Annotated in this window: 53 protein-coding genes and 3 pseudogenes (1 of these 56 running past the window's edge); 32 read left to right on the top strand and 24 right to left on the bottom strand. The window is 71.5% G+C overall.

The annotated features are described in order from the left end of the window. The 5 genes from LHJ74_RS16035 to LHJ74_RS16015 form a co-directional block, all read right to left on the bottom strand. A protein-coding gene (locus LHJ74_RS16035) for a TetR/AcrR family transcriptional regulator (protein WP_260218721.1) crosses the window boundary here: on the bottom strand, positions 1-36 show its 5' end (the start). Its footprint begins 612 nt before the window's first position; 36 of the gene's 648 nt are visible here — the first part of the coding sequence; its start codon is at positions 34-36; its stop codon lies beyond the left edge, outside the window. A 164-nt stretch (positions 37-200) separates the two neighbouring features. Continuing rightward, positions 201-905, bottom strand: a complete 705-nt coding sequence (locus tag LHJ74_RS16030) for an HAD family hydrolase (RefSeq protein WP_260218720.1) — start codon at positions 903-905, stop codon at positions 201-203. Beyond that, a complete protein-coding gene (locus LHJ74_RS16025; protein WP_260218719.1) occupies positions 902-1,540 on the bottom strand; it encodes a phosphatase PAP2 family protein in 639 nt (212 codons plus the stop codon). The genes LHJ74_RS16030 and LHJ74_RS16025 overlap by 4 nt, the downstream gene beginning before the upstream one ends. A gap of 135 nt (positions 1,541-1,675) precedes the next feature. After that, positions 1,676-2,617 carry a M56 family metallopeptidase gene (locus LHJ74_RS16020; protein WP_260218718.1) on the bottom strand — a complete coding sequence of 314 codons (942 nt, stop codon included), beginning with the start codon at positions 2,615-2,617 and terminating at the stop codon, positions 1,676-1,678. Positions 2,618-2,747: 130 nt separating this feature from the next. Continuing rightward, positions 2,748-3,314 carry a DUF5134 domain-containing protein gene (locus LHJ74_RS16015; RefSeq protein ID WP_260218717.1) on the bottom strand — a complete coding sequence of 189 codons (567 nt, stop codon included), beginning with the start codon at positions 3,312-3,314 and terminating at the stop codon, positions 2,748-2,750. On the opposite strand from LHJ74_RS16015, the gene LHJ74_RS16010 reads away from it, so the two are divergent. Further along, entirely contained in the window at positions 3,199-4,590 is a 1,392-nt protein-coding gene (locus tag LHJ74_RS16010; protein WP_260218716.1) for an IS701 family transposase, read from the top strand. The genes LHJ74_RS16015 and LHJ74_RS16010 overlap by 116 nt on opposite strands. On the opposite strand, the pseudogene LHJ74_RS16005 reads toward LHJ74_RS16010, so the two are convergent. After that, positions 4,514-5,009 (bottom strand): annotated as a pseudogene (locus tag LHJ74_RS16005) (IS5 family transposase); the annotation flags it as partial. The gene LHJ74_RS16010 and the pseudogene LHJ74_RS16005 overlap by 77 nt on opposite strands. 1 nt (position 5,010) lies before the next feature. Then, positions 5,011-6,045 carry an AraC family transcriptional regulator gene (locus LHJ74_RS16000; protein WP_260218715.1) on the bottom strand — a complete coding sequence of 345 codons (1,035 nt, stop codon included), beginning with the start codon at positions 6,043-6,045 and terminating at the stop codon, positions 5,011-5,013. Positions 6,046-6,112: 67 nt separating this feature from the next. Between LHJ74_RS16000 and LHJ74_RS15995 the strand changes: the two genes are divergently transcribed. The 3 genes and pseudogenes from LHJ74_RS15995 to LHJ74_RS15985 all read left to right on the top strand — a co-directional run. Further along, positions 6,113-7,372: an MFS transporter gene (locus LHJ74_RS15995; RefSeq protein WP_260218714.1), complete on the top strand. Its 1,260-nt coding sequence runs from the start codon at positions 6,113-6,115 to the stop codon at positions 7,370-7,372. Positions 7,373-7,520: 148 nt separating this feature from the next. Beyond that, on the top strand, positions 7,521-8,408 hold the full coding sequence (locus tag LHJ74_RS15990; RefSeq protein ID WP_260218713.1) for an alpha/beta fold hydrolase: 888 nt from the start codon (positions 7,521-7,523) through the stop codon (positions 8,406-8,408). A 69-nt stretch (positions 8,409-8,477) separates the two neighbouring features. After that, positions 8,478-8,612: pseudogene (locus LHJ74_RS15985) on the top strand (IS701 family transposase); the annotation flags it as partial. Between the two features lie 51 nt (positions 8,613-8,663). Here the strand turns inward: LHJ74_RS15985 and LHJ74_RS15980 are convergent. Continuing rightward, complete coding sequence (locus LHJ74_RS15980; protein ID WP_260218712.1) at positions 8,664-9,056, bottom strand: VOC family protein; 393 nt, start codon at positions 9,054-9,056, stop codon at positions 8,664-8,666. A gap of 92 nt (positions 9,057-9,148) precedes the next feature. Here LHJ74_RS15980 and LHJ74_RS15975 point away from each other — a divergent pair, with 92 nt between their 5' ends. Beyond that, positions 9,149-9,682, top strand: coding sequence for a GNAT family N-acetyltransferase (locus tag LHJ74_RS15975; protein WP_260218711.1), 534 nt, complete (start codon positions 9,149-9,151; stop codon positions 9,680-9,682). Here LHJ74_RS15975 and LHJ74_RS15970 read toward each other — a convergent pair. Continuing rightward, positions 9,666-10,349, bottom strand: coding sequence for a glycerophosphodiester phosphodiesterase (locus tag LHJ74_RS15970; protein WP_260218710.1), 684 nt, complete (start codon positions 10,347-10,349; stop codon positions 9,666-9,668). The two genes, LHJ74_RS15975 and LHJ74_RS15970, sit on opposite strands and share 17 nt — an antisense overlap. 203 nt (positions 10,350-10,552) lie before the next feature. Between LHJ74_RS15970 and LHJ74_RS15965 the strand changes: the two genes are divergently transcribed. From LHJ74_RS15965 to LHJ74_RS15950, 4 genes are all read left to right on the top strand, one after another. Next, entirely contained in the window at positions 10,553-11,947 is a 1,395-nt protein-coding gene (locus LHJ74_RS15965; RefSeq protein ID WP_260218709.1) for a DUF6421 family protein, read from the top strand. A gap of 44 nt (positions 11,948-11,991) precedes the next feature. Beyond that, positions 11,992-12,759, top strand: a complete 768-nt coding sequence (locus LHJ74_RS15960) for an SDR family NAD(P)-dependent oxidoreductase (protein WP_260218708.1) — start codon at positions 11,992-11,994, stop codon at positions 12,757-12,759. Continuing rightward, the gene (locus LHJ74_RS15955) at positions 12,756-13,847 is read left to right on the top strand and encodes a threonine aldolase family protein (protein WP_260218707.1); all 1,092 of its coding nucleotides are present in this window, start codon (positions 12,756-12,758) and stop codon (positions 13,845-13,847) included. Before LHJ74_RS15960 ends, LHJ74_RS15955 begins: the two co-directional genes overlap by 4 nt. Before the next feature lie 103 nt (positions 13,848-13,950). Then, positions 13,951-14,526, top strand: a complete 576-nt coding sequence (locus tag LHJ74_RS15950) for a transglutaminase domain-containing protein (RefSeq protein ID WP_260218706.1) — start codon at positions 13,951-13,953, stop codon at positions 14,524-14,526. Positions 14,527-14,548: 22 nt separating this feature from the next. Here LHJ74_RS15950 and LHJ74_RS15945 read toward each other — a convergent pair whose 3' ends face one another. Next, positions 14,549-15,277: a lysophospholipid acyltransferase family protein gene (locus LHJ74_RS15945; RefSeq protein ID WP_260218705.1), complete on the bottom strand. Its 729-nt coding sequence runs from the start codon at positions 15,275-15,277 to the stop codon at positions 14,549-14,551. A gap of 213 nt (positions 15,278-15,490) precedes the next feature. On the opposite strand from LHJ74_RS15945, the gene LHJ74_RS15940 reads away from it, so the two are divergent. The 5 genes from LHJ74_RS15940 to LHJ74_RS15920 all read left to right on the top strand — a co-directional run bounded on the left by LHJ74_RS15940 (position 15,491) and on the right by LHJ74_RS15920 (position 19,925). Further along, positions 15,491-15,808, top strand: coding sequence for a thioredoxin family protein (locus tag LHJ74_RS15940; RefSeq protein WP_311203304.1), 318 nt, complete (start codon positions 15,491-15,493; stop codon positions 15,806-15,808). Positions 15,809-15,905: 97 nt separating this feature from the next. Further along, positions 15,906-16,427: a flavin reductase family protein gene (locus LHJ74_RS15935; protein WP_260218703.1), complete on the top strand. Its 522-nt coding sequence runs from the start codon at positions 15,906-15,908 to the stop codon at positions 16,425-16,427. A gap of 252 nt (positions 16,428-16,679) precedes the next feature. Then, the gene (locus LHJ74_RS15930) at positions 16,680-17,465 is read left to right on the top strand and encodes an electron transfer flavoprotein subunit beta/FixA family protein (RefSeq protein ID WP_260218702.1); all 786 of its coding nucleotides are present in this window, start codon (positions 16,680-16,682) and stop codon (positions 17,463-17,465) included. A gap of 43 nt (positions 17,466-17,508) precedes the next feature. Next, the gene (locus LHJ74_RS15925; protein ID WP_260218701.1) at positions 17,509-18,471 is read left to right on the top strand and encodes an electron transfer flavoprotein subunit alpha/FixB family protein; all 963 of its coding nucleotides are present in this window, start codon (positions 17,509-17,511) and stop codon (positions 18,469-18,471) included. A 176-nt stretch (positions 18,472-18,647) separates the two neighbouring features. Beyond that, positions 18,648-19,925 carry a DUF6986 family protein gene (locus tag LHJ74_RS15920; protein WP_260218700.1) on the top strand — a complete coding sequence of 426 codons (1,278 nt, stop codon included), beginning with the start codon at positions 18,648-18,650 and terminating at the stop codon, positions 19,923-19,925. 208 nt (positions 19,926-20,133) lie between these two features. On the opposite strand, the gene LHJ74_RS15915 is transcribed toward LHJ74_RS15920, so the two are convergent. Beyond that, positions 20,134-20,685: a glycoside hydrolase family 25 protein gene (locus LHJ74_RS15915; protein ID WP_260218699.1), complete on the bottom strand. Its 552-nt coding sequence runs from the start codon at positions 20,683-20,685 to the stop codon at positions 20,134-20,136. Between the two features lie 133 nt (positions 20,686-20,818). Further along, positions 20,819-21,805 carry a LacI family DNA-binding transcriptional regulator gene (locus LHJ74_RS15910; protein ID WP_375546769.1) on the bottom strand — a complete coding sequence of 329 codons (987 nt, stop codon included), beginning with the start codon at positions 21,803-21,805 and terminating at the stop codon, positions 20,819-20,821. A gap of 311 nt (positions 21,806-22,116) precedes the next feature. On the opposite strand from LHJ74_RS15910, the gene LHJ74_RS15905 reads away from it, so the two are divergent. Together LHJ74_RS15905 and LHJ74_RS15900 are read left to right on the top strand one after the other, a co-directional pair. Continuing rightward, positions 22,117-23,058, top strand: a complete 942-nt coding sequence (locus tag LHJ74_RS15905; RefSeq protein ID WP_260218697.1) for an ROK family protein — start codon at positions 22,117-22,119, stop codon at positions 23,056-23,058. A gap of 291 nt (positions 23,059-23,349) precedes the next feature. Beyond that, entirely contained in the window at positions 23,350-24,372 is a 1,023-nt protein-coding gene (locus LHJ74_RS15900) for an NUDIX hydrolase (protein WP_260218696.1), read from the top strand. Between the two features lie 23 nt (positions 24,373-24,395). On the opposite strand, the gene LHJ74_RS15895 is transcribed toward LHJ74_RS15900, so the two are convergent. After that, positions 24,396-24,875, bottom strand: coding sequence for a winged helix-turn-helix transcriptional regulator (locus tag LHJ74_RS15895; RefSeq protein WP_260218695.1), 480 nt, complete (start codon positions 24,873-24,875; stop codon positions 24,396-24,398). Positions 24,876-24,992: 117 nt separating this feature from the next. Between LHJ74_RS15895 and LHJ74_RS15890 the strand changes: the two genes are divergently transcribed. Further along, positions 24,993-26,279, top strand: coding sequence for an MFS transporter (locus LHJ74_RS15890; RefSeq protein ID WP_260218694.1), 1,287 nt, complete (start codon positions 24,993-24,995; stop codon positions 26,277-26,279). Positions 26,280-26,355: 76 nt separating this feature from the next. On the opposite strand, the gene LHJ74_RS15885 is transcribed toward LHJ74_RS15890, so the two are convergent. Next, a complete protein-coding gene (locus LHJ74_RS15885) occupies positions 26,356-27,735 on the bottom strand; it encodes a dipeptidase (RefSeq protein WP_375546761.1) in 1,380 nt (459 codons plus the stop codon). 161 nt (positions 27,736-27,896) lie between these two features. Between LHJ74_RS15885 and LHJ74_RS15880 the strand changes: the two genes are divergently transcribed. Beyond that, complete coding sequence (locus LHJ74_RS15880) at positions 27,897-29,198, top strand: geranylgeranyl reductase family protein (RefSeq protein WP_260218693.1); 1,302 nt, start codon at positions 27,897-27,899, stop codon at positions 29,196-29,198. Here LHJ74_RS15880 and LHJ74_RS15875 read toward each other — a convergent pair. Beyond that, the gene (locus LHJ74_RS15875; RefSeq protein ID WP_260218692.1) at positions 29,170-29,679 is read right to left on the bottom strand and encodes a nitroreductase family deazaflavin-dependent oxidoreductase; all 510 of its coding nucleotides are present in this window, start codon (positions 29,677-29,679) and stop codon (positions 29,170-29,172) included. The two genes, LHJ74_RS15880 and LHJ74_RS15875, sit on opposite strands and share 29 nt — an antisense overlap. Before the next feature lie 145 nt (positions 29,680-29,824). Here LHJ74_RS15875 and LHJ74_RS15870 point away from each other — a divergent pair, with 145 nt between their 5' ends. Further along, on the top strand, positions 29,825-30,586 hold the full coding sequence (locus tag LHJ74_RS15870) for a TetR/AcrR family transcriptional regulator (RefSeq protein ID WP_260218691.1): 762 nt from the start codon (positions 29,825-29,827) through the stop codon (positions 30,584-30,586). Here LHJ74_RS15870 and LHJ74_RS15865 read toward each other — a convergent pair. Next, positions 30,544-31,350: an AfsR/SARP family transcriptional regulator gene (locus LHJ74_RS15865; protein ID WP_260218690.1), complete on the bottom strand. Its 807-nt coding sequence runs from the start codon at positions 31,348-31,350 to the stop codon at positions 30,544-30,546. The two genes, LHJ74_RS15870 and LHJ74_RS15865, sit on opposite strands and share 43 nt — an antisense overlap. 257 nt (positions 31,351-31,607) lie before the next feature. Between LHJ74_RS15865 and LHJ74_RS15860 the strand changes: the two genes are divergently transcribed. Genes LHJ74_RS15860 through LHJ74_RS15850 form a run of 3 tightly spaced genes read left to right on the top strand, consistent with a single transcriptional unit; the run spans position 31,608 to position 35,774 of the window. Next, positions 31,608-33,845, top strand: a complete 2,238-nt coding sequence (locus LHJ74_RS15860) for an MMPL family transporter (protein WP_260218689.1) — start codon at positions 31,608-31,610, stop codon at positions 33,843-33,845. 10 nt (positions 33,846-33,855) lie between these two features. Then, a complete protein-coding gene (locus tag LHJ74_RS15855; protein WP_260218688.1) occupies positions 33,856-35,112 on the top strand; it encodes a sensor histidine kinase in 1,257 nt (418 codons plus the stop codon). Beyond that, on the top strand, positions 35,109-35,774 hold the full coding sequence (locus LHJ74_RS15850; RefSeq protein ID WP_260218687.1) for a response regulator transcription factor: 666 nt from the start codon (positions 35,109-35,111) through the stop codon (positions 35,772-35,774). The genes LHJ74_RS15855 and LHJ74_RS15850 overlap by 4 nt, the downstream gene beginning before the upstream one ends. On the opposite strand, the gene LHJ74_RS15845 is transcribed toward LHJ74_RS15850, so the two are convergent. Continuing rightward, the gene (locus tag LHJ74_RS15845; protein WP_260218686.1) at positions 35,735-36,049 is read right to left on the bottom strand and encodes a DUF6332 family protein; all 315 of its coding nucleotides are present in this window, start codon (positions 36,047-36,049) and stop codon (positions 35,735-35,737) included. The genes LHJ74_RS15850 and LHJ74_RS15845 overlap by 40 nt on opposite strands. Positions 36,050-36,125: 76 nt before the next feature. Further along, positions 36,126-37,427 carry an MFS transporter gene (locus LHJ74_RS15840; RefSeq protein WP_260218685.1) on the bottom strand — a complete coding sequence of 434 codons (1,302 nt, stop codon included), beginning with the start codon at positions 37,425-37,427 and terminating at the stop codon, positions 36,126-36,128. A gap of 17 nt (positions 37,428-37,444) precedes the next feature. Between LHJ74_RS15840 and LHJ74_RS15835 the strand changes: the two genes are divergently transcribed. The 6 genes and pseudogenes from LHJ74_RS15835 (at position 37,445) to LHJ74_RS15810 (ending at position 43,440) form a co-directional block, all read left to right on the top strand. After that, on the top strand, positions 37,445-38,677 hold the full coding sequence (locus LHJ74_RS15835; protein WP_260218684.1) for an ROK family protein: 1,233 nt from the start codon (positions 37,445-37,447) through the stop codon (positions 38,675-38,677). Positions 38,678-38,680: 3 nt separating this feature from the next. Further along, positions 38,681-39,184, top strand: a pseudogene (locus LHJ74_RS15830) (GNAT family N-acetyltransferase); the annotation flags it as partial. Beyond that, entirely contained in the window at positions 39,170-39,703 is a 534-nt protein-coding gene (locus LHJ74_RS15825) for a PPOX class F420-dependent oxidoreductase (protein ID WP_311203315.1), read from the top strand. The pseudogene LHJ74_RS15830 and the gene LHJ74_RS15825, both read left to right, overlap by 15 nt. A gap of 142 nt (positions 39,704-39,845) precedes the next feature. Next, positions 39,846-40,103 carry an SHOCT domain-containing protein gene (locus tag LHJ74_RS15820; protein WP_260218683.1) on the top strand — a complete coding sequence of 86 codons (258 nt, stop codon included), beginning with the start codon at positions 39,846-39,848 and terminating at the stop codon, positions 40,101-40,103. After that, positions 40,100-40,873, top strand: a complete 774-nt coding sequence (locus LHJ74_RS15815; protein ID WP_260218682.1) for an ABC transporter ATP-binding protein — start codon at positions 40,100-40,102, stop codon at positions 40,871-40,873. The genes LHJ74_RS15820 and LHJ74_RS15815 overlap by 4 nt, the downstream gene beginning before the upstream one ends. Beyond that, complete coding sequence (locus tag LHJ74_RS15810; RefSeq protein ID WP_260218681.1) at positions 40,870-43,440, top strand: ABC transporter permease; 2,571 nt, start codon at positions 40,870-40,872, stop codon at positions 43,438-43,440. The genes LHJ74_RS15815 and LHJ74_RS15810 overlap by 4 nt, the downstream gene beginning before the upstream one ends. Positions 43,441-43,482: 42 nt before the next feature. Here LHJ74_RS15810 and LHJ74_RS15805 read toward each other — a convergent pair whose 3' ends face one another. Together LHJ74_RS15805 and LHJ74_RS15800 are read right to left on the bottom strand one after the other, a co-directional pair. Further along, positions 43,483-43,989 carry an ATP-binding protein gene (locus LHJ74_RS15805; protein ID WP_260219020.1) on the bottom strand — a complete coding sequence of 169 codons (507 nt, stop codon included), beginning with the start codon at positions 43,987-43,989 and terminating at the stop codon, positions 43,483-43,485. 242 nt (positions 43,990-44,231) lie between these two features. Beyond that, the gene (locus LHJ74_RS15800; RefSeq protein ID WP_260218680.1) at positions 44,232-44,546 is read right to left on the bottom strand and encodes a hypothetical protein; all 315 of its coding nucleotides are present in this window, start codon (positions 44,544-44,546) and stop codon (positions 44,232-44,234) included. Between the two features lie 243 nt (positions 44,547-44,789). Between LHJ74_RS15800 and LHJ74_RS15795 the strand changes: the two genes are divergently transcribed. After that, positions 44,790-45,890 (top strand): PLP-dependent cysteine synthase family protein, encoded by a 1,101-nt coding sequence (locus LHJ74_RS15795; protein ID WP_260219019.1) that lies wholly within the window; start codon positions 44,790-44,792, stop codon positions 45,888-45,890. Between the two features lie 15 nt (positions 45,891-45,905). Here the strand turns inward: LHJ74_RS15795 and LHJ74_RS15790 are convergent, their stop codons facing one another. After that, the gene (locus LHJ74_RS15790; RefSeq protein WP_260218679.1) at positions 45,906-46,403 is read right to left on the bottom strand and encodes an SRPBCC family protein; all 498 of its coding nucleotides are present in this window, start codon (positions 46,401-46,403) and stop codon (positions 45,906-45,908) included. 208 nt (positions 46,404-46,611) lie between these two features. Then, positions 46,612-47,472, bottom strand: a complete 861-nt coding sequence (locus LHJ74_RS15785; protein WP_260218678.1) for a DeoR/GlpR family DNA-binding transcription regulator — start codon at positions 47,470-47,472, stop codon at positions 46,612-46,614. Between the two features lie 178 nt (positions 47,473-47,650). On the opposite strand from LHJ74_RS15785, the gene LHJ74_RS15780 reads away from it, so the two are divergent. Next, positions 47,651-50,071, top strand: a complete 2,421-nt coding sequence (locus tag LHJ74_RS15780; protein ID WP_260218677.1) for a hypothetical protein — start codon at positions 47,651-47,653, stop codon at positions 50,069-50,071. 76 nt (positions 50,072-50,147) lie between these two features. On the opposite strand, the gene LHJ74_RS15775 is transcribed toward LHJ74_RS15780, so the two are convergent. Next, positions 50,148-52,592, bottom strand: a complete 2,445-nt coding sequence (locus tag LHJ74_RS15775) for a right-handed parallel beta-helix repeat-containing protein (protein WP_260218676.1) — start codon at positions 52,590-52,592, stop codon at positions 50,148-50,150. A 104-nt stretch (positions 52,593-52,696) separates the two neighbouring features. Next, positions 52,697-53,302, bottom strand: coding sequence for an Rv1733c family protein (locus tag LHJ74_RS15770; protein WP_260218675.1), 606 nt, complete (start codon positions 53,300-53,302; stop codon positions 52,697-52,699). Between the two features lie 295 nt (positions 53,303-53,597). Between LHJ74_RS15770 and LHJ74_RS15765 the strand changes: the two genes are divergently transcribed. Next, positions 53,598-55,016, top strand: coding sequence for a family 2B encapsulin nanocompartment shell protein (locus tag LHJ74_RS15765; protein ID WP_260218674.1), 1,419 nt, complete (start codon positions 53,598-53,600; stop codon positions 55,014-55,016). Position 55,017: 1 nt separating this feature from the next. Next, the coding region (locus tag LHJ74_RS15760) for a family 2B encapsulin nanocompartment shell protein (protein ID WP_260218673.1) at positions 55,018-55,991 on the top strand (974 nt) is incomplete at its 3' end.

Here is a 55,991-nt window from a genome sequence, read left to right as displayed (position 1 = left end):
CAACTCTTCATTGACCGATGGGCGCCGAGGGGACATCCTGTAACTCCTGCGTTGACTGGCTCTGAGCCAATATACTCACGGGACTTCGGGTACCGCCTGCCTACGCGACGGGTACCCGGTGCTGCTGCCGATATCGGGGCGACGCGGGGGATCGCCCCGGTATCGGTGTGTCACCTGCTGCGCAGGCCCACCCTCGCCGCTCACGCTGGCTCGTCCAGCCGCTCGAGCACCGGCCCGAGGCCGTGCGGCCGCCGCTCCACCGGCAGGTGCTCCACCAGGTGGACGGCGCAGCCGATGTCCGCCGCCCCGCCGTCCGCCCGCGCGTCGTCACCGACCATGAGGACCTCGCCGGGCGCGCGGCCGAGCCGCCGGCAGGCCTCCTGGAAGAGCCGCGGATCCGGCTTCTGGATGCCGTGCTCGAAGGAGAGCAGGTAGTCCCGCACATACCGGTCCAGCCCGTGCGCGCGGAACACCGGGCGCAGATCCCAGCCGATGTTGCTCACCACGGCCACCGGCACGCCCCGGCGCACCAGTTCGGCCAGCACCTGCTCGGTGTCCGGGTAGGGCTGCCAGGCGTCGGGTGCCTTGTGGCGCTCGTACAGGGCTTCGTGGAGCCCCGCACCCGGCAGCGGCACCCGGCGCGCCAGCGCGGTGTAGGCCTCCCGGTGCAGCTGTGCGCTCCGGTCGCGCTCCGCCCACAGATGTGCCAGCTCCGGCGGAAGCGACCTGGGCGTTGTGCCGCCCGGCAGTGCGCCCGCCTCCTCCAGGAGCGCCGCACACCGTGCGAACTCCTCCTCGGGCAGTGCGATCCCCTCCTGCCGCAGTACGGAGCCGAGCCAGCGCGTCACCGGCTCGACCCGCAGCAGGGTCCCGGAGAAGTCGAAGAGCACCGCTGTCACCGTCATTCCACACCTTCCGCTGTTTTCCCCGTGGTGCGTCGGCGCACCCGGAACCGGGCTCCCGCGCATGCGGCGATCGCCGCCCCCAGCAGGCACCCCACCACCACATCGGTCAGCCAGTGCACGCCCAGATAGATCCGGGTGAAGGACACCCCGGCCACGGACACGCCCGCCACCGTCACCGCCGTCCACCACAGCGGGGCCGGGACCCGCAGATACCGCAGCAGCCACAGCAGCAGCCCGCAGACGAAGGCGGCGGACATCGCATGCCCGGAGGGCATCGCCGCGTAGTGGGCCGAGTCGACGGGCTCCGCCCACTGCGGGCGGTCCCGTCCGATCGCCGCTTTCAGGCCCTGCTGGGCCGCAGTCCCGCACGCTCCCGCGATCGCGAGCCGGATCGCGGCACTCCACTGGGCACGCCAGCACATCCAGAGGACGGCGGCCGTCAGCAGCGCCCGCATCGTCCAGGTGTCCCACACCCAGTCGGTGAAGATCCGCGCGGTCTTCGTCCAGCCCGGATGTGCGAGTGCGAAGCTGTGGAGTTCCCGTGCGAGTGACTCGTCCACGTCCAGCAGCGGATCCCATCCCACGGCCACCAGCGCGATCAGAACCGCCGCGAGCACACACAGTACCGGTGCCACCGTTCTCCAGCCATGGGGCCAGGGTGGCGGTACGGAAGCGGGCGCCGCCCGGTCGCTGCCGGGTTCGACGTCTGGACGGGGGTACGGGCGGGGAGCGGGCATGGACCGATCCTCACGCACAGGTCGGGGAAACGGCTAACCCAACGTGCAGAGGCCCGGGATGAAAGCGACGAGCAGGGGTACGACGGGCACCAGCGAGGCTACCGCGCCCGCCCGCAGGCGCTGCCCGACCGGCAGCCGGTGCGCGGGTGCGAGCAGTCGGTGTACGCGCTGCGGCAGCAGACCACGGGGCGCGGCGCACGGGCCGAAGACCCCGCGGTCCTCGTTGAGTTCGACGAGAGCCATGGCGATGGTCATCCGGCCGTAGCGGCGGGACGCGACATCGTCGGCGGCGAGTTCCACCAGCCGGTGCACCTGGTCACGGAAGGCGGCGAATACCGGCACCCGGCGGAAGCCGACGGCGAGCGCGTCCGCACTGTGCAGCAGCCAGTCGTGCCGCGCCCTGGCGTGCCCCTGCTCGTGCTCCAGCACCGCGTCCAACTGCCGTCCGCGGAGCCGCCGCAGGGCAGCGGTGGTGATGACCAGCTGCGGCGCCGAACCGGGCAGCCACCAGGCATCCGGACGCTCACCCTCCAGCACGACGAGGCGGTCGCCCGCGGACGCCTGGTCCTCGCCGGGCAACTGAGGCGCCCGTACCCGCAGTTCGGCTCGACGGTGGCGGCGGCGCAGCCGGGCATCGCGGATCTCGCGCAGCAGCATGGCGCCCGTCCAGGCACCGCCGCAGGCGAGCAGCACGGCCAGCGGCGCGGCCCAGGGTTCGTAGAGCCCCAGCCGGTACGCCTCCTCCACGCCCTGCGGCGCCGGGGCGAACACATGGCCGCGCACCACCTGCCAGGCAGCCGCGGCGGACAGCGCCATCGCGAGCACACAGCACAGCAGGACGGCGGCCACCACGCACTGCCACACCCACAGGGCGAGCACCGGCTCGCGGTCGGGCCAGGCGGAACGGGTCAGCAGGCGCGGGGCGAGAAGGGCGGCGAAGCCGCCGAGGACCAGCAGCGCGAGCGGGACCAACATGGTCACAGACTAGAGGGCGGACATCCGGCGGGTGCGCCGCCCTACCCAGAAGTGACGCATCACTCACCGAGGGGCAGCATCACCTCCTGCGCTGCGGCGTCGCAGGCGCGCGGCTGCCGCGCGAGCCCCCTCACATGCCCAGCAGCATCGCGAACGAGCCGAGCGCGAGCGCGAGCCTGCACGCGTCGGCAGTCGCGGGCAGCGGGACCGCCGCGCTGTCGCCCGCCGTCCCGGAGGCGGCCGCCGGCACCAGCCGGGTGCCCGCCCGCAGCGCGTAGACGCCGAAATACAGCAGCAGCGCGCCGGTGAGCGCGGGCACGCCGCCCGGACCCGCGGAGTGCGCGGCGTGCCCGCCGCCGCTCCCCGCGGCCGCCTGCATCACCAGCGCCATATAGAGCATCGCCAGCGCTTCGAGTACGTGGTGGAGGAAGTGGGGCCCGGAGGACCGTGCCGCCCCGTGCAGCAGCAGGGAGAGCGCGGAGAGCGCCGTGGCACCGAAGAGGACGGCCAGCAGCAGCGGCGACACCACCGTTTCGCCGGGCAGTGCCATGGCCGCCATGCCCAGCCCCATCGCGGCTTCGATGCCGGAGATCCGCCGCTGCCCGGCGCTGCCCTGCCGCACCCTGGTCAGGCAGTACGCGCCGACCGCCCCGCATATCGCGACCAGCAGCCAACTCACCACGCCAGGCCCATGCACGGCGCACCTCCCCGAGGAGGCTGCCCCGGGGAGATTCCGGCTACGGGAGCGCCCGGAAGCACAGCAGCGCGTCGGGGTTCCTTCATTGCGCGCAGGCGTACGCCTGCGCGCAGACCCTAGTACTGCAACGAACACTCCGTGTCGTGGTGTGCGCTGTCTCCTTGATTGCTGTGTGCGAGGGCTATTGACTGACGGTTGGTCAGACGTGTCCGATGACTTGGTGGCGCGGTTCGCGGGCCGGTTCGGCCGGGTGGAGTCCCGGCGGCGGATGGTGTCCTGCCTGCGGGGACTGCTCGGCGAGGCCGAACAGAAGAACGGCTGGACGCTGGCCGGGGCCGCTGGTGACGACGGCCCCCAGGGGGATGCAGCGACTGGCGGAACCACTACCTGTGGGACGCCGACGCGTTGCGCGACGACGTCCGCGACGCGGTCGTGGAACATCGGGGATTCCGAGCGGGGAATTCTCATTCTCGACGAGACAGGATTCCTGAAGAAAGGCACGCGGTCAGCCGGGGTGGCCCGGCAGTATTCCGGAACGGCCGGCCGGGTCGAGAACTCCCAGGTCGCGGTCTTCCTGGCCTACGGCTCCGGCCGGGGTCGTGCCCTGATCGACCGTGAGCTGTATCTGCCGAAGGGCTGGACTTCGGACCGTGAACGCTGCCGGGCAGCCGGTATCGACGATGATGTCGAGTTCGCCACCAAACCGGACCTGGGCCTGCGCATGCTGAAACGTGCGGTGGAGGCCGGAATCCCGTTCGGCTGGATAACCGCCGACGCACTCTACGGTCAGACGAGCCGTATCCGGTTATGGCTGGAAGAACACGACATTCCTCATGTGCTCGCGATCCTGAGATCGCAGATGGTCATGACCATGGAATTCTTTGGTCAGGCCCGAGCCCACGCGTTGATCAATCAGCTTCCCGTTGACGCCTGGAAGCCTCTGAGCTGCGGCGAAGGTGCTCATGGGGCGAGGGTCCACGACTGGGCCGCAGCTCCGATCCGGCCCTGGAGGCGCCAGGGCTGGGACCACTGGCTGCTGGCACGCCGCAGCCTCACAGACCCCACGGAAATCGCCTACTGCATCTGCTTCTGCCCGGCGGGGACGCCCCTTGAAGAGCTGGCGAGGATCGCGGGATCTCGACGGATGGTCGAGGAGTGTTTCCAGACCGCGAAGAACGAGACAGGGCTCGATCACTATGGGGGATCAGTGCCTGGCTGTCGTGCGTGTTGGCGCCCGAGATGCCGATGGGCAGGGGCAGGCCGGTCCGCTCCGTGATCAAGTGGATCCTTGACCCGTACGTGTCCCGGTCTACAGGATTCGGGCCTGTCAGTTCCCCCTTTTCAGGGCCCGCATGTTGACCGAGTCGATCGCGCACCGGGACCAGTCCAGCTCGCCGCGGGGTCCGAGTTCGTCGAGGACCAGGCGGTGGAGTTTGGCCCACACCCTGGCCTTCGTCCACTCGGTGAAGCGGCGGTGAGCCGTCGCGCGGACGGCCCGGACGATGCGGTCGGCAACTGCTGCCACGTGCAGCCCGAGGTCGCCACGAAAACGATTGCCGCCAGCACTTCGCGGTCGCCGTGCCGGCGCCGGCCACCACCTTGAGGCCGTGACGGCACCTCCGGGACCACTCGCTGGAACAGTTCCCACAACTCATCCGGCACCAGCCGCTCAACGATCCTCGCCACGACTGGCAGCTTATCCAGCCAAATGAGATGACATCTTAGTAGCCTTTGAATGTGGGGTGTCTCTGCTGGCCCCGGGCGGCTGGCCGGTGACGCGTTTGAAGGCACGGCTGAAAGCGGCCTGAGAGGTGTAGCCGAGGCGTTGCGCCACGGACTGGATCGGCAGCGTGTCCTGGGCCAGCCACTGGTCGGCGAGGAGCATCCGCAGCTCCGTGGCGTAACGGAGGGGCGGCATGCCGATCGTGGTCTGGAATCGGTCTGCGAAGACAGACCGGGAGACATTACATTCCGCTGCCAGCTCTGCCACGGTCCAGTGATGCCCGGGCTGCCTGTGCAGGGCCAAGATGGCGCAAGCCAGGCGAGGGTCACGCAACGCGGCCACGAGGCCGGAGGTATTGTCGCATCCGCATTCGACCCAGCCCCGCACGATCATGGCCGCCGCCACTTCGGCCAGACGAGCAAGGATGCCGGCGAAGCCCACGCGCGCGGCGCAGACTTCGCGCCTCATGGAAGTGAGAATCGGCATGAGCCCGGGGTAACGCTTCCCCCCGGCATCGACCAGCATGACATCGGGCATCAGCTGGCTGATGCCCTGCATTCCGCCGAGGTCGAACTCCATGTAGCCGTTGAAGAAGATCGCGCTGGGATTCGGGTCGACGCTCGGGCAGGCGTTCACGTCACAAACTGCGTTGCTGAGGGTGACCGCGTCGAAACTGTCTATACCCCGGGCTGGTATATCCGGACCGGAGAGCAGCTGATGGGACTCGCCGTGGGGCATGAATACGGCATTTCCTGCCGAGAGCTCGTGGACAGTTCCGTCCTCGGCGCGCAGGACGGCGGAGCCGACGGCTAGGAAGTGGAAATAGGCACGTCCGGGCTTGGCCTCGAAATGGAGGCCGAACCGCGGGCCGGCATGGACGCGGCGGTACCGGACACCGCGCAGCCGCATGCTGGTCAGCAGTTCGCTGATGAGGTCAGACGATACGGCGAACTGTCCTGAAGCCCCTCCGCCCGGAGTCTCGGTCAAATATGGCAGACGTTCTGTCATAGCTCATCCTGAAGTTCGCGTGCAGGCTTGACTCGACCCTTTCACGCGATGCAGGAGAAGCAAGCAGTTGAGCAGTGATGTGTGTGACACCGTGCCCGATGACAACCCTGGCGAAGCGGTCGATGTGGAACTGGTACCGCCCGAACCTGTCTCATCGTCTTGGGCGGCGGTGTTCTCGCTGGCGATGGGTGTATTCGGGCTGCTGACGGCGGAGTATCTGCCGGTGAGCTTGTTGACTCCGATGTCCGCCGACCTGGGGACATCGGAAGCTATGACGGGGCAGGCGGTGACTGTCACGGCGGCGGCAGCGATGCTTTCCGGGTTGTTGACGGCGACCCTGACCCGGAAGATCGACCGAAGGATCGTGTTGCTCAGCTTCACCGTCCTGATGATCGTGTCCAATCTGCTGGTGGCCGTAGCCCCCAACATGGTGGTGCTGATGCTGATGCGGATCCTGCTGGGTGTCGCACTCGGTGGCTTCTGGAGCATGGCGGCGGCGGTGGCGATGCGTCTGGTGCCCGCAGCTTTGGTTCCGCGTGCAATATCGATCATCTTCAGTGGCATTGCGGTAGCGACCATCGTGGCGGTGCCGCTTGGCAGCTACCTCGGCGAGCTGTCCGGTTGGCGCAGCACCTTCGTGGCGGCGGCCGCACTCGGGGTGGTGACGTTGGTGTTCCAGATGTTCGCGCTGCCCCGGATGGCGCCCCGTGGCACGGCACGGCTGGGCACGTTGTGGGAGGTGCTGCGACGCCCGGGCTTCGGGGTGGGCATTGTGGGGATGCTGCTGGTTCACATTGGGCACTACGCGCTGTTCACCTATATCCGGCCTGCTCTGGAAAACGTGGTGAAAGTCGACGTCGATAAGTTGGGGCTGCTGTTGTTCGTCTTCGGAGTGGCGAACTTCGTGGGCACGCTGGTGGCCGGGTGGCTTTTGGAGATCAGCCTGCGCCTGACGTTGACACTGACGCCGGTGCTGATGGGCGTTGCAGCACTGGGCTTGGCACTATTTCCCGCTGGGCAAGTCGGATATGTGGCTCTGGTGGTCCTCTGGGGCCTGGCCTTTGGCGGCGTGTCGGTGGCATGGTCGAACTGGTCGACTCGTATGGTGCCTGACCAGGCAGAAAGTGCGGGCGGGCTGGTGGTGGTAGGCGTGCAGTCTGCTATCGCCGGCGGGGCTGCCGCGGGCGGTGTGATGTTCGGTATCGGCGGCGTCATCACCGTATTCACTGTCTCTGGCGTCGTGCTGCTCGCCTCCGCATTGCTGATCGTGCTGCGGGTCAAAGCGCCCCGACACGCGCAAGGAGCTGACTCATCGATGCAGTCCTGAGAGATGCGGCCGACGCGCGAGGACCGCGCGAGGACGTGGCGGTGCTGCCGTCATGCGCCGCCGATTTGAGGCGGGAACGGCTCACCGTATCGATCTCAGCCCATTAGTTCCCAAAGGATTTCCCCATGTACAGATAGAGGAGTAATCCATGAGCAAGATCGAGCAGACCGTCGAGATCCCCCACCTCGGCGGGTCGACCGTCGGGTACACCTTCGCCAAGTCGTACGACCCCGCGCTCCCGACGCTGGTCCTGATCAACTCGTACACCACCTCGGCCGAGCTGTACCGGCCGCAGTTCGCCGACCCGGAGCTCGTATCCGCGGCCAACCTGCTTGCCCTGGAGCCCTACGGGCACGGCCGCACGAGGGCCTCGTACCAGGACTTCACCTACTGGGACAGCGCAGTCGCGAACCTACAGGCCCTCGAGGCCCTTGGGATCCGCGAGGCTTTGGTGCTGGGGACCTCGCAGGGCGGCTGGGTGGCAGTCCGCATGGCGCTGCTCGCCCCGGACACCGTGAAGGGCCTCATCACGCTCGGCACATCAATGGACTTCGAAAGCCCGCGCAGCCGCGACCTGGGGTGCTGGGACGGGATCGGGTTCAACACGCCGCTCATCGACGCCCTTGCCGAACCGGTCGGCGAGGACTGGGTCGTGCCGGACGAGGTCGTGGACGACGTGTTCGACACGGCCATGGGCGGCGTATCGGCCGGGGAACGCGAGTTCTGGCTCGCCACCTACCGCGCGAACTACGCCGGTGATGCCGGACGCCGCCGCCTGCGCCTCAGCACGGTGAACCTGCGGGACCGCGACGGGCTCCACGGCAGGCTCGACGAGGTTCGCTGCCCCGTCCTGTGGTTGCACGGCACCGCGGACCAGGTGTACTCCGTGGCGAACGCCCAGGAGGAGATCCGGATGTTCACCCGCTCTCCCGGGGCGCGTCTGGAAACCATCGAGGGCGGGCAGCACTTCCTGAGCGCCTCGAACCCCGCTGAGGTCGACTCCGCGGCGATCGACTTCGTGCAGCGCTGGGTCTGAGTTTTTTGTTTAGTACTGCAACGACACTCCGTGTCGTGGTGTGCGGTGTCTCGTTAATTGCTGTGTGCGAGGGTCCACGACTGGGCCGCAGCTCCGATCCGGCCCTGGAGGCGCCAGGGCTGGGACCACTGGCTGCTGGCACGCCGCAGCCTCACAGACCCGACGGAAATCGCCTACTGCATCTGCTTCTGCCCGGCGGGGACGCTGGCCGCACCAGGACGCCTCGCTACCGGGCAAACCTTGCCAGACGCAGCACTAGCTTCCCGGCCGGTAGCGCAACGGGTGGTCCGGTGGCACCTCCACGACGACGACGCCGACCTCGTCGGGGGCGGCGATCCACATCTCGACAAGCCCCCAGGGCTCCCGCACCGGCTCCCGCACGATGCGCACGCCCCGTGCGGCCAGTTCCTGCCGCGCCGCACGGGCGTCCGCCACCTGGAGCCAGAGCCGCAGCCCGGGGCAGGCGGGTTCGGCCGCCCTCCCCGAGACCTCCAGGAAGCCGCCGCCCAGGAAGTAGACCGTGCCCCGCTCCGGCCCGGACCCGAACTCGCGGTGGACGGCCAGCCCGAGCGCCTCGCCGTAGAAGGCGCGGGAGCCCTCCGGATCGGTGGGCCGCAGCAGGATCCGGCTGCTCAGTACGTGCACCATGCGCCGGACGATAGGCGCGGCGGGCCCCGGGTCGCGCGGGACACCACGGGAGCCTGCCGACTATCGCGCACGGGGTCGTAAGCTCGTTTCCCATGGACCATGCCGATCCGACCTTCCGTGCCGCGACCGAGGACGACATCCCGGTGCTGGTCACGCTCATCGACTCCGCCTACCGTGGCGACGCCAGCCGGGTGGGCTGGACCACCGAGGCGGACCTGCTGGCCGGGCAGCGCACCGACCCGGAAGCCGTGGCGGCCGTCATCAAGGATCCGGACAGCACGCTGCTCGCGGTCGAGCGTGCCGGTGAGCTGGTCGCCTGCTGCCAGCTGGAGAAGCGGGACGGGCACGCCTACTTCGGGATGTTCGCCGTACGCCCGCAGCTCCAGGGCACCGGCCTGGGCCGGGCCGTCCTCCGGGAGGCCGAGCGCAGTGCCGGCGAGGCATGGGGCGTCGCCGAGATGCACATGACGGTCATCACCCAGCGCGAGGACCTGATCGCCTGGTACGAGCGGCGGGGCTACGCGCGCACCGGCCGGATGAGCCCGTTCCCCTACGGCGACGAGCGTTTCGGTCTGCCGCAGCGCGACGATCTGGCCTTCGAGCTGCTGGTCAAGCCGCTCGGCTGACCGCCTGGCGGATACCGGGCAGGTCGGTGACCACACCGTCCAGCTTCAGCTCGCGGGCGCGGGCCAGCTCGTCGGCGGTGTTCACCGTCCAGCTGATGACCTTGATCCCGAAGGCACGGCAGCGCTCCACCGTCTCCGCGTCCAGATGACGCAGGTCCAGTGAGACCATCTCGGCGCCCAGTTCCCGTGCCCGCTCCGGAGCCGTGGGCGCGCTCCTTCCCGCGACGAGCACCAGTGGCATCTCGGGCAGCTGCTCACGGGTCTCACGCAGCGCGTCGTCGTGGAAGGAGATGACGGTGACGCGGCGGTGCAGGTCGTGCTCCCTGACCGCCTCGGCGAGCACCCGGGCCGCCGCCCGGTCCTTGATCTCGGCCTGCAGCGGCGCCCGTACGGCGGCCACGACCTCCTCGAAGACGGGCACCCGCTCGCCCTGCCCGGCGTCCAGCCCGCGCAGTTCGGCGAGCGTGAGGCCGCCGATGGGGCCGGAGCCGTCGGTTGTGCGGTCCACGACGGCGTCGTGCATGACCACCAGCGCACCGTCCTTGCTGAGGTGGAGGTCCAGCTCGATCACATCGAGACCCTCGCGTTCGGCGCGGCGGAAGGAACGCAGGGTGTTCTCGGGCTCCACACCCATCAGCCCGCGATGTCCGACGGTGAGCAGTGCCACGCTGCGTACCCGCTTTCGTGCGTCTCGTATGGCGTACACGCCCCTCGTACCGGGTGTACGGCGCGTACGGGCGGCCAGCCTAGAGCGTTCGCCGCGGGCTCCGCCCTCCGGGCCGGGCCGGATTCCCAAGGCTGCCACTTGAGCGCGGGTTCCTTTGGCGGTTACCGTACCTGTACAAGACTTTCTCCTGTGGAGGGCTGGTCATGACGGAAATTCTTTCGCCAGTAGCTACGGATGGTGACCCGTTGTCCGCGGACCGAGTGGTAGACCACCCCGCCTGGCCCGTGCTGAAGGCGGCCGTGGAGGCGATACGCCCCGCGCAGGACAAGGACGGCGCGATCGACTTCGACGCCGAGGACGCGCCGTCCCGCGAGTCGGTCGAGGCCGAGCTGGAGCGGGCGGTGTCGGCGGTGCGCGAACTGGCCCCGCTGCTGCCGCACGACGCCGCGTACCACGAGGCGCTCGTGGACGACCTGCGCCGCTGGGGCGCCGAGGGCTTCGGGGTGCCCGACTTCCTCGACTCGCTGCTCGCCTTCCAGCCCGCCCAGCAGCGTGCGGACGGCCTCCAGCACCTCGTCGTCTTCGCGATGTACACGCAGAACGGCAACCCGGACCGCAATCTGGAAGCCGTCGTCCTGCGCATGGTGTGGCCGGACTGGCTGGCCGAGCTGGAGCGCACCCGCTACGACAACCCGATGTTCTGCGGCATCACCTTCGAGGACTTCACCTCGGGCTACGACACCAACTCCGCCGTGCTCTTCCCGGAGACGATCGCCGTACGCCAGGCCCCCGAGCGCTTCACCTGGGGCGGCATCTTCTGCGACCGCGAGGCCGCCCGTTTCCGCCGTGTCGTCGACGCCGCCTGCGACACCACCAGCCTGGAGCTGCCCGAGGACGCCCGCGGCCTGCTGACCGACCAGCAGCGCGCCCAGCAGACCTTCGTGCTGTGGGACATGGTCCACGACCGCACGCACAGCCATGGTGACCTGCCGTTCGACCCGTTCATGATCAAGCAGCGCCAGCCGTTCTGGATGTACGGACTGGAGGAGCTGCGCTGCGACCTGACCGCCTTCCACGAGGCCGTCACGCTGGAGGCCGAGGGCTTCCCCCAGGGGCGCGACGTCCAGTACGCGGTACTGCTCGACCGCCTCTTCCGCTTCCCCGTCACCGGCCCGCGCAACCGGAACTACGACGGTCTGGGCGGCCAGCTGCTCTTCGCCTACCTGCACAAGCACGATGCGCTGCGCTGGCGGGACAACCGCCTCACGATCGACTGGGAGCGTGCCCGCGAGGTCACCGTGCGCCTTCGCGAGGAGATCGAGACGCTCTACCGCGACGGCATCGACCGGCCCAAGATCGTGCACTGGTTCAAGGCATACGACCTGGTCTCCACCTATCTCTCCCCCCACCCCGGGTCCACCTGGGCCAAGGGCCCCGACGCCCTGGACCTGAGCCTCCCGCCCCGCAAACTCGTGGACGACGTGCTCCCGGACGAGTTTCCGCTCAGCATGTTCTACGAGGCCCTCGCGAAGAAGCTGCGCGGTGTGATCACATCGACCAAGGGCATCACGGCGGAGTCCGTCGCCGCGGCAGCGTGACGGCCGTTCACCGCGGGCATTCCCGCGACAAGGAGGCTACGACCATGAGCACCACAGAGGGCAACGGGGCGAACGGAAGGCTGGACGGCGCCGTCGTCGCTGTCGCCGGCGCGGCCGGGCCCGCGGGGCAGGCCGCCCTGCTGCGGCTCGCCGAGGCGGGTGCCACCGTCGTCGCCGCCGACGCGGACGCCCAGCGGCTGGCCGAGGCGGTCGACGCGGCACGCTTCGCACACGGCGGAGCGACGGTCACGGGTGACACCGTCGACCTGCTGGACCTCGACGCGAGCCGTGCGTGGGCCGACCGCACCGAGAAGGAGTTCGGCCGCGTCGACGGCCTGGTGCACCTGGTGGGCGGCTGGCGCGGCTCGGCGACCTTCGCCGAGACCGACCTCGCCGACTGGGACGTCCTGCACGACCTCCTGGTGCGGACGGTGCAGCACACCTCCCTCGCCTTCGAGGGCGCGCTGCGCCGCAGCGGCAACGGCCGCTATCTGCTCATCAGCGCAGCCGGGGCCGGCAAGCCGACCGCGGGCAACGCGGCCTACGCCGCCGCCAAGTCGGCGGCCGAAGCCTGGACGCTGGCCCTGGGCGACTCCTTCCGCAAGGCCGGAGGGGAGAGCGGGCCGCCGGCCGCGGCCGCCGTCCTGATAGTGAAGGCGCTGGTGAACGACCAGATGCGCGCCGAGCGGCCGCAGGCCAAGTTCACCGGCTTCACCGACGTGAAGGATCTGGCCGAAGCCGTCATCGGCACGTGGGTCACGCCCGCCGAGGAAGTGAACGGAACCCGACTGTGGCTCACCCCCCAGCCATGACGACAGGCGCCGCGGCAGCCCCCGCCACGCACGCCAAACGTCGCCACGACCCGCAGATGCGCGGCTTCGCCAGTGACAACTACGCGGGTGCGCACCCCGAGATCCTCGCCGCGCTCGCGCTGGCCAACGGCGGCCACCAGCCCGCGTACGGCGCCGACGACTACACCGGCCATCTGCAGCAGGTGATGCGCAGCCACTTCGGCCCGTACGCCCACGCCTTCCCCGTCTTCAACGGCACCGGCGCCAACGTCGTCGCCCTCCAGGCGCTCACCGACCGCTGGGGTGCGGTCATCTCGGCCGACAGCGCCCACATCCATGTCGACGAGTGCGGCGCGCCCGAGTACGTCGGGGGGCTCAAGCTGCTCACCGTGCCCACCGAGGACGGCAAGCTCACCCCCGAGCTGATCGACCGGGAGGCGTACGGCTGGGACGACGAGCACCGTGCCATGCCGCAGGTCGTCTCGATCACCCAGAACACCGAACTGGGCACGCTCTACACGGTCGAGGAGATCCGGGCCATCTGTGAGCACGCGCACGAGCGCGGCATGAAGGTGCACCTGGACGGCGCCCGCATCGCCAACGCGGCGGCGGCCCTCGACGTGCCGATGCGGGCCTTCACGCACGCCGCGGGCGTGGACATCGTCTCCTTCGGCGGGACGAAGAACGGCATGCTCTTCGGTGAGGCCGTCGTCGTGCTCGATCCGGATCTGACGCGCGCGATGAAGCATCTGCGCAAGCTGTCGATGCAGCTCGCCTCCAAGATGCGCTTCATATCCGTGCAGTTGGAAGCGCTGCTGGCGCGTGACCTGTGGCTGCGCAACGCCCGCCACGCCAACACCATGGCCCAGCGGCTGGCGGCCGGTGTCCGCGCCGTGGAGGGGGTGCGGATCCTCTATCCCGTCCAGGCGAACGCGGTCTTCGCCCGGCTCCCGCGGGAGGTGAGCGAGCGCCTGCAGAAGCGCTACCGCTTCTACTTCTGGGACGAGGCGGCCGGGGACGTGCGCTGGATGTGCGCGTTCGACACCACCGAGGAGGATGTCGACGGCTTCGTGGCCGCCCTCCGCGAGGAGATGACCGCCCGGCGGTGAAGAGGGCGGCCACCGGGCCACTGCATGAAAAACCAGTGCATGGATATGCGGCCGACCGTAAATCAATTGATTCACGGTCGGCCGCCTCCGTACGCTGACGCCCATGATCCTCAGCCCCGAGACCGCTGACGAGAGCGCCTATCTCGCCGCCGACGACGTCATCGACCACGGGCACCCGCTCGTACGCCAGACGGCCGCGCTGCTGCGCTCCGCCGCGCCGGACCGCGCCGGATACGCGCGTGCGGCCTTCGAGTTCGTCCGTGACGAGGTCACGCACTCCACGGACGCGGACGATCCGCGCGTCACCTGCCGCGCCTCCGAGGTGCTCGGCGAACGCACCGGCATCTGCTACGCAAAGGCCCACGCACTCGCCGCCCTGCTGCGGGCGGAGGGCATCCCTGCCGGGCTGTGCTACCAGCATCTGGGTGTCGTACACGGGCTGGTGGCGCTGAAGCTCCCCGGCCACGGCTGGGCGCGCCAGGACCCCCGGGGGAACAGGCCGGGCGTGGACGCGCGGTTCCGGCTCGACGCGGAACAGCTCGCCTACGTGCCGGACCACCTGGCGGGGGAGTTCGACTATCCGACGCTCTACGCCGCGCCGCCCGGAGCGGTGCTCGCCGCGCTGCGGCAGGCGCCCGACCGTGCGCGGCTGGACACCACGCTGCCGGTCACCCTCTGAACGAGGGCGCCCGGCCGGTTGCTCATGAGGCGCCGAGCGCCTTCGCCTCGGCCGGAGTCGGCGCCGTGCCACCGAGATGGGCCGGCTGCCACCAGGTGTCCTGCTCGTGCCTGGGCACACCCGGGTAAGCGCGCTGGGCCGCCTCCAGAAGCTCCTGCACCCGCCCGCGCAAGCGTCTGGTGACGCTCGCCGCGTACTCGCCGGGCTCGGCGTGCACCGTCTCGCCGACCCGGATGGTGATGGGCAGGTGGTTGCGCCCGAAGTCCCGCTTCTGCCCCTTGGTCCACAGCCGCTGGGTGCCCCACAGGGCCACCGGCAGCAGCGGCACACCGGCCTCCTGCGCCAGCCGGGCGGCACCCGATTTGAAGCTCTTGAGCGTGAACGACTGCGAGATCGTCGCCTCCGGGAAGACCCCGATGATCTCTCCTGAGCGCAGCGCCTTGAGCGCGTGCTGGTAGGCGTGCTCGCCCTGCTCGCGGTCCACCGGGATGTGCTTCATGGCACGCATCAGGGGCCCGGAGACCTTGTGGCGGAAGACTGATTCCTTCGCCATGAACCGCACCAGCCGCTTCGCGGGCCGGGCGGCGAACCCGGTGAAGATGAAGTCCAGATAGCCGATGTGATTGCTCACCAGCACCGCGCCGCCGCGCTTGGGCACGTTCTCCGCGCCCTGGATGTCGAACCGGATGTCGAGTGCCTTGAAGAAGGTGCGGGCGACACCGATCACTGGTGGGTACACAAGCTCTGCCATGCGGGGGGACCCTTTCTCGCCGGCGCCTGGGGTGGGGTCTCCCGGCGGCTTCATCGGAATCAGAACCTACGGATACGTAACTTCTGGCTGCCGCAGATCGTGCCCGAAACACCCGCCTACGGCCACAGCAGGGGGGTACCCCGCCGCGAGATCCTCATCACGTGCACCCTGCGGCACTGCTGCGGAGCCGATCGCGCGTGCATGCTGGGGGACATGATCGGGCAACTGTCGGCCGCTGTCCTCGGTGTCGAACGGCTGGGCGAGCGGGCGACGCTGGTGCAGTTCTCCAGCGCCTTCTGCCAGCCCTGCCGGGCCACCCGCCGGGTGCTGGAGGAGATCAGCGCCATGGTCGGGGGCGTGGTGCATCTGGAGATCGATGCGGAGGCGCATCTGGAGCTGGTCCGCCGACTGGAGATCGCGGGTACGCCGACCGTGCTGGTGCTCGACGCGGGCGGCCGGGTCGTGCGTCGGGCCCAGGGTCAGCCCCGCCGGGCGGATGTCATCGCCGCTCTCGGTGCGGCGGTGACGTGATCCGGCTCCCATCTCCGGGCACGGGGTTGACGCCGCGTGCCGCGTATCGTCAGAGTGACGTTATGTCAGCGTCGACGGCAGACCCCGGGGCAGGGCGGTGAGCGCGCCGAGCGCCGGGGGGCCGGTGCGTACGGCGGACCCTGCCGCCGGCTCCGGCTTGCTGCGTGCCGCCTTCCGCGAGCATCCCGCCGGAGTCGCCGTGATCACCGCGCCGGGGCCGTCCGGGCCGGTGGGCTTCACCGCCACCTCCGTCAGCTCGGTGGCGGCCGACCCGCCGCTGCTGTCCTTCGGTATAGGTACCGGCTCCTCCAGCTGGCCCGCCTTCGCCGAGGCCGCTCATGTCGGGGTGCACATCCTGGGCGAGGCGCGCCGGGAGATGGCCGCGACTTTCGCCCGCAGCGGTGCCGACCGCTTCGCGCCGCCGACACGATGGCACCACGGGCCCATGGGGGTTCCTGTGCTGGAGGGGGTCAGCGCGTGGCTGGTGTGCCGGGTGACCGCACGGGTCCCTGCCGGTGACCACCAGCTCGTGCTCGCCGAGGTGATCGACGGCGAGGCGCGGGGCGGCGGGCGGCCGCTTCTCTATCACCAGGGGCGCTTCCGCGTCCTGCGTGATTGAGTTGTCCTTCTCCGTGCGGCGTCTGGGCTGTGACGGGCTCGCGGGCCGCTCGCGAGGGCTGCCGTGCCGCTCGCCCGCCGCGTTGGCAAGGTCACATTCCGACGGCCTTGATAACGCGCGGAACGGCTAGTGTACTGACGAGTAACACCGACCGCACCGGCACGCGGTACCGGGCAGTCACGGGTAATAAGCTGAGGAAGTCCGGCCCTCCCGGCCGGGAAGCGTGAGAGACGATGCAGTAGGAGAGCCGGCGTGAGCCTGAGGATCGTTGTCTGTGTGAAGTACGTGCCCGACGCCACCGGCGACCGGCGCTTCTCGGAAGACCTGACCACCGACCGTGAATCGGTGGACGGCCTGCTCTCCGAGCTCGACGAGTACGCCGTCGAGCAGGGGCTCCAGATCGCCGGCGAGGCCGACGACGCCGAGGTCACCGTGCTGACCATCGGCCCCGAAGACGCCGGCGACGCCCTGCGCAAGGCGCTGTCGATGGGTGCGGACAAGGCGGTCCACGTCGAGGACGACGATCTGCACGGCACCGACGCGCTGGGTACCTCCCTGGTCCTCGCCAAGGCCGTGGAGAAGACGGGTTACGACCTGGTGATCTGCGGCATGGCCTCCACCGACGGCACCATGGGCGTGCTTCCGGCGATGCTCGCCGAGCGCCTCGGCGTGCCGCAGGTGACGCTGCTTTCCGAGGTCGCGGTCGCCGACGGCAAGGTCACCGGCCGCCGGGACGGCGATGTCGCGACCGAGCAGCTGGAGGCGTCCCTGCCGGCCGTGGTCTCGGTGACCGACCAGTCGGGTGAGGCCCGTTACCCGTCCTTCAAGGGCATCATGGCCGCCAAGAAGAAGCCGGTGGCGTCCCTGGACCTGGACGACCTGGACATCGAGGCGGACGAGGTCGGCCTCGAAGGCGCCTGGACCAAGGTCGACGAGGCCACGGAGCGCCCGGCCCGCACGGCGGGCACCGTCGTCAAGGACGAGGGCGAGGGCGGCAAGCAGCTCGCCGCCTTCCTCGCGGAGCAGAAGTTCGTCTGAGCCGCCCGCCCTTCCCCGCACTCTTCCCGCAGGAGAACATCTCATGGCTGAAGTCCTTGTCTACGTCGACCACGTGGACGGTGCCGTCCGCAAGCCGACTCTCGAACTGCTGACGCTGGCCCGCCGCCTCGGCGACCCGGTGGCCGTGCACCTGGGCCCGGGCGCCGACGAGGCCGCGAAGGTGCTCGGCGAGTACGGCGCGGTGAAGGTCCTGGCCGCCGACGCCCCCGAGTTCGCCGACTACCTCGTCGTGCCGAAGGTGGACGCGCTGCAGGCCGCCCACGAAGCCGTCTCCCCGGTGGCCGTGCTGGTGCCGTCCTCCGCGGAGGGCAAGGAGATCGCGGCCCGGCTGGCGGTCCGCACGGGCTCCGGCATCATCACCGACGCCGTCGACCTGGTGGCCGGTGACGACGGCCCGGTGGCCACCCAGTCGGTCTTCGCGGCCGGGTACACGACCAAGTCCCGCATCACCAGGGGCACTCCGGTCATCACCGTGAAGCCCAACTCCGCCGCGCCCGAGGCCGCCCCGGCGGCCGGCGCCGTCGAGCAGCTGGCCGTCCCCTTCGGGGAGCAGGCCACCGGCACGAAGGTCACCTCGCGCACCGCGCGCGAGTCGACCGGCCGTCCGGAGCTGACCGAGGCCGCGATCGTGGTCTCCGGCGGGCGCGGCGTCGGCGGGGCGGAGAGCTTCCATGTCATCGAGTCGCTGGCCGACTCGCTCGGTGCGGCGGTGGGCGCCTCCCGCGCCGCCGTCGACGCCGGCTGGTACCCGCATTCCAGCCAGGTCGGCCAGACCGGCAAGTCCGTCTCGCCGCAGCTGTACATCGCCGCCGGGATCTCCGGTGCGATCCAGCACCGGGCCGGCATGCAGACCTCGAAGACCATCGTGGCCGTCAACAAGGACGCCGAGGCCCCGATCTTCGAGCTTGTCGACTACGGCGTGGTCGGCGACCTCTTCCAGGTGGTCCCGCAGCTTACGAAGGAGGTGCGGGCCCGCAAGGGCTGACGCTCCGCCGCGGCCCCGTCGCCGCTCCACGGGCCCCCGCGCGCACCGCGTGCGGGGGCCCGTCGTCTTCGCCGTGCCCTCTTGACGCCCGGAGGGGCCGGGAATAGCGTCCGGCGAAGAACTTCAACGTTTTGTTGATTTTCGACCTGGCGGAACGGCGAACGGGAGCACAGCAGATGACGCAGGACGGGACGGCCGCGACCACCTTCGCAGACTCCGTACGGGAGAGCATCGGAGCCTCACTCGCGGGCGTCGACGCCGACCTGGAGCGCCGCTACCCCGGCGACCCGGGCACCCGCCAGCCCGTGCACACCGTCTACGTCCCCGCCGACGCCCTCAGCCCGGGCATCGCGGGCGACTGGGGCGCCCAGGCCCTCGCCCTGCTCGACGAGCACGCACCGGACGCCGCCTCCTTCGCCGCCGTGCTCGGTCTTCCCGAGGAACTGGCCGGGCCGGTCCACCAGCGTGTCCGGGCCAAGCTCGCCCGCGAGCCGGTCGAGGACCTCCGCGTGGACTTCGAGGACGGCTACGGTCCCCGGCCCGACGCCGAGGAGGACGCCGCCGCGGCCCGCGCCGCCCGCCTGGTGGCCGCCGCGTTCGAGCCGGGAGCCGAGGGGCCGGTGCCCACCTGGATGGGCATCCGGATGAAATGTCTGGAAGCGGCGGTCCGCGACCGCGGCATCCGCACCCTGGACATCTTCCTGACCGGCCTCATGGAGGCGGGCGGGCTGCCCGAGGGGCTCGTCCTCACACTGCCCAAGGTCACCTACCCCGAGCAGGTCCGCGCGATGGTGCGGCTGTGCGAGGAGTTCGAGGAGGCGCGCGGACTCCCGGCGGGCCGGATCGGCTTCGAGATCCAGATCGAGACCACCCAGGCCGTCCTCGGTGCGGACGGCCGGGCCACCGTCGCCCGTATGATCGACGCCGCCGACGGCCGGGCGACCTCGCTGCACTACGGCACCTTCGACTACAGCGCCGCGTGCGGCGTGAGCGCGGCCCACCAGTCCATGGACCACCCGGCCGCCGACCACGCGAAGGCCGTGATGCAGGTGGCCGCCGCGGGCACCGGCGTACGCCTCTCGGACGGATCCACCAATGTGCTCCCCGTCGGCCCCCCGGCGCGGGTGCACGAGGCATGGCGGCTCCACTACGGGCTGGTGCGGCGCTCCCTGGCCCGCGCCTACTACCAGGGCTGGGACATGCATCCGGGCCAGCTTCCCACCCGTTACGCCGCCGTCTACGCCTTCTATCGCGAGGGGTTCGAGCGGGCGGCCGCCCGCCTCTCCGGATACGCGGGCCGTAAGGGCGGTGACGTACTGGACGAACCCGCGACCGCCCGCGCGCTCAGCGGCTATCTGCTGCGCGGGGTGGACTGCGGTGCCGTCGATCTCGCCGAGGCCGTCCGCCACACGGGTCTGACCAGGTTCGAGCTCTCCCGGCTGGCCGGGCGCTGACCGCTCGGGTCTGTCGTTCGGGTCGGGCTGGATCGGTGAGCGGGGTCTGGTGTGGCGCCGCAAGTCGGAGGAGGGAGTCGACGCGGAGCGTCGGCGACCGGCGGACCGGGCAAGATCCATACGGCAGAGCCCGAGAGGTGCGCCCGGACGGACCAATGGATTGGTGGGTCCTGTCCGGGCGTTCCGGAGCCCTCTGGGGGCGCCTGTGTCAGGCCGAGGCCCAGTCGCGCAACGCGGCGCGGCTGGAGAACTCGGCGACGTTCTTGTCGAGCGGATCGTTCGTGTACTGGTGGATCCGCCACTTCGCCTGGATGCGCGGCTTGCCCGCCGTCACGTAGTCGGCGATCCACAGGCCGTCGCCCGCGTACGAAGTGGTGTCGTGGTTCAGCCAGAAGTCCCGGTTGCAGTAGAGCAGGACGCGGTGGGACGGACGCAGCTTCTTCACCTCGCGGATGAACTGGTCCTTCTGCCCGTTGCTCGCGTACGTCCCCTCGCTCGTCCGCTCCCAGTCCGCGGCGAGCAGATCGCTCTTGCCCTCGGCGGCCTTGGAAACGAAGTACTCCGCCTGGGCCTTGATGTTCCCCGGCCACAGGAAGTGGTAGAAGCCCACGACGCATTCGGCGTCACGGGACTTCTTCACCTGGTCGTTCATTCGCGGGTTGACGTAGCTGCGGCCTTCGGTCGCTTTGACGATGACGAAATCCAGTCCGTCCGGATCGATGGACGACTGGTGCGAACTCACGTCGATTCCGCGCAACATGGGCCCGCCTCCAATCTTGGGGTGGGGGGCGTCTCATCGGAGTGTTCCCGCTGATCGGGTGCTTTACGCGGATATCAGACCATCCCCTGCGCGGCGGCTGCCCAGGAGCTGCCGCCGGCCCGGCGCCCAGTCGTCAGTCCTGTGGCGGCAGTTCGCCCGAGCCGCGGGGGAGGAGCCGGGTCGGCAGCGTGAGCCGCTGCGTGGCCTGCTCGGTGCCTTCCAGCCGCCGGAAGAGCAACTCGGCTGCGGTGCGTCCGAGTTGAGCGGGCGCCTGGGCGACCACGGTGACGGCGGGCGAGAGCAGATCGGCCAACTCGAAGTCGTCGAAGGCGACCAGGGCGACGCGCCGTCCGGAGGCGGCCAGCACGCGTACCGCCGTCACCGTCACCCTGTTGTTGCCGGTGAACAGTGCGGTCACTGGCTCCGGTCCGGCCAGCAGCCGCCAGGTCTCCGCCGTCACCCGGGCGGGGTCGGTCGGCCCCAGCGTGATCCAGGGCTCGTGCACCGGCAGCCCGGCGTCGGCCATCGCCGCCCGGTAGCCGCGCAGGCGTTCGGAAGCGGTCTGGATGTGCGGCTGGTCGCCGACGAAGCCGATCCGACGGTGCCCGTGCGCGATCAGATGCGCGGTCCCCTCGCGTGCCCCCGCGAAGCCGTCGGTGAGCACCACGTCGGACTCGATGAGCCCCGGCGCCCGGTCGACGAACACGGTGGCCACCCCGGCGGCGATCTCCGGCGCCAGATAGCGGTGGTCGTCACCCGCCGGGACGATCACCAGCCCGTCCACCCGGCGCGCGCACAGAGCCAGCACCAGTTCCTGTTCCCGTGCGGGGTCCTCGGTGCTGGAGCCGTTGATCAGCAGCGCGCCGTGCAGCCGCGCCACCTCCTCGACGGCGCGGCTGAGCGGGGCGTAGAAGGGGTCGGCCAGGTCCTCCAGCACCAGGCCGACACTGGCGGTACGGCCCTTGCGCAGCACCCGGGCGCTGTCGTTGCGGCGGAATCCGAGTGCGGTGATGGCTTCTTGTACCCGGCGCCCGGTGTCCGGGGAGACGCCCTCCTCCCCGTTGACGACCCGCGAGACGGTCTTGAGCCCGACTCCCGCGCGGGCGGCCACGTCCTTCATGGTGGGCCGGCCGCCGTAGCGGCTCGCCGTGGTGCGGGTGGGGCGGATGGTGTCCGTCACGGGAGTCTGTCCTCGTCGTCGGTGCTGGTGTCTGTCCGTCGCGCCTGTCCTGCCCGCAGTGTCGTCGGTGCGGTGCGGTGCGTTCTGCGGCGGGGGACACATCCTGCGGCACACACGGCCCGAACGGCGGCGCCTTCCGCATGCTGCGGGTTACATCGTAACTGGACAACGTTGTCAGCAGTGGTGAGACTGTCCGTGCACCGCTCCCACCCCGGGACGCGGGGAGTGCCTCACCGGGAGATACGCACAGCATGCAGACCGACCTCGTCGCCGCGCTCGACATCGGCGGCACCAAGATCGCGGGTGCCCTCGTCGACGGCGACGGCCGACTGGTGGCCCAGGCCCGCCGGCCCACCCCCGGCCAGGCGGGCGGTGAGCGGGTGATGGCCGCCGTGGCCGAGGTGCTCGCCGAACTGTCGGCGGCGCCGCAGTGGACCCGGGTGAGCGCCCTGGGAATCGGCAGCGCAGGCCCGGTCGACGCGGCCGCGGGCACGGTCAGCCCGGTCAACATCCCCGGCTGGCGGGCCTATCCGCTGGTGGCGCGGGTGCGAGAGGCGGCCGGCGGACTTCCCGTCACGCTGGTCGGCGACGGGGTGGCGATGGCCGCCGCCGAGCGCTGGCAGGGCGCGGCACGCGGATATGCGGGGGCGCTGTGCCTGGTCGTCTCGACCGGCGTCGGCGGCGGGCTGGTCCTCGGAGGGGAACTGCACACCGGGCCGACGGGCAACGCCGGTCACATCGGGCATGTCGTCGTCGACATGGACGGAGACCGCTGTCCCTGCGGCTCGCGCGGCTGTGTGGAACGCATCGCCAGCGGGCCGAACATCGCCGCACGGGCGCTGGCCGGCGGCTGGCTGCCCGGTCCGGACGGCGACCGCAGCGCCGCCGCCGTGGCCGCCGCCGCCCGGGCGGGGAACGGGGTGGCCATCGCCTCCTATGAGCGCGCGGCGCGGGCGCTCGCGGCCGGGATCGCCTCGACGGCGGCGCTCGCGGAGATCGAGGTCGCGGTGGTCGGCGGCGGAGTGGCACGGGCCGGTGAGGTCCTCTTCGCCCCACTGCGCCGGGCGATGGCGGAGTTCGCCACCCTCTCCTTCGTACGTGACCTGCGCATCCTTCCCGCGCGGACGGGCACCGACGCCGGGCTGGTCGGTGCCGCGGCGGCCTGCCGGGAAGCGTTGCACCCCGCGCGGTGACGAGCGGCGATGAGCGATGAGCGGTGAGTGAGCAGGCCCTTTGCGGCAACCTTCATGGCGAGTTCTGTACGGTCACCCACCCACCGGCCGTGCCACCGGCGCCCGCGCGTCCCACCGCGCTCCGGTGTTTCCGCTGCTCCGGCCCCGTTCCGCGGCCGCACGGGCGTGCGGGGCGCACGGCGGAACCTGCGGCGCGCAGCCTTTCCGCCGCACGCGGGCGGAGATCCGGCGCGTTTCCGTGGCAGGGTGCAGTGGGCACCTGAACGGAGGGGCGAAGGAGGAGGGGGAAGCGTGATCGTCTGGTTGAACGGCGCCTTCGGCGCAGGCAAGACCACCGCGGCGTACGAACTTCTGGACCTGATCCCGGGCAGCACGCTCTACGACCCGGAACTGCTGGGCGCCGGACTGCGCGTCATGCTGCCCAAGGAACGGCTGGGCCAAGTCGACGACTTCCAGGATCTGCCCGCCTGGCGGCGGCTCGTGGCGGACACCGCCGCCGCGCTGCTGACCGAGATACCCGGCCCGCTGATCGCTCCGATGACGCTGCTGCGCCAGGAGTACCGGGACGAGATATTCGGCGCGCTGGCGTCCCGTCGCGTCCCCGTCCGCCATGTGCTGCTGCATGTCGAGGAAACGATCCTCCGTCGTCGTATCGGCACTCGGGCGGAGCGGGAGGGTGGTTCGTCCCCCGACTGGTGTCTGGGTCATCTCCCGGCCTACCAGGCGGCGTTGCCCTGGATCACGGCGGACGCGCACACCGTCGACACCAGTCGGCTCACCCCCCGCCGCACCGCGGAGCGCGTCGCCGAGGCGATACGGGAGGGGGCCGGGGCGCTGGATATCGTCCAGGCGCCCGAGCCGACGGCCGAGACCCTCGCGGCGGGCGTGCTGCTCTTTGACGAACGCGACCGCGTGCTGCTCGTGGACCCGACCTACAAGCCGGGCTGGGAGTTCCCCGGCGGCATCGTCGAGCCGGGAGAAGCGCCCGCCCGCGCGGGGATGCGGGAGGTCGCCGAGGAGCTCGGTATCGAACTCGCCGAAGTTCCGCGGCTGTTGGTTGTCGACTGGGAGGCACCCTGCCCGCCGGCCTTCGGCGGGCTGCGGCTCCTCTTCGACGGCGGGTGCCTGGAGTCGGCGCGGGCGGCGGAGCTGCTGCTCCAGGGCGACGAGCTGCGGGAATGGGTCTTCGTGACCGAGGCCGAGGCCGCAAGGCTGCTGCCGCCCGTCCGGTACCGGCGGCTGCGGTGGGCCCTGCGGGCGCGGGAGCGCGGCACCACGCTCAACCTGGAGGCGGGCGCCCCGGTCGGCATCTGAGAGCCCGGTGGGCGACCTCGGGTCTACGGCTCGGATCGCTGGGTGGGGGTCTTGTGGACGGGGGTCTTGTGGACGGTGGTGTCGTCGGGGTTCAGCCGTCGTCCGTCGGCAGAGCGCACTTCCAGCGCGCGGAGGCGATGTCCCTGCCGGCGGTCGACCAGCTGTGAGTGTGGTTCGCCGGGGGCGAAGAAGTTCTCTTCGCCCCACTGTCGCAGTGCCACGATGACGGGGAAGAGCGCCTCGCCTTTCGGGGTCAGTACGTACTCGCGGTAGGCGCTGCCGTCCGAGGCGGGGACGGATTCGAGGACGCCGCCGGCGACCAGCGTGCGCAGACGCGCGGTGAGGATGTTCTTCGCCACGCCGAGGCTGCGCTGGAACTCACCGAAGCGCCGGCTTCCGTCGAAGGCGTCGCGCACGATCAGCAGGGACCACCAGTCGCCGATCGCGTCCACCGAACGGGCGACGGGGCAGTCGCTGTCGTCGAAGCGCGTCCTGGTCACCATGGCGTCTCTCCCTCTCGTGACGGTTGCCGTGCAACGGTTGCAACATGCTACCAAAAGGGCTAGCGTTCGCCGCCAATGTTGGTAGCAAGATGAAACCAGATATGCGGAGGTGTGCTGATGCCCGGCAACGGTGAGGCTCTGACGAGACGGACCGGGACCCGAAGCGGGGAAGGTTCCGCGTTCGTCCTCTCCCGTGGCGTCGTCGTGCTGTTCGCCGTCGCCTGCGGGGCAGCGGTGGCCAACGTCTACTTCTCCCAGCCGCTCCTGGTGACGATGGGCCACGACCTCGCCATGAGCCCGGCACTCGTCGGCAGCGTCGTCACCCTCACGCATGTCGGATACGCGCTGGGACTCTTCTTCCTCGTGCCGCTGGGTGATGTGGCAGACCGCAGACGGCTCATCGTGGCCCAGCTGCTGCTCCTGGTGGCCGCGCTGGCCGCGGTGGCCGCCGCTCACACGGCGGCGATCCTGCTCGCGGGCATGGCCGCGATGGGGCTTCTCGCGGTCGTCACGCAGACGCTGATGGCCTTCGCGGCATCACTGGCCCCTCCCGCCGGGCGCGGACGGGTCGTCGGTCTGGTCACCAGCGGCGTGGTCACCGGAATCCTGCTCGCCCGCACCGCCTCCGGCCTGATGGCCGACCTCGCGGGCTGGCGCTCCGTCTACCTCGCCTCGGCGTCGCTCACGGCTGGGCTCGCCCTGGTCCTCTCCCGCGTGCTGCCGCGCCACAGTGACGCTCCGCCGGCAAACCTGCGCTACGGACAGCTCCTGCGCTCCACCCTCACCCTCTTCGCGCGGGAACGACTGCTGCGGCTCCGGGCCCTGCTGGGTCTGCTGGTCTTCGCCGCCTTCAGCACCCTGTGGAGCAGCGTCGCGCTGCCGCTCAGCGAGACCCCGTACTTCCTCTCCCAGAGTGCGATCGGGGCGCTGGGGCTGATCGGTGTCGCCGGCGCCCTGGCCGCGACCGCGGCGGGCCGCCTGAACGACCGCGGACTCTCCCGGCGGACCACCGGCACGGCCCTGGCGCTGCTCACCGCCTCGTGGTTGCCCCTGGCCTTCACCCGCAGCTCGCTCTGGGCCCTGGTCGTCGGCGTGATCCTTCTCGACCTCGCCGTGCAGGCCGTCCATGTCACCAACCAGACCCTGATCTACGCGCTGCACCCGGACGCGGGCAGCCGGCTGATCGGCGGATACATGGTCTTCTACTCGGTCGGCAGCGCCACCGGCGCGATCGCCGCGACCTCCCTCTACACGGTGGCCGGCTGGGGCGCCGTATGCGCACTGGGTGCCGCGTTCAGCTGCCTCGGGCTCGTGCTGTGGGCGTTCACCCGGCACAGCCTCCCGGACCCCGCCTTTGAGGCAGCGCGCCACGCGGCAGCCGACCGGCAGCCGCACGAGCGGTGACCGCCCGGAGTGGATCCGCGAGGACCGGCGGGAGCAGCTCGGCGAGCATCAGGCCACCGCCGCCGAGCCGGCTGCCCTACGCGCCCCCGGTGAGCGCCGTCGCCGCGTACTTCCGCAGGAAGAGCGCCTCGGCCAGCGACAGGGCCTCCAGCTCCTCGGGGGAGACGCTCTCGTCCACCGCGTGGATCCGGGCCTCCGGCTCGCTCAGGCCGATCAGCAAAATCTCCGTCTCCGGGTAGAGCGACGCCAGGGTGTTGCAGAGCGGGATCGAGCCGCCCTGCCCGGCGACGGCCATCCCGGTGCCGCCGTACGCCTCCCGCATCGCCTCGGCCATCGCCGTGTAGGCAGGGCTGCCGGTGTCCGCGCGGAAGGGCTGGCCCCCGCCGACGTGTTCGGTGCTCACCCGGGCACCCCACGGAGCGTGTGACTCCAGATGGGCGATCAGCAGCTTGGCGGCCTCGGCGGCGTCCGTGCCCGGCGGAACCCGCAGGCTGACCAGCGCCCGCGCTCCGGCGTGCACGGAGGGCGTGGCGCCGACCACCGGCGGGCAGTCGATGCCGAGCACGGTGACGGCCGGACGCGCCCATATGCGGTCCGAAACGGTGCCGGACCCGATCAGGTCCACCCCGTCGAGCACGTGGGCGTCCCGGCGGAAGTCCGCCTCCTCGTACTGCAGTCCGCTCCAGGAGCCGTCCGCCTCCAGCCCGTCGACGCGGGTCGAGCCGTCCGGGCCGCGCAGCGAGTCGAGCATCCGCAGGAGCGCGGCGAGGGCGTCGGGTGCGGCGCCGCCGAACTGGCCGGAGTGCAGGTTGCCTTCGAGGGTGTCGACCTGGACCCGGATCATCGCCATACCGCGCAGGGTCGCGGTGACGGTCGGCAGGCCCACCCGGAAGTTCCCGGCGTCCCCGATCACGATGGCATCGGCGGCGAGCAGCTCCGGGTGCGCCTCGGCGTAGCGTTGCAGCCCGCCGGTGCCCTGCTCCTCGGAGCCTTCGACGATCACCTTGACACCGACCGGGATGCCGCCGTCGGCCCGGAGCGCCCGCAGCGCGAGCAGGTGCATGAGGATGCCGCCCTTGCAGTCGGCCGCACCCCGCCCGTACCAGCGCCCGTCCCGCTCCGTCAGCTCGAACGGCGGCGAGGTCCAGGCGTCCTCGTCCAGCGGCGGCTGCACGTCGTAGTGCGCGTAGAGGAGCACGGTCGGTGCGCCCTCCGGACCAGGCAGATGGCCGAAGACGGACTGGGTGCCGTCCGGGGTTTCCAGGACGCGGACGTCCTCGAAGCCCTCGGCGCGCAGCGCCTCGTCGACCCAGCGGGCGGCCGCCTCGCACTCGCTCACGGGGAACTGCTCGGGGTCGGCCACCGAACGGAAGGCGACCAGTGTTGCCAGTTCCCGCCTGGCTCCGGGCAGCGACGAGGAAACCGTGTCCGCCAGCGAGCTCCGGCTCAGGGTCATGGGAACGCTCCTTGAGGGCGCGACGTTGGGCACGTGTACGCACACATATGCGTGCGAGGAATGTCGGCCCGATCCTCCCACAACGCGACTCGGCACCGGGTGCGCCGTAGGATGCGGTCGGGCCTTGGCGGACACCTCATCGAGCGGAGCGGCAGCACATCGTGAGCAGTGAGAACGCATCCAGCGGCAGCGAGCCGGACCGCAGCGAGCCGGACCGCACCGTATGGGACGTCGTGGTGGTCGGCGCCGGTCCGGCCGGTGCTTCGGCGGCGTACGCGGCGGCAGTCGCCGGGCGCCGCGTACTGCTGCTGGAGAAGTCCGAACTGCCCCGGTACAAGACCTGCGGCGGCGGCATCATCGGCCTGTCGCGGGACGCCCTGCCTCCCGGCTTCGAACTGCCGCTGCGCGACCGGGTGCACGCGGTGACCTTCTCGCTCAACGGCAAGCTGACCCGCACCAGGCGGTCCAAGCGGATGCTCTTCGGGCTCATCAACCGGCCGGAGTTCGACCACGCGCTGGTGGAGTCCGCCATCCGGGCGGGGGCCGAGGTGCGTACGGGTGTCACGGTCTCCCGGGTGGAGCAGCACGGCCCCTTCGTGCCCGACCGCCGCACCGTCGCCGTCGTCCTCGGGGGCGGTGAGGAGCCGGTGCTCGCCCGTGCCGTCGTCGGTGCGGACGGCAGCGCAAGCCGGATAGGGGCGCATGTCGGGGTGAAGCTGGAGCAGGTCGATCTCGGCCTGGAGGCCGAGATCCCGGTGCCCGCCAGCGTCGCCGAGGACTGGGCGGGCCGGGTGCTGATCGACTGGGGGCCGTTGCCCGGCAGCTACGGCTGGGTGTTCCCCAAGGAGGGGACGCTCACGGTCGGGGTGATCTCCGCTCGCGGCGAGGGCGCCGCCACCAAGCGCTATCTCGACGACTTCGTTGCCAGGCTCGGTCTGTCGGGATTCACGCCCAGCGTCTCCTCCGGCCATCTCACCCGCTGCCGGGCGGATGACTCGCCGCTCTCCAGAGGGCGGGTGCTGGTCTGCGGCGACGCGGCCGGTCTGCTGGAACCGTGGACTCGCGAGGGGATCTCCTTCGCGCTGCGGTCCGGGCGGCTCGCGGGCGAGTGGGCGGTGCGGATCTCCGAATCGCATGACGCGGTGGACGCGCGGCGGCAGGCGCTGAACTACGCCTTCGCGGTCAAGGCCGGGCTCGGGATCGAGATGGGCGTGGGGCGGCGGATGTTCAAGATCTTCCTTCGCCGCCCCGGGATGCTGCACGCGGCCCTCACCGGCTTCCGCCCCGCGTGGAACGTCTTCGCCCGCATCACCCGGGGGACGACCTCGCTGGCCGAGATCGTACGGGCGCATCCGGTGGCCCGGCGGGCGCTGGACACCCTGGACCGGCCGTCGTCCGGAGCTGGGCGTGCGGCCGGGGACGAGCCGGTGGCGGTCAGCGAGCCGGTCCCTCGAGCGGAGTGATCAGGAAGACCGGGTGCTTGGGCGCGGCCTGGAGCAGCTCCTCGTCGCTGGACTTCGCGGTGACGCCGCCGAAGAAACGCCCCACCTCCCAGCCCCAGCGCTTGAGGTAGGTGCGCAGCAGTTCGGGCTTGTCGGCGTCCGCGACCTCGACCGCGGTGAACGGCTCGGCGCGCTTGCCCACACGGATCTCGCCGGTGCCGGCGGCGCGCAGGTTGCGCACCCACTGGGTATGGCCGCGCGGTGCCACGAGATAGCGCCGGCCCTGGTGGGAGAGCGGGTTGACCGGGGTGACGCGCCACTCGCCGCTCGTGCGGCCGCGGACGGCGAGTACTCCCTTGCCGTTCAGGGCGATGCCGTGCCGGTTGAGCCAGGTCATCGGCCGGTGCAGCAGGGCGATCTCCAGCTTCCCGGGCTTCATGTAGTGCTGTGCCTGCGGGGCGTTGGCCTGTGCGTCGTCGTGTGCCTTCATGTCCGGTGCCATGGCGTCCTCCTGATGTGTGTGAGCACTGCTCTCTTTTGAGATCAGTGCTTCCGTCTGATGTGAGTATGGCACCAGCGTGAAGAGAAAAGCAAGAGCAGTGCTCTCGTTTTGTGTCACTGCTCCGAAAGCTGGCACACTTACCCGCATGAGCAGGATCACCGGCGCCCGGGAGCGCGCCCGCACCGAGATCACCGCGGCAATCAAGGACGAGGCCCGCCGCCAGCTGGCCGAGGAGGGTGCCGGGAGACTCTCGCTGCGCGCCGTCGCCCGGACACTGGGCATCGCCTCCTCAGCCCTCTACCGCTACTACCCCAGCCGCGACGAGCTGCTGACCGCACTGATCGTCGACGCGTACGACGCGCTGGGCGCCGATGCCGAGCGCGCCCTCGCGGCGGCCGGGCCCCCGGCAGGCCCGCCGCTCGTCCGCTGGCAGGCCGTATGCCGGGCGGTGCGCGCCTGGGCCCTGGAACATCCGCACGAATACGCGCTGATCTACGGCTCCCCGGTGCCGGGATACTCTGCCCCGCTCGTCACCACGGGGCCCGCCGCACGGGTCGGCCTCGCCCTGATCGCGGTGGCACGCGACGCGCACGCCCACGGCACGCTCGGCGCACCCGGCAGCCCGCCGGCCCTGCCCCCCGGCCTGCGCGCGGACGCCGAGCGTCTCGCCGCCGAACTCGACATCCCGCTCCCCGCCCCAGCGGTGGCCGAACTGGTCGCCGCCTGGGTGCAGCTGTTCGGACTTGTCAGTTTCGAGGTCTTCGGCCAGCTCAACCGCGTCGTGGACGCCCGCGCCGAGTTCTTCGACCAGGCCGTCGTACGGCTCGCCCGCAGCCTCGGCCTGACCGGCGACTCCCTCTCCGGTCAGCCCGCCGTCACGGAGAGGGGCAGCAGTGAGGGCTCCTGACGGAGTATCCGCCCGTGCAGGGCCCGCAGCGCCGGCCCGGGGTCCGACCCCATCTCCGCAGCGATCCGCAGGCGCGCACTCTCGTACGCCAGCAGGGCGTCCGAGGCGCGCCCACTGCGGTACAGGGCCAGCATCAACAGCGACACCAGCCGTTCACGCAGCGGATGCGCCGCCACCTGCCGGAGCAGCTCGTGGACGCACTCGTGATAGCGGCCCAACTCCAGATCCCCTTCGAGGCGCGCCTCCAGCACCGTCAGCCGCTTCTCCGCCCAGCGGATGCGCTCCGCGTCCAGATACGGGCCGGTGAGCCCCTCGGCGAACTCCCCGCGCCACATCGCCTCCGCCTCCCGGGCCAGATCGGCGCTCCTGCGCAGCTCGCCCGCGTTGCGCGCGGCCAGCGCGGAGCGGAGCAGGGCCCGCCGCTCCAGCAGGTCGTCGACCGAGGCGTGGCTCAGCCGGTAACCGCTGCCGGTCCACACGAGTTCCGGCGCGCCTGAGTCTGGGCCTGGGCCTGGGCCCGAGTCCGCTTCCGCGAACGCGCGCCGCAGCCCCGACACGTACTTCTGTACGAGATTGCGCACGTGGACGGGCGGTTCGGCACCCCACACCGCTTCGACCAGCGACCGGTAGGGCATGGAGTGGCCCTCCTGCAGCAGCAGTACGGCCAGCACCGCCCGCTGCCGGGGTGGCCCCAGGGCCAGTTCGCTGCCGCCGCGCACCGCCCGCAGCGGGCCGAGCATCTCAAATCGGGTCCTACCGGCCATTCGTGCCCTTCCCTCGCTGCCGACGAGCCTACGTCCTGCCCGGAGCAGCGGTCTCGCCCGGCTTCCCAGCAGTCCGCCGGATTGAGCCGAGCCTCCCCGCCCTGCCGCACCCTCCCCGCGCCTTCCAGTGGATCTTCCAGCGGACGGTCAGCGGCGCGGGCGAGCCTGGCCGCACACATCCCGTACGGAGAGGAACCACCCGCATGGCACGGCAGGGAAGGCGGAGGGACGGGCCGCTTGCGCGGACCGGAGCGCGCGTGGTGCGGCGGAGCGGCGCGGTGCTGTTGGCCGCGCTGGTGCTGCTGCTGGGCCTGGGGGCCTACGGCGCGGGGGCGCAGGGCGACCTCGAACTCTCCCGCTGGGACGCCCCCGGTACCGAGTCGGTGCGCGCCGCCGAACTGCTGCGTCAGGAGCACGGGAGGGGCAACCCCAATCTCGCGCTGCTGGTGACGGCGCGCGGCGGCCATGTCGACAGCCCGGCGGTCGCCGCGGATGCCCGCGCGCTGGGGAAGGAGCTGCAGGCCCACCGGATGGTCACCGAGGTGAACTCCTACTGGGATGGCGGCAGCCGGGCGCTGCGAGGCGAGGACGGCGCCCGTGCCCTGATCCTCGCGCGGCTGGAGGGCAGCGCGACCGACACCCGTGCCGAGCTGGACGAGCTCTCGCCCCGACTCGCCCGGGAGACCTCGCGGATCACGGTCGAGGTCGGCGGTCAGGAGGAGATCTCCCGGCAGGTGAGCGCACAGGCCCGGCAGGACTTCCTGACCGCCGAGGTGCTGGTGCTGCCCGCCGTGCTGCTCCTGCTCATCCTCTTCTTCCGCCGCGCCACGGCGGCCCTGCTCACCCTCGGTGTCGGGTTCTTCTCGGTGCTCGGCACGCTGGCCGGGCTGCGGGTGCTCGCCCAGTTCACCCAGGTGTCGACGTTCGCGGCGAACATCGCCCTGGTGCTCGGGCTCGGTCTCGGCATCGACTACAGCCTCTTCGTCATCACCCGCTACCGGGAGGAGCGCGCGGGGGGACTCGGCCAGCAGGAGGCCGTGGTCCGTACGGTCGCCACCGCCGGCCGCACAGTGATCTTCAGCGGTGTCACGGTCGCCGTGTCCCTGTCGGCGCTGCTGATCTTCCCGTTCTTCTTCCTCAGCTCCTTCGCCTACGCCGGAATCCTGGTGGTCATCACCGCGCTGGGCGGTGCGGTACTGGTCCTGCCCGCCGCGCTCGCCCGCTGGGGCCACCGGGTGGAGCGGCCCGGCGAGCCGGTAGGGGGCGGACGGTTCTGGCACCGGACCGCCCTGCGGGTGATGCGCCGCCCGGCGCTCACAGCCGCGGTCGTGCTGGGCATCCTGCTGCTGGCCGGATCGCCGCTGCTCGGGCTGCGCTTCGGGCTGCCGGACGAACGCACGCTGCCCGAGGGCACCGCCTCGCGCACCACGTCCGAGACCATCCACCGCGAGTTCGCGGCCGAGCCGACCGACACCCTGTACGTCGTGGCGAAGGAGGCGCGGCAGGCGGGCTCCGGCACCGCCCGCTACGCGGCCCGGCTCTCCCGTATCCCCGGCGTCCACCAGGTCGACTCCGCAACGGGCGTGCACCGCGACGGACGCCTCATCCGCCCGCCCGGCGACGGCGACCGTGCCGCGGATCCCGCGGTTCTGGAAGTCGTGCCCACGCAGGCGGCCATGCGGGGGGACGTGCCGGAACTCGTCGAACGCGTTCGCGGCGCACCGGCGCCCTTCGACGCCGTCGTCGGCGGCTACCCTGCGGAGACCTCGGACTTCCGCGACACCCTGCTCGACCGGCTCCCGTATGTCATCGCGCTGATCGTGGCCGCGACCTTCGTCCTGCTGTTCCTGCTGACGGGCAGTCTGCTGCTCCCGCTGAAGGCGACCGTGCTCAACCTGCTCAGCCTGTCGGTGATGTTCGGCGCGCTGGTGTGGATCTTCCAGGAGGGCCATCTGTCCGGACTGCTCGGGTTCACCCCCACCGGCTCGATCGAGCCCAGCATCCCGGTACTGATGTTCTGCGTCACCTACGGGCTCTCGATGGACTACGAGGTCTTCCTGCTGTCGCGGATCAAGGAGGAGTACGCACGCACCGGCCGTACCGACCTCGCCGTCGCCGCAGGCATCGGGCGTACCGCGCCGCTGATCACGGCGGCGGCGGGCATCCTCGCGCTGACCTTCGCGGCATACGCCACCGGCGGTGTCGTCTTCCTCAAGGAACTGGGGGTGGGCACCGCGCTGACCATCCTCGTCGACGCGACCCTCATCCGGGTCGTGCTGCTGCCCGCGTCCATGCGGCTCGCGGGCCGGGCCAACTGGTGGGCACCGGGACCACTGCGCCGGCTGCACGACCGGATCGGGCTCGGCGACGGGGAGGAGCCGCCACGGGCCGGCCCCGGCTCCCCGCGCGAGGAGGGGGCGTGCGGGCCGTACTGCCAGGGGAGTAGCTGTGGGCACCGCGTCCGGGTGACGTCGGGAGTACCTGGTCCGGATTAGCGTGGCGGATATGAACCGAGCCCCCCTGCGACGCAGTCCCACGGGCGTGCCGCTGTGGCAACGCTGGGTGGAGCGGCCGCCGGCTGTGGCGCGCCTCCCCTGGGTGTCCACCTTCCTGATCACCCTCGTCACCCTGGGCGGCTCGCGCTTCGCCGAGGAGAAGCAGCTGGAGCATCTCCCGGCCGACGTGGTGCCGCTCGACACCTGGGGGCGGGCCCTGCTGGTGCTCGGTCCGGGGCTGCTGCTGATCCGCCGGCGGAACCCGGTGATCACCGCCTTCGGCACGGCGGCGGTGTGCACCGTCTACCTCATGGCCGGATACCCGGTCGGGCCGGTCTACCTCTGCGCCGTCGTCGGGGTCTTCAGCGCCGTCGTCGAGGGGCACCGCCGGGCCGCCTGGTCGGCGCTCGTGCTGCTCTGGGCGGGCCAGCTGCTGACCGGTGTCTGGCTCTACCGCTGGCTGCCGCCCTCCGGCGACGACGGCGTCGGGTGGAGCGCCGGGCTGCCGTCCGCCGCGTGGCTGGTGGCCGTCGCCGCGGCGGGGGAGCTCGTACGGGTCCGCCGGGAGCAGTGGGCCCGGCAGCGCGAGGAGCGGGAGGCGGCCGAAGCGCGCCGTGCCGACGAGGAACGCATGCGGATCGCGCGGGAGCTGCACGACGTCCTGGCGCACAGCATCTCCGTCATCAACGTGCAGGCGGGCATGGGGCTCGCGCTGCTGGACTCCGATCCCGCACAGGCCCGCAGCGCGCTGAAGACGATCAAGGCCGCCAGCAAGGAGGCGCTCGGGGAGGTCCGCCATGTCCTGGACACTCTGCGCACGCCCGGCGACGCGCCCCGTGCGCCCGCACCTGGCCTGGACCGCCTCCCGGAGCTGGCCGAGCAGGCGGCGGGCGCGGGGCTCCGGGTCGGCACCCGTACGGAGGGCAGCGCGGTGCCGCTGCCGCCCGGGACGGATCTGGCCGCCTTCCGGATCATCCAGGAGGCGCTGACGAACGTGATGCGGCACTCCGGTTCGCGGGAGGCCCGTGTGCTGCTGAGCTACGGGGACGACGAGGTACGCATCCGTATCGACGACGACGGACCGGCGGCCGAGAACGGCCCCTCCGGCGGAGGCAACGGCCTGGTCGGCATGCGTGAGCGTGCCGCCGTCCTGGGCGGCACGGTGAGCGCCGGTCCACGCGGGGGCGGGGGATTCCGCGTGCTGGCCCAACTGCCGCTGAGGGCCCCGGATACGGTGAGCGGATCACCGGAGAGGGAGGCACAGTGATCCGCGTACTGCTGGCCGACGATCAGCTGCTGGTCCGTGCGGGATTCCGCGCGCTGCTCGACGCGCAGCCGGACATAGAGGTGGTGGGGGAGGCCGCGGACGGGGAGGAAGCGCTCACTCTGGTCCGCGAGCTGAGCCCGGCGCTGGTGCTGATGGACATCCGGATGCCGCTCCTCGACGGTCTCGCCGCCACCCGGCGCATCACCGAGGACCCCGAGCTGAGGGACGTCAAGGTCGTCATCCTGACCACCTTCGAACTCGACGAGTACGTCTTCGAGGCGATCCGCTCCGGAGCCGCAGGCTTCCTTGTGAAGGACACCGAGCCGGAGGAGCTGGTGCGTGCGGTGCGCGCGGTCGTCGAGGGTGACGCACTGCTGTCGCCCGGGGTCACCCGGCGGCTGATCGCGGAGTTCGCCGCCCGCTCCAAGGAACCCGCTGAGGCCGCCGCGCTCACCGAACTGACCGAGCGGGAGCGGGAGGTCATGGCGCTTGTCGGCATCGGGCTTTCCAACGTGGAGATCGCCCGGCGGCTGGTCGTCTCCCCGCTCACCGCCAAGACGCACGTCAGCCGGACGATGGTCAAGCTCGGCGCCCGGGACCGGGCCCAGCTGGTCGTCCTGGCCTACGAATCCGGGCTGGTGCGTCCCGGCTGGCTGGGCTGACGGCCGGGCCAGCGCAGCAGCACCCACAGCACCCGCCCCACGAACACGCTGCCGCCCGCCCACTGGGCGTACTGGATCCACCCCGACGAGGCGTTTCCGAAGAGCGCCGGGCTGGCGAGCGCCAGGAAGACAGCACCGGCCAGCAGCCCGCCGCTGACCAGCGCGAAGCCGATCTCCACGGTCATGGCGTCGCGCTCGGCGTGGGACCGCGCTCGGCGGTGGGGGAGGCGCCTGGCCGCCATCGGCGCCGTGCCTGACTGCCGCTGTGAGTCCATGCGGTGATTCTGCCACTGGAGCCACGGGTGCGGTATGCCCGGAGGACCGCAGTCGCGGTACCGGCACCGGTGCCGGTCACACCATGCGCCGCACCCCGTACGCGACGGCCGCCGCCACCGCCGCCAGCAGCGCCACCGTGGTGAGCGCGAGCGTCAGCGAGAACCACTCGGCGAGAAAGCCGATGGCGACCGGACCGAGCAGCATGCCGCCGTAGCCGAGGGTGGAGGCCGCCGCGACGCCGCTCGGGCCCGCGAGGGCGCCCGCGCGGGCGATGGCGATCGGGAAGATGTTCGCCAGGCCGAGCCCGGTGATCACGAAGCCGGTCAGCGCCAGCCAGACCGTCGGGGCCAGCGAACCGAGCAGCATGCCGCAGGCCGCGACCGCGCCGCCCGCCGTCAGCGCACGGCTCTGGCCGAGCCGCTGCAGCAGGAAGGTGCCTGAGAGGCGGCCGATGGTCATGGCGAGGGCGAAGACGGAGTAGCCCGCCGCCGCGACTCCCGCGCTGGCGCCGAGATCGTCGGTCAGGTGCAGTGCGCTCCAGTCGGCGAGCGCGCCCTCACCGTAGGCCGTGCACAGGGCGATGAGTCCGAGCACGGTCACCAGCGTGCGGGTGCGGCCCGCCGCACGGGTGCCGGTGCCGGAGCCCGAGCGGGTGCCGGTGCCGGTGCCGGTCGTGGTGGAGTCCTGCTCGGGGTCCACCTGCGAGCCGTCGCCCGCTGCCGTCCCGACGGGCGGGAGCGTGCCCGCCAGCAGCCTGCGGGCGGCCAGGGCCGTGATCAGCAGGCCCGTCACGGCGAGCAGCAGCAGGTGCGGGGCGGGGCCCAGCGACCCGGCAAGCAGCCCGCCCACGCCAGCGCCGACCATGCCGCCGAGACTGAACGCGGCGTGGAAGCTGGGCATCACCGGGCGCCGCAGCGCCGCCACCAGGTCCACCGCCGCGCTGTTCATGGCCACGTTGACCGCGCCGTAGGCGGTGCCGAAGACCAGCAGGACGAGACCGAGGGTGAGCACGGAGTGGGTGAGCGCGGGCAGCGCGATGCTCAGCGAGAGCAGCACGCTCGCCGCCACGGTCACCCGGCGGCTGCCGAAGCGCCGGCACAGTCCGCCGGTGAGCGTCATCGTCGCCACTGCGCCGCCGGAGACGCCGAGCAGCGCCAGGCCGAGATCGCCGGCGGAGGCGCCGGTCTGTGCCTTGATCGCCGGGATGCGCACGACCCAGCCGGCGAAGAGCAGTCCGTCGAGGGCGAAGAACGCGGTGAGCGCTACCCTCAGCCGGGTCAGTGCGGGATCCTGGGGTCGTTGGGAAGGGTGATCGGCGGTCCGGCCGGGAACTCTATCACCGATGCGGGTGGTCCGGAGTTTGTTTATTAGCGGCACAAAGCCAGAATAGACGTGTGACCCAGACTCGGACAACAAGGCTGGAGCGGGGCCGTAGCGCCCTGGGCCCGGCACTCGAACTCGTGCACACCGGCCGTGCGCCCACGCGCGCGGTTCTCACCGCGGAACTCGGTGTGACCCGTGCGACGGCCGGAGCGGTCGCCGCCGAACTTGCGGCGCTCGGACTGATCACCGTCGACGCGCGTCCGGGAGCCGCCGTCGGATCCCAGGGCAGGCCCTCGCACCGCCTCGCGGTGGCCCCGAACGGCCCCGTGGCGCTCGCCGCCCAGGTGCACCCGGACGGCTTCCGCGCCGCCCTGGTCGGCCTCGGGGGGCGGATCGTGGCCACCGCGCCGGGCTGCATGACGGTCCCCGCCGACCCGGCGCGGGTACTGGGCGAGGTCGTCGAGGCGGGTGCCACGCTGCTGCGGGAGTCCGGCAGGCGCTGCGTCGGCGCCGGGCTCGCCGTGCCCTCGGCGGTCGCCGAGCCGGAAGGCACGGCGCTGAACCCGCTGCACCTGTCCTGGGAGGTGGGCGCACCAGTACGGGAGATCTTCCGCCGCTGCCTCGACGAGGCCCGCGTCCCCGGGCCCGCCGGAGTCGCCCCGGCGACCGGCTTCGCCGCGAACGACGTGAATCTTGCGGCCCTGGCCGAGCACCGGCACGGGGCCGGACGCGGCGCCCAGCACCTGCTGGTCGTGGGCACCGGCCACCGCGGCGTGGGCGGCGCCCTCGTCCTGGACGGCAAACTGCACAGCGGGAGTTCGGGCCTCGCCCTGGAGGTCGGCCATCTGACCGTGGTGCCGGGCGGACGGCCCTGCCACTGCGGCAGCCGCGGCTGCCTGGACGTGGAGGCCGACCCGCTCGCCCTGCTGACCGCGGCGGGCCGGGAACCGGGCCCGGAGGTCTCGCTGCTCGAACAGGCCCGCGAGCTCATCCGTACGGAGTACGCCACCGACGCCCGGGTGCGTACGGCCGTCGAACTGCTCATCGACCGGCTCGGGCAGGGCCTGGCCGGGCTTGTCAACATCCTCAACCCCGACCGGATCATCCTCGCCGGCCTGCACCGCACCCTGGTGGAGGCGGACGGCGAGCGGCTGCGGGCGGTGGTCGCCGACCGCAGCCTGTGGGGCCGCAGCGGCCAGGTGCCCGTACTCGCCTGCTCGCTGGACCACAACGCTCTGGTGGGCGCCGGAGAACTGGCCTGGCAACCCGTGCTGGACGACCCGCTCGGAAAGCTGGGAGGCTAGGTCATGCTGATCAGACCAGGCCGTACGGCGGAGCTGGCGGAGTTGCGTGAAATTGAGCGGGCGGCGGGACGCTGGTTCCGTGACATCGGGATGGCGGCCATCGCGGAGGACGAACCGCCCAGCGTGGACGAACTGCGCGCCTACCAGCGTGCGGAGGGGCTGTGGGTCTGCGCCGCGCCGGACGGCCCGCCGGTCGCCTACGCGCTCCTCGAACCCGTCGACGGCGGCATCCACATCGAACAGATCTCGGTGCACCCGGACAGTGCCCGGCGGGGCATCGGGCGGGCGCTGCTCGACCACGTGGCAAAGAGAGCGGCGGCCGACGGCGTGCCGGCCCTCACGCTGACCACCTTCACCGAGGTGCCGTGGAACGCCCCCTACTACGAGCGCTGCGGATTCCGGCAGCTCGCCGAGAGCGAACTGACCCCCGGGCTCCGCCGGATCAGGGACCATGAGCGGGAGCTGGGTCTGGACCGGTGGCCCCGGGTGTGCATGCGGCGTGAACTGGCGGCGGCCCGAGAAGGCCCATCGCACAGGCCCCGGGGTGGCCAGGGGTACGCCCGGGAGCGCCGGGGCGGGCCCTACGGGCGGGGGGCGCGATCGCCCGCTGGCTATCGCGCACCAGGCCGTAAGGTCGGTGCCATGGTTCCGCAGCGGCTCGCCGACAGCCCATACGTCAGCCTCGTCACCCACCGGCGCGGCGGCACACCGGTGCCGACGCCGGTGTGGGCAGCCGAGGACGGTGGCGAGCTGCTGGTGTGGACCCGCGACGACAGCGGCAAGGTGAAGCGGCTGCGCCACGACGCACGGGTCACCGTCACCCCCTGCGACGTGCGCGGGCGGATCAGCGCGGACGCGCGCCCCGCCGAGGGCACCGCGCGGCTGCTGGAGAGCAAGGCGGAACTGCGCCGGGTGCGCCGGGCGCTGACGGCCAAATACGGCTGGCGGTTCCGCCTCGTGGACTCCGGCGGCGCCCTGCTGCGACGGGGCCGGCGGCCGCACACGGGCATCGCGGTCACCCTCTGACCCGTCGGGAGCAGCGCGGCGAGCGGCGCCGTACTCCCGGCGGGGTACGTACGGAGCCGCTGGCCGTACGACGACGCAGACCCCCTTCGGCGGCGAGTCTCGGTAGCGCAGGAAGCAGCAACTACCGAGGAGCTGAACCGATATGAACACCATGGCGCACTGGGCCGACAGCGGGGGACCCGGCCCCTGGATTCTGCTCTTCCCGCTGTTCTGGGCAGCCGCCATCGTCGGCGTCGTCACCCTGCTGCGCCGGACCGTCGGGCGGGCACGCGGCGGACAGCAGCAGTCCGACGGCCCCCTCGAACTGCTGGCCCACCGTTTCGCCTCCGGCGAGATCGACGAGGACGAGTACTGGATGCGGCTGTCCGTGCTCCGTGAGAGCAAGGGCGGTGCGAAATGACCACGGATCTCTCGACCGGTATCGCCGCGCGTGTCATCGACGCGGTCAAGGTCTACGGCACCGGCGACACGGAGGTACGCGCCCTCGACGGCGTCTCCGTCGACTTCCACGTCGGCCGGTTCACCGCCATCATGGGCCCCTCCGGCTCCGGCAAGTCCACCCTGATGCACTGTGCGGCCGGGCTGGACACCCTCACCTCGGGCGAGGCGCACATCGGCGGCACCGAGCTGAGCGCGCTGAGCGACAAGAGACTCACCCTGCTGCGGCGCGAGCGCGTCGGCTTCGTCTTCCAGGCATTCAACCTGCTGCCGACACTCACCGTCGCCGAGAACATCACCCTGCCGCAGGATCTCTCCGGCACCCGTGCGGACCCGGCATGGACGGACACGCTGATCGACGTCGTCGGGCTGCGCGACCGGCTGCACCACCGGCCCAGCGAGCTGTCCGGGGGGCAGCAGCAGCGGGTCGCGGTCGCCCGCGCCTTCGCGGGCCGGCCCGAGGTGGTCTTCGCCGACGAGCCGACCGGAAACCTGGACTCGCAGTCCGGCGAGGAGGTGCTCGGACTGCTCGGCCGCGCCGTCCACCAGATGGACCGCACCGTGGTGATGGTCACCCACGATCCGGTCGCCGCCGCACACGCCGACGAGGTGATCTTCCTCGCCGACGGCCGTCTCGTCGACCGGATGGAGGGGCCCACCGCAGAGCGCGTGCTGGACCGGCTCAAGGCGTTCGACCACGGGCGCACGCGTCAGGAGGAGGTGCCGACATGAGCGGAACCCGTGCCTCCGTCCGTATCAGCCTCTCCTCACTGCGGACGCACAAGCGGCGCTTCATGGGCACCGTCTCAGCGGTGCTGCTGGGGGTGGCGTTCCTCGCCGGGACGCTCGTGATGGGCGACACCCTGCGGGCCAGCTTCGACGACCTCTTCGACACCGCGAGCAGCGGCACCGACACCGTCGTCCGCAGCAGCGACGCCATCACCACCTCGGACGACGCGGTGGGCACCCGCCAGCCGGTCGACACGGGCCTGCTGGAGGCCATCGAGAAGACTCCCGGCGTCGCCGCGGCGGCACCCAGCATCGAGGGCAACGGGCAGCTGCTGGACGCCGACGGGAAGGGTCTGGGCGGTGAGGGGCCGCCCACCGTCGCGGGGAACTGGATCGCGGACGAGGAACTGAACGCGTACGAGCTGGCCGAGGGCCGCGCTCCCCGCGCGTCCGGCGAGGTGGTCGTCAACCGGGGCGTCGCGGACCAGGGCGACCTGAAGATCGGCGACACCACCACGCTGCGCACTCCCGATCCCGTCCAGGTCAAGATCGTCGGTCTGGCGACCTTCGCGGGCGAGGACGGCCTGGCGCAGGTCACCTTCACCGGCATGACCCGTGCCGACGCCGAGAAGTACCTCATGCCGGAGCCCGGCCTGGCAGCCACCCTCGTGGTGCGCGGCGAACCCGGCACCAGCCAGGAGCAGCTCACCCAGGCCGTGGCCGCCCAGCTGCCCGGGGGAGTGGAGGCGATCACCGGCGAGGCGGCCGGTGAGGAGGCGATGGAGAACAACACCGAGCAGTTCCTGGGCCTCTTCACCACCCTGCTCCTCGTCTTCTCCGGAATCGCGCTGTTCGTCGCGACGTTCTCGATCCACAACACCTTCGCGATCGTCGTCGCCCAGCGCACCCGGGAGAACGCCCTGTTGCGGGCGCTGGGAGCCTCCAGGCGCCAGGTGCTCGGATCGACGATGATCGAGGCCGGCGTGGTCGGGCTGCTGGCCTCCGCCGCCGGACTCGCCGGGGGCATCGGCATCGCCGCCGGGTTGCAGGCACTCTTCCCCGCGGTCGGATTCCCCTTCCCCGAGGGCACGTTGGTGATCAGCGCGCTGTCGATGCTGCTGCCCCTCGCGGTCGGCGTGGTCGTCTGCCTGGGCTCCGCGCTGCTTCCCGCCGTGCGGGCGGGGCGCACCGCGCCCCTGGCAGCGCTGCGGGAGAACACGGTGGAGAGCTCCGGCGCTTCGCGCTCCCGCGCCCTGACCGGCACCGTGCTGGGCGCGGGCGGGGTGGGACTCGCCGTGCTCGGCGCCCTGGGCGGCGGGGCGGTCCTGCTGACCGCCCTGGGAGCGCTCCTGGTCCTGATCGCCTTCGTGGTGCTCGGCCCGGTGGCCTCCTCGTCCGCGATCCGGGCGCTGGGCGCCCCGGCGAGGCGGATGCGCGGCATCTCGGGGGCGCTCGCCCAGCGCAACGCGCTGCGCAGCCCCAAGCGCACCGCGGCCACCGCGACCGCGCTGATGATCGGCGTCGCCGTGGTCTCGCTGTTCACGGTCTTCGCCTCCTCCCTGAAGGCGACGATGGACGACACGGTCTCCCGCAACTTCGCGGGCGACGTCGCCGTCAGCACCCCCGGGTTCGGTGACGGCGGCAGCGGGTTCAGCCCCAGGATGGAGCCGGAGGTCCGCCAGCTTCCCGAAGTGGACTCCGCGCTCGGCCTCGGCAACGGCGTCGCCCGTATCGACGGGAAGGGCGCGGCGCTGACCGTCACCGACCCCGGGCGCCTCCAGAGCGTCATGCATCTGGGCGAAGTCTCCGGCTCCTTCCAGAACTTCGGTACCGACGGCCTCGCCGTCTCCGAACAGAAGGCGGAGGACGAGGGCTGGAAGGTGGGCTCCAAGGCCGAACTGGCCTTCGCCGACGGCGAGAAGCAGACCTTCACCGTTCGGGCGCTCTACGAGACCTCGGAGCTGACCGGCGACTATGTGGTGACCCGGGAGGCATGGGAACCGCACCGGACCCAGGAATCCACCCGGCTGATGGTGGTGTCGTTCAAGGACGGAGTCGAGACCGGCTCCGGCCAGGCCGCCGTCGAGCGGGTCGCGCAGGGCTTCGGCAACCCCGATGTGCAGACCCGTGACGAGTACATCGAGACCTCGGCGAGCACCATCGACATGATGCTGACCCTGGTCTACGCGCTGCTCGCGCTGGCGGTGTTCATCGCGCTGCTCGGCATCGCCAACACCCTCACCCTCGCCGTCCACGAGCGCACCAGAGAACTGGGGCTGCTGCGCTCGGTCGGCCAGACCCGTGCCCAACTGCGGTCGATGGTCCGCTGGGAGTCGGTGATGATCGCCGCCTTCGGCACGGTGGGCGGTCTGGTGCTCGGCGGGTTCCTCAGCTGGGCACTGGTGACGGCGGCCGACGGCCAGAGCAGTACGCCGTTCAGCTTCGCGGTACCGCCCGTCCAGCTGACCGTGGTCGCGCTGGTCGGCGTGGTGGCCGGGTTGCTCGCGGGCTGGCGACCGGCACGCCGCGCGGCCCGGCTGGACGTACTGCGGGCCATCGCCACGGAGTGAGGCCGGTGACCGTCAGGCCGGTGACCGTCAGGCTGGTCACCGTCAAGAGGTGACCGGCACGCTTGAAGGCCTCTGCGGTGTGCGCCGCCGTTCCACCCCAGGAGCGGCGGCCGCGCCGACATCCGGCGCCCACCGCGCCGCGGCCGTGCGGGCCGTGGCCGGCACGGTACGGGTGGCCGTGAGCGGCGCGGGCAGGGTGAACCACACGACCTTCCCCGAGCCGTCCGGCCGCATCCGCATGCCCCAGGCCTCGCTGACCGCGGCCACCAGGGCGAGGCCACGGCCACTGGTGGCGAGGGCGCCGGAGGTGCGCACCCGGGGCGGGCTCGGATCGTAGTCGCGCACCGAGACCGTCACCCGGCCCTGGAACAGGACGAGTTCCAGGGTGCAGCGCTTGTCGGGGCCGGTGTGCTGGTGCACGTTGGCCAGCAGTTCCGTGACGCCGAGAGCGACGCGGTCGATCAAGGGGTCGAGATGCCAGTAGCGCAGTTGCGCGGAAACGATGCGACGGACCTGCCCGATCCGCGAGGGGAGCGCCTGGAACTCCACGGCGCAGTGCCTGCTCGGGCCGCTCTGACTGCTCTGACTGCTCGGACCGCTGGGGCCGCTCGGGCGGGGACTGCCGGGCCTGCTGGGGTGAGTGATCACGGCTGCGACTCCCTGGAGAAGGCCCGTAGGCAAGAGCTGACCGCATGTGACCTCAGAAGCTGTGCCACGAATCCCACATTGCGGCCGCCAGATCCGCACCGCAACTCGGCTCCCTGACCCTCGGCACCGCCGGGCACGCGGTCTCAGCGGCCGAGCACGCCCCGCTCGGCGGCCGACTTGGCCTGGGCCGTACGCAGGGCGGCAAGCAGGCCCGCCCGGTGCGCGAGGCCGAGCCGGAGCAGATAGCGCGTCCCCCCGAGCGTGGCCACGGCACGCCCCCGCATGCCGTACCGGCCGCTGATCCGCACCTGCTCCAGCGGGGCGCTGTCGATCTCACGGCCGTAACTCGTCAGCAGCTCCAGCCGGCCGTCCCGGATCAGGACCCGCCCGCCTCTGGTGAGGGAGCGCAGCCAGCGCTCTATCCGCACGCCTCCGGCATCGAACTCAGGCTCCGTCATGCCGCACCGCCCTCCGCCTAGAACATCGCAGCCGATGTACCCCCGGCCGGGTGCCATACACCCTGACGGCAGTGTGCCGCGCATCCGGCGCGTCCACCAGTGGCACTTCCCGGCGCTCCTATGATCGGGCGGGTGAGCAACACGGAACGGGCCGCGCACCACACGGGCGGCCAGACCCCCCAGGGCGTGCCCGGCACGCCGCCCACCACGCAGCCGAACGGCCCGTCCACCGCTCCGGAGGGCGTGTCCGCCACCGTCGACGTGGACCGCAGCGACGCCGGTTACCGCACCTGGCTCAAGGAGGCGGTGCGCAAAGTCCAGGCGGACAACCAGCGCAGCGCCGACACCCACCTGCTGAGTTTCCCGCTGCCCGAACGCTGGGGCATCGACCTCTACCTCAAGGACGAGTCCACCCATCCCACCGGCAGCCTCAAGCACCGGCTCGCCCGATCCCTCTTCCTCTATGGTCTGTGCAACGGCTGGATCCGCAGGCACCGGCCCGTCATCGAGGCGTCCAGCGGTTCCACCGCCGTATCCGAGGCGTACTTCGCGAAGCTGATCGGCGTGCCCTTCATCGCGGTGATGCCGCGCACGACCAGCGGGGAGAAGACCCGGCTGATCGAATTCCACGGCGGACGGTGCCATCTGGTGGACGACCCGCAGACGGTGTACGAGGTCTCGGCCGCCCTCGCGGCCGAGACCGGCGGCCATTACATGGACCAGTTCACCTACGCCGAGCGGGCCACCGACTGGCGGGGCAACAACAACATCGCCGAATCCATCTACCAGCAGCTACGCCTCGAACGCTTCCCCGAACCGGCCTGGATCGTCGCCACCGCGGGCACCGGCGGCACCTCCGCCACCCTTGCCCGGTATGTCCACTACATGCAGTACGACACCCGTATCTGCGTGGCCGACCCCGAGAACTCCTGCTTCTTCGACGGCTGGGTGCACGGCGACCCCGAGGCCCACAGCGACCGGGGCTCCCGGATCGAGGGCATCGGACGGCCCCGGATGGAGCCCAGCTTCCTGCCGTACGCGATCGACCGGATGATGAAGGTTCCGGACGCCGCCTCCGTGGCGGCCGTACGGGCCCTGGACGCGGCAATCGGGCGCAAGGCGGGCGGATCGACCGGTACCGGGCTGTGGAGCGCCCTGCACATCGTCGCGGAGATGGTCGCCGAGGGGCGGACCGGATCGGTCGTCACGCTGCTCTGCGATCCGGGCGACCGCTATCTCGACAAGTACTACTCGGACGCCTGGCTGGCCGGGCAGGGCCTGGACATCAAGCCGTACAGCGACGCGCTGGAGACGTTCCTCGCCGTCGGTGCCTGGCCGGACTGACCACCCGCGGATCGGTCACCCATGCATGCCGCTGGGGTCTGCCTCCGCCGCGGCGAGGCGCCGGTCCAGTTTCCGCACCGCGGCACGGAACGCCCGTTCGAGACCCGGACCGAGCAGCCGCAGGCCGGTGCGGGCCGGCGCCGTGCCGTCCACCGCCATCGTGTAGCGCACCACGGTGCCGGATCCCGACGGCGTCAGGCGCCAGTCCTCCAGTATGGCCCGCACGCCCGGGGCGTTCGTCGCGTCGACCCGGTACGCGTAGCGTTCCGGTTCCTCCGCCGCGATCACCGTCTCCAGAAAACGTGTGCCGCCCCGGAGATGGATCACCCGGCGGGCCCCGGCATCCAGCGGCCGGGCCTTCGTCACGGCGCTGTACCACCGCGGCCAGCTGTCGACCTCGCGCAGCGCGGCGAAGACGGCCTCCGGGGCGGCCGCGGCGCGCTGGACGAACACCAGCCGCACCGGGGCCGAATCGAGGAAATCGAGGGCGACGGGCCTCAGTTGCTTTGACATGGACCAACTATCCCGGAAAGAGGGTCACTCGGACGGGGACAGCCCAAGGGCTGTCCCGTAATCCCTGGTGGATCAGCGCGCGGCGTCAGATGCGGTGCTTCGCAAGGCGGAGGGACGTCCTCATACTGGGCGTATCCGGGCGTTCCGACAACGCAGCGAGGTGCCGTAGCTGACGCCGCGCGCCCGCCAGGGATTACGGGGACAGCCCTCAGGCCCTGTCCGGGTCAGGACCGTCCGCAACGCCTTCGGGGCCGCCCGCGACCACGAGTCCGGGCAGCTCCTCCCGGATCTCGGCGCGCGCCGGTGCGGAGAGCCCGCCATCCGTCACCAGCGTGTCGATCTGGGCCAGCGTGGCGAAGGAACTCAGCCCCACCGTCCCCCACTTGGTGTGGTCCGCCACCACCACGACCCGTCGCGCCGCCCCCACCAGGCGCCGGTTCGTCTCCGCCTCCGCCAGATTCGGCGTGGACAGGCCCGCCTCACGGGATATGCCGTGTACACCCAGGAAGAGCACATCGAAGTGGAGCGAAGCGATCGCCGCGTCCGCCACGGGGCCCACCAGGGAGTCCGAGGGCGTACGCACCCCGCCCGTCAGCACAACCGTCGCAGGCCGCCGCCCCTGCCCTCCGTCACCCGCCGCGCCGCGCTGCGCGCCGTGGAAGACGTCGGCCACCCGCACCGAGTTGGTCACCACGGTCAGATCCGGGACCTCCAGCAACTGCCGCGCCAGGGCGAACGTGGTGGTGCCGCCGGACAGCGCGATCGCGCTGCCCGGAGCCGCCAGCCGGGCCGCTGCCCGCGCGATGTCCTCCTTCGCGCTCGGCTCCAGCGAGGACTTCACCTCGAAGCCCGGCTCGTGCGTGCTCGCCTCCGCCACCGGCACCGCGCCGCCGTGCACCTTCTCCAGCGAGCCCTGCCGCGCCAGCGTGTCCAGATCGCGCCGCACCGTCATGTCGGAGACCATGAGCGTCCGGGTGAGCTCGTTGACGCGGACCCCGCCGCGCCGTCGGACCTCGTCCAGGATGAACGCGCGGCGCTGCTCCGCCAGGAGATTCTGATTGTCGACCACCGCGCTTGCCGTTCCTCTCGTCCCTCCGCCACCGGCCCAACCGGCCGGGGGACATCCTCCCATGGGTGACTCGTGGCCGCCGTGTCACGATTTCGGGTCGTCTTTCGAAGCGAGGGCTGTACGCCGGAGGCCGGGCGGGGATGCTGTACGCGGTCAACAGGCGTCCCGGGGGAGCGTTATGCAGTCGGACCGGACAGAAGAACCCACAGCGGCACCCACAGAAGCACACGCGGCGGAACCGGCGGGGGAGGACCCCGGCGGACTCGCGCTGGAACTCCTGGTGCATGGCGTCGGAGGCGCCACCCCCGAAGAGATGCTGGACGATCCGCGCACCGTGCGGATCACCGGAGACGCCACAGCCGCCGTCTACCGCCGCACCGAGGACGTGGACGCCGAGGACCGGCCGGGCGAGTACGCGGACAAACCCATCCCGGAGGGTTACTGCTGGTCCCACCTCACCTCAGGCAACAGCGCCCGCGCCCTGTGGCTCATCCTGCTGCCGTTCATGGTCGTCAACCTCGCCCACTGGATGCGCCCAGCCGCCCAGGCCCGCCACCGCGCCGTACGGCTGCACGGCTTGGTGGTGCGGCTGGTGGCGCTCAGCCTCACCGTGCTGCTGGCGGCCGCCGCCTGCGAGGTGGCGCTCGACCTGGTCGCCTGGCAGTGCGCCGGGCAGCCGGGCTGCGCGCGGGAGCACTCCTGGCTCGGCTTCATGGCGGTCGACGCCCAGGGCGGCGGCTGGTGGAGCCAGCCCGGACGCCGGATCGCGCTGGCCGCCCTCGTGCCCACCGCGCTCATCGTGCTGCTGTGGTGGCTCTCGCACCGCACCTGGAGCGCGTACGAATCCCAGCCCCCATGGCGCGGCCAGGTGGCGGAGGACGACCCGGCCGCCGCCGACCGCCCGGCGCTCTGCCTGCCCGGCTTCTGGTACGGAAGGCGGCTGGTTGCCCGGCTGCGCGCCGCCCACACCGCCGCCGGCCTGCTCACCATCGCCGCCGCGCTCGCCGGGGCCGCCACCAGGTTCGACCGCAAACCGGGCGGTTCCGCCTGGCTGGACGCACTCGGCTGGGCGAACGCGGTCCTGATCATGGCGGGCGGCCTCTGGGCCCTGTACGCCGTGTGCCGCCGGGGCCGCAAGGAGAGCGAGGCGGACGAGGGCGGCGACCGGCTGACCGTCCGGGTGCTGCCCCTGGCCTCGGCCTCGGTGCTGGTGCTGGCCGCCCTGCACGCCGGCTGGTCCCGCCCCGGCTGGGGAAGCTCCGGCGAACTGCCAGGGGACGAGGCGTTCAGTGTGATCGCCATTGCGCAGGGGGCGCTGGTGGTCGCCCTGGCAGCGACCGGGGTGGTGCTCCACCGGGCGGCACCGGTCGCCCGTACGGCGCTGTGCGGCCTTGCCGCCGCCTCGGTGGCGATGCTGGCCTGCGCGCTGGGAGGTGTGATGTCCGGCGGTGTCGCGCAGTGGGTCGCCGACCGGCTCGGAGGGCAGGGGATCGGGCCGCCGACGGTACTGACCTGGCAGGCGTCCACCATTCCGGTGCTGCTCGTCCTGCTGCTCGTCCTGCTGTGCGGCCTGCTCGTCCGGGTCCACCTCCGCAGCCGGCAGCTGGCCGCCCAGGTGCACCAGGGCTACCCCGGTGCGCGGGCCGACACACCGCGCTCCCGGCGCATCGGGCGGGCCATCGCGCGCGCCGCGCTCACCGACTCCGCACCGGCTGTCGTCGGTGCCGTGGCGGTGCTCACCCTGCTGCTCGGCGCCGCGGCCGTGCTCGGCACCTGGCTGACCGGCAAGACCCCCGGCGCGGCGGCCGACGGCGCGCCCCTCGTCGTCGACGGCTTCGCCGACTGCGTCCAGGCGCTCGGCTCCTGGCTCATCGGCGCGGTCTTCCTGCTCTTCCTCGCCCTGGGCCGCCGCGCCTACAAGGACGTCTCGGCCCGTCGCACCATCGGCATCCTGTGGGACGTGGGCACCTTCTGGCCGCGCGCCGCCCACCCCTTCGCGCCGCCCTGCTACGCCGAGCGCGCCGTGCCCGACCTCGTATGGCGCATGGCGAGCTGGACGCAGGAGCGTGAGGGCGGCCGTATCGTTCTCTCCGGCCACTCCCAGGGCAGCGTGCTGGCCGCCGCGGCGGTGTGGCAGCTCGACCCGGTCACCCGGCACCAGGTCGCGCTGCTCACCTACGGATCACCGCTGGAGAGACTCTACGGGCGCTGGTTCCCGGCCTACTTCGGGCCGCGCCCGCTGGGTGCGCTGCACCGGGAACTGGACTGCTGGCGGAACCTGTGGCGGCTCACCGACCCGATCGGAGGCGCCGTCCGGCTCCCCGGCGCCGAGCACCCCGAGGTCGACCGGGGCCCGCTCCAGGACCCGCTGGCGTACGGCCGCACCACCCGCAGGCCACTGCCCGCGCCCCTCCTCGGGCACAGCGACTTCCAGGCGGACCCCGCGTTCGACGAGGAGCGGGACGGGCTGCTGGCACGGCTGCTGACCCGGCGGCACCGCGCGGGGGCGGGCGAGCGGGAGGAAGGGGGAGAGCCGAGCCCGGAAACGCTGCCCGCCCAGTTGAGCGAGGACGCCGAAGGAGAGGGCGCACCGGCCTGAGCACCGCAGCCCGGCACCGCAGCCCGGCACCGCAGCCCGGCACCGCACCTCTGGGGCGGGGCCTCTGGGGCGGGGCCTAGAAGGGCTCGGGCAGGTCCTCGCCGAAGAGCAGCGTCAGATCGTCCGTGCTCGGCTCCGCCAGCAGCGACACCCGCCCCGCATGCCGCTCCACCATGGCCTCGAAGGTCTGGCGGGCGGCTCGGCCGTTGCCGAACGACGGCCCCCTCGGCATCGCCGCGAAATGCTTGAGCAGCGCCTCCGGCGTGCCCTCTCCCAGCCGGTACTCGTGCTCCTCGGCCTGCTGCTCGACGATCAGCAGCAGTTCCTCCGGGCTGTAGTCACCGAAGGTGATGGTGCGGGAGAAGCGGGACGCGACACCGGGGTTGACGGCGAGGAAGCGGTCCATCTCCTCGGTGTAGCCGGCCGCTATCACCACCACCTCCTCGCGGTGGTCCTCCATCAGCTTCACCAGGGTGTCGATCGCCTCCCGGCCGAAGTCGCGGCCGGAGTCCTCGGGCGACAGCGCGTACGCCTCGTCGATGAAGAGCACCCCGCCCCGCGCACGCTCGAACGCCTGCTGGGTACGGATGGCGGTCGAACCGATGTGCTCTCCCACCAGGTCGACCCGGGACACCTCGACCAGATGGCCGCGCTCCAGCACCGCCAGCGAGTGCAGGATCTCGCCGTAGAGGCGGGCGACGGTGGTCTTGCCGGTGCCCGGGGCGCCGGTGAAGACCAGATGGCGGCGGGCCGAAGCGGCCTTCAGCCCCGCGCGCTGGCGTCGGCGGCCGACCTCGATCATGTTCGTCAGGGTCCGGACCTCGTGCTTGACGCTGTCGAGGCCCACGAGGGCGTCGAGTTCCCCCAGTACCTCCTCCGAGGGCCGCGCCTCTTCGGCGGCCGGCTTCTCGGTGTGCTGGGCGTTCTGGTCGCTCTGCGCGTTCGGGTTGCCCTCCCCGGTCCGCTGCGCCGGTATGGCGGCGGGCGAGGTCAGCAGTCCCGCGCTGGCGAGGGCCGGTGTGCGGGCCGCAGCCGGCGGCGCCGAGACGGCGGCACTCTCGTCGCTCGTACAGTCCTCGACGAGGGGGCCGTCCTCGGCGAACTCGAAGCCGCCGCGTGCGCAGCGCTCCGTCCGGCAGCGCCGCAGCGTCGTACGGCACCCGTCGATGATGTGGAAGCCGTAGCCCTGAGAGCCGGTCACCCGGCAGCCGTGGAAGGTGCCCCGGCCCTCCGCCGAGACGTACACCCCGGCTTCCTCCGCCGAGGTGACGGTGCAGCGCTCCACGGTCGGATCGGCACCCTTGGTCACGATGAGGCCGGTGGCGGCCGCGTCGATGGTGCAGTTGGCAAGGTTGCCGCCACTGCCGTGGTCGCGGAACCAGGCGCCCGTCCCGGCCTCCCGGATGCGGCAGTCGTCGAGCTGCACGGTCGCGCCGTCGCTCACCGAGACGGCGGTGCCCCGTACTTGGGACAGGTCGCTGTCCAGTACGTCGGCGCGGGAGCCCCGGTCGAGCACGAACAGCGCGTCGGGCACGCTGTGCACCCGGCAGGAGTCCAGCACCGCGGCGGCGCCGTCACTGATCCACACGGCGGGATAGTCGCCCGTACTCTCGTGGATCTCGCAGCTGTTGGCGTCGACCCGGGTGCCCGGGTCCCAGACCGACAGGCCGTTCCGGCCGAACCGGCGCACCGTGGAACGGGTAAGGGTGAGCACCGAGCGGGACCTCAGGTCGATCGCGTTCTCGGGTATGTCGTGGATCTCGCAGTCCGCGAGGGTCAGCACGGCATCGGTGTCCAGGGTGACGCCGTCCGCCGTGGTCCGGTGCACCCGGCAGCCTGTCATGTGCCCGGTGGCCCGGGCGGCGACCTGCAGCCCGGCACCCTTGACCTCGTACACCTCGCAGCCCACCGCCTCGACGGCGGTCCCCTCCCCGTGCAGCGAGAGGCCCGCACCCGAGGCGTGGTGGATGCGGCAGCGCTCCAGCCGGGGGTGCGCGCCGTCGCTCACCGAGACGCCGGACTGACCGGCCGCGACCACCTCGCACTCCTCGTACACGCCGCCCGCGCCGCCGGTGACGCTGATGCCCAGTCCCGCAGGGTTGTCCACCGTGCAGCGGCGCACGGTGGGCCGGGCTCCGCCGCGGACCTCGATCCCGGCGGCGGAGCGGGTCAGCACCCGGATGCCCGTCAGCTCGGGGGCGCAGTCCTCGACCAACAGGGCCGGTACGGAAGCGTCCTGGCCCTCCAGTTGGAGATCATGCACCGAGGCCGAGGAACGGACCGTCAGCGCCACACCGTCGGCCGGCGCGATGCGCACGGAACCGCTGCCCGCCCGCTCCGGACCGCGCAGCGTCACGGCGCGGTCCAGGACGAGGTTCTCCCGGTAGGTGCCCGGCGAGACGGTGAGCACATCGCCGTCGGACGCCGCCTGGAGGGCTGCGGACAGTGAGGCGTACTCCCCGGTGCGCCGCCGCCAGCGCGAGGTGCCGGTGTGTGTGACCTGGACCGAGGGCTGTCCCATGGACTGCTGCGTCCTCACTTCGTACGATCTTGAGCTGCGGTGCCGTGACGTCGGGCGGCCCGGCACCACCACCGTAGCGTGCGCGGGATGGGGTCGATGACCGGTCAGCTGTTGGTCCCGGCACGTCCCGAGTCGGGACCGATCCTGGCCCACTCGTCGTCCCAGCGCGCGTACCGCCGCCGCAGCAACTGCCGTACGGCCAGGCGCCGTCCGATCTCCACCGCCGCCGCGGTCGCCGCCGCCGCGACCACACCCGCCAGCATCGCCTGTGAGGAGGCGGTGGCGCCGGAAAGCGGCGGGCTGGTGAGTTCCCCGTCGTCGTTCGTCCAGACGCGGAAGCGATCCCCCGGCCGCACCTCATGGCCGACGTCGGCGGGGCCCGTGCGGGTGGCACCGTCCGGCCCGGACCAGTAGGCGATGACACCCCGCCGGCCCTCGGACTCGGCGCTGTCCTCAGTGTCGGAGTCCAGCGGACGCCGGGGGACCGTCAGCTGTTCGGCGGTCGCCCACACCGCATGCCGCTCCAACCGCTGCGCGCGCACGGTGGCAAGCAGCTCCTCGTGGGTCAGCACCCCGCTCAGCATGCCCACGACCGGGGCGACGAAAAGGATCAGCAGGAGGGCCCACAGCGCCAGCCAGGCCTCCCGGCGGTCGCTGCGACGGCACAGCGGGTTACGGCGCCAGCGCCACAGACCAGCCACAGCGCGCATCACCTCACCCCCAGTTCCCTTGACGTGACCTTACTCGGCGGCGGCGGTCTCCCCGCTCGCAGTGTGCGCTGCTGGAATGCACCTGTGACCTGCCCGTGCCCCCGGTTGCTTGTTCGGGCACGGCTGTGGACCGGGCCGCGAGTACCCGGTGACGGTGCTCCTCATTCATCGGAACGTGTTCTCTTTCGAGCGATTGCCGTAAAGGGCGGTACCCGGTTAGTTTCGTCGCGGAGTAGCGCAGTGACGCAATGACGCAGTCAACTCCTTTTCCCATCATGAAGATTGGCGGTTTTCCATGACCACTTCGGTGGAATCACCTTCCGGCGGAGAGGGTGCCACGGAGCAGGGGCGCTTGAGCCTTGACACGGCCGCGGCAAGAAATCTCGCCAGCACCACCAAGACGCCTCCGCAGATGCAGGGAATTTCCTCCCGCTGGCTGCTGAAGGTGCTTCCCTGGGTGCACGTTTCCGGTGGCACCTTCCGGGTGAACCGCCGGCTCACCCACACCCTGGGCGACGGCCGGGTGGAGTTCGTCTCCACCGGCACCGAGGTCCGGGTGATTCCGCTGGAACTGGGCGAACTCCCGCTGCTGCGCGGATATTCGGACGAGCCGGTGCTGGCGGCCCTCGCCGCTCGCTGCGAGCAGCGGGACTTCGGCCCCGGGGAGACCTTGGTGGAGGCCGGCCGTCCTGCCGACCGGGTCGTCCTGATCGCGCACGGCAAACTCCAGCGGCTGGGCCGGGGCAAGTACGACGAGGAGGCATCCCTCGGCGTGCTGGCCGACGGCGACTTCGCCGGTGCGGAGGAGCTCGCCGCGGCGGAGCCGGGGGAGTGGGACTTCAGCCTCCGCACGCTCACCAGCGGTACGGCGCTGACTCTGACCCGGGAGGCGTTCGATGAGGTGCGGGATGCTTCCGCCAGCCTGCGGGAGCATCTGGAGGCGGCGCGGGCCACGCCGCCCGGGGCGCGCACCGCCGAAGGTGAGGCGGCTGTGGCGTTGGCTTCGGGGCATGTGGGTGAGCCTGCGTTGCCGGGGACGTTCGTGGATTATGAGTTGGCGCCGCGTGAGTATGAGTTGAGTGTGGCGCAGACGGTGTTGCGGGTGCACAGCCGGGTTGCTGATCTCTATAACGAGCCGATGAACCAGGTGGAGGAGCAGCTGCGGCTGACGGTGGAGGCGTTGCGGGAGCGTCAGGAGCACGAGCTGGTCAACAACCGTGAGTTCGGGCTCTTGCACAATGCGGATCTGAGGCAGCGTATCCGTACCCGTACCGGGCCGCCCACCCCCGACGACCTGGACGAACTCCTGGCCACTGTGTGGAAGGAGCCCAGCGTCGTACTCGCCCACCCGAAGGCGATCGCCGCGATCGGCCGGGAGTGCACCCGTCGCGGCGTGTATCCGCAGAGCATCGATCTCGAAGGCCATTCCGTGCCCGCCTGGCGGGGCGTGCCGATCCTCCCCTGCGACAAGATCCCGGTCAGCTCGACGGGTGCCACCTCCGTTCTGGCCATGCGTACCGGAGAGAGCGACCGGGGTGTCGTCGGGCTGCACCAGACCGGTATTCCCGACGAGTACCGGCCCGGGCTGTCGGTCCGTTTCATGGGAATCGACGAAAGGGCGGTCATCTCCTATCTGGTGAGCGCCTACTATTCAGCCGCCGTGCTGGTGCCGGACGCGCTGGGAATTCTCGAGGACGTGGAGATCGGGCACTGATATGGCACAACCCGGCAGCAATGCCCCTTCGAGTCTGACCACTGCGGCCGCCCGCAAACTGGCCACCACCACCAAGACGCCGCCGCAGATGCAGGGGACCTCCCCTCGCTGGCTGCTCAGGGTCCTTCCCTGGACGGAGGCCACCGGCGGCACCTTCCGGGTGAACCGCAGGCTCACCCACAACCTGGGCGACGGCCGGGTGGAATTCGTCTCCACCGGCACCGAAGTACGGGTGATCCCGGCCGAATTGCGGGAGATCCCGCTGCTGCGCGGCATGGACGACCCGGCTGCCCTCCAGGCGCTGGCCGACCGGTGCGTCCAGCGCGAGTACGCCGCCGGGGACACGCTGACCACCCTCGGCACCCCGGTGGACGAACTGCTGCTGATCGCGCACGGCAAACTGCACCGGGCGGGGGCCGGCAAGTACGGCGACGAGATCTCGCTCGGCACCGTGGCCGACGGGGACCACCTCGGAGACCAGGCCCTCACTCCGGAGCCCGGAGTGTGGCCGTACACGCTCAGGGCCGTCACCCGCTGCACCGTGCTCGCCCTGCCCCGCGGTGCCTTCCAGGAGGTCGCCGCCCGGTCGGAGGTGTTACGCGATCACCTTGAGCGGTTCCTCGCCCGCGCGATCCCGGCTCAGAACCGGCGCGGTGAGGCGGCTGTGGCGTTGGCTTCGGGGCATGTGGGTGAGCCTGCGTTGCCGGGGACGTTCGTGGATTATGAGTTGGCGCCGCGTGAGTATGAGTTGAGTGTGGCGCAGACGGTGTTGCGGGTGCACAGCCGGGTTGCTGATCTCTATAACGAGCCGATGAACCAGGTGGAGGAGCAGCTGCGGCTGACGGTGGAGGCGTTGCGGGAGCGTCAGGAGCACGAGCTGGTCAACAACCGTGAGTTCGGGCTCTTGCACAATGCGGATCTGAGGCAGCGTATCCGTACCCGTACCGGGCCGCCCACCCCCGACGACCTGGACGA

Source organism: Streptomyces gossypii (assembly GCF_025165795.1).
GTDB classification, from domain to species: Bacteria; Actinomycetota; Actinomycetes; order Streptomycetales; family Streptomycetaceae; genus Streptomyces; species Streptomyces gossypii.
The sequence above is the reverse complement of the archived record's forward strand: the minus strand, read 5'-3'. Positions and strand labels throughout refer to the sequence as shown.

Bases quoted from the DNA above. Each gene is read 5' to 3' on its own strand.
- LHJ74_RS16030 (WP_260218720.1), bottom strand. From the start codon at position 905: ATGACGGTGACAGCGGTGCTCTTCGACTTCTCCGGGACCCTGCTGCGG.
- LHJ74_RS16020 (WP_260218718.1), bottom strand. From the start codon at position 2,617: ATGTTGGTCCCGCTCGCGCTGCTGGTCCTCGGCGGCTTCGCCGCCCTT.
- LHJ74_RS16010 (WP_260218716.1), top strand. From the start codon at position 3,199: ATGCCGGAGATCCGCCGCTGCCCGGCGCTGCCCTGCCGCACCCTGGTC.
- LHJ74_RS16000 (WP_260218715.1), bottom strand. From the start codon at position 6,045: ATGACAGAACGTCTGCCATATTTGACCGAGACTCCGGGCGGAGGGGCT.
- LHJ74_RS15990 (WP_260218713.1), top strand. From the start codon at position 7,521: ATGAGCAAGATCGAGCAGACCGTCGAGATCCCCCACCTCGGCGGGTCG.
- LHJ74_RS15980 (WP_260218712.1), bottom strand. From the start codon at position 9,056: ATGGTGCACGTACTGAGCAGCCGGATCCTGCTGCGGCCCACCGATCCG.
- LHJ74_RS15975 (WP_260218711.1), top strand. From the start codon at position 9,149: ATGGACCATGCCGATCCGACCTTCCGTGCCGCGACCGAGGACGACATC.
- LHJ74_RS15965 (WP_260218709.1), top strand. From the start codon at position 10,553: ATGACGGAAATTCTTTCGCCAGTAGCTACGGATGGTGACCCGTTGTCC.
- LHJ74_RS15960 (WP_260218708.1), top strand. From the start codon at position 11,992: ATGAGCACCACAGAGGGCAACGGGGCGAACGGAAGGCTGGACGGCGCC.
- LHJ74_RS15955 (WP_260218707.1), top strand. From the start codon at position 12,756: ATGACGACAGGCGCCGCGGCAGCCCCCGCCACGCACGCCAAACGTCGC.
- LHJ74_RS15950 (WP_260218706.1), top strand. From the start codon at position 13,951: ATGATCCTCAGCCCCGAGACCGCTGACGAGAGCGCCTATCTCGCCGCC.
- LHJ74_RS15945 (WP_260218705.1), bottom strand. From the start codon at position 15,277: ATGGCAGAGCTTGTGTACCCACCAGTGATCGGTGTCGCCCGCACCTTC.
- LHJ74_RS15940 (WP_311203304.1), top strand. From the start codon at position 15,491: ATGATCGGGCAACTGTCGGCCGCTGTCCTCGGTGTCGAACGGCTGGGC.
- LHJ74_RS15925 (WP_260218701.1), top strand. From the start codon at position 17,509: ATGGCTGAAGTCCTTGTCTACGTCGACCACGTGGACGGTGCCGTCCGC.
- LHJ74_RS15920 (WP_260218700.1), top strand. From the start codon at position 18,648: ATGACGCAGGACGGGACGGCCGCGACCACCTTCGCAGACTCCGTACGG.
- LHJ74_RS15915 (WP_260218699.1), bottom strand. From the start codon at position 20,685: ATGTTGCGCGGAATCGACGTGAGTTCGCACCAGTCGTCCATCGATCCG.
- LHJ74_RS15910 (WP_375546769.1), bottom strand. From the start codon at position 21,805: ATGAAGGACGTGGCCGCCCGCGCGGGAGTCGGGCTCAAGACCGTCTCG.
- LHJ74_RS15905 (WP_260218697.1), top strand. From the start codon at position 22,117: ATGCAGACCGACCTCGTCGCCGCGCTCGACATCGGCGGCACCAAGATC.
- LHJ74_RS15895 (WP_260218695.1), bottom strand. From the start codon at position 24,875: ATGGTGACCAGGACGCGCTTCGACGACAGCGACTGCCCCGTCGCCCGT.
- LHJ74_RS15890 (WP_260218694.1), top strand. From the start codon at position 24,993: ATGCCCGGCAACGGTGAGGCTCTGACGAGACGGACCGGGACCCGAAGC.
- LHJ74_RS15885 (WP_375546761.1), bottom strand. From the start codon at position 27,735: ATGACCCTGAGCCGGAGCTCGCTGGCGGACACGGTTTCCTCGTCGCTG.
- LHJ74_RS15875 (WP_260218692.1), bottom strand. From the start codon at position 29,679: ATGGCACCGGACATGAAGGCACACGACGACGCACAGGCCAACGCCCCG.
- LHJ74_RS15870 (WP_260218691.1), top strand. From the start codon at position 29,825: ATGAGCAGGATCACCGGCGCCCGGGAGCGCGCCCGCACCGAGATCACC.
- LHJ74_RS15865 (WP_260218690.1), bottom strand. From the start codon at position 31,350: ATGGCCGGTAGGACCCGATTTGAGATGCTCGGCCCGCTGCGGGCGGTG.
- LHJ74_RS15855 (WP_260218688.1), top strand. From the start codon at position 33,856: ATGAACCGAGCCCCCCTGCGACGCAGTCCCACGGGCGTGCCGCTGTGG.
- LHJ74_RS15845 (WP_260218686.1), bottom strand. From the start codon at position 36,049: ATGGACTCACAGCGGCAGTCAGGCACGGCGCCGATGGCGGCCAGGCGC.
- LHJ74_RS15825 (WP_311203315.1), top strand. From the start codon at position 39,170: ATGCGGCGTGAACTGGCGGCGGCCCGAGAAGGCCCATCGCACAGGCCC.
- LHJ74_RS15820 (WP_260218683.1), top strand. From the start codon at position 39,846: ATGAACACCATGGCGCACTGGGCCGACAGCGGGGGACCCGGCCCCTGG.
- LHJ74_RS15815 (WP_260218682.1), top strand. From the start codon at position 40,100: ATGACCACGGATCTCTCGACCGGTATCGCCGCGCGTGTCATCGACGCG.
- LHJ74_RS15810 (WP_260218681.1), top strand. From the start codon at position 40,870: ATGAGCGGAACCCGTGCCTCCGTCCGTATCAGCCTCTCCTCACTGCGG.
- LHJ74_RS15800 (WP_260218680.1), bottom strand. From the start codon at position 44,546: ATGACGGAGCCTGAGTTCGATGCCGGAGGCGTGCGGATAGAGCGCTGG.
- LHJ74_RS15790 (WP_260218679.1), bottom strand. From the start codon at position 46,403: ATGTCAAAGCAACTGAGGCCCGTCGCCCTCGATTTCCTCGATTCGGCC.
- LHJ74_RS15780 (WP_260218677.1), top strand. From the start codon at position 47,651: ATGCAGTCGGACCGGACAGAAGAACCCACAGCGGCACCCACAGAAGCA.
- LHJ74_RS15775 (WP_260218676.1), bottom strand. From the start codon at position 52,592: ATGGGACAGCCCTCGGTCCAGGTCACACACACCGGCACCTCGCGCTGG.
- LHJ74_RS15770 (WP_260218675.1), bottom strand. From the start codon at position 53,302: ATGCGCGCTGTGGCTGGTCTGTGGCGCTGGCGCCGTAACCCGCTGTGC.
- LHJ74_RS15765 (WP_260218674.1), top strand. From the start codon at position 53,598: ATGACCACTTCGGTGGAATCACCTTCCGGCGGAGAGGGTGCCACGGAG.